At 69.0% G+C, this 57,274-nt stretch carries 52 protein-coding genes (1 of these 52 cut by a window edge); 15 read left to right on the forward strand and 37 right to left on the reverse strand.

From position 1 onward, the window contains the following. Positions 1–283 precede the first annotated feature (283 nt). The 10 genes from ABI385_RS00160 to pafA all read right to left on the reverse strand — a co-directional run bounded on the left by ABI385_RS00160 (position 284) and on the right by pafA (position 11,366). Positions 284–3,109 (reverse strand): DEAD/DEAH box helicase, encoded by a 2,826-nt coding sequence (locus ABI385_RS00160; protein ID WP_348101699.1) that lies wholly within the window; start codon positions 3,107–3,109, stop codon positions 284–286. A gap of 10 nt (positions 3,110–3,119) precedes the next feature. Further along, positions 3,120–4,019, reverse strand: a complete 900-nt coding sequence (locus tag ABI385_RS00165; protein WP_348101700.1) for a YegS/Rv2252/BmrU family lipid kinase — start codon at positions 4,017–4,019, stop codon at positions 3,120–3,122. 65 nt (positions 4,020–4,084) lie between these two features. After that, positions 4,085–4,906, reverse strand: coding sequence for a twin-arginine translocase subunit TatC (gene tatC, locus ABI385_RS00170; RefSeq protein ID WP_348101701.1), 822 nt, complete (start codon positions 4,904–4,906; stop codon positions 4,085–4,087). A 53-nt stretch (positions 4,907–4,959) separates the two neighbouring features. Further along, positions 4,960–5,358 (reverse strand): Sec-independent protein translocase subunit TatA, encoded by a 399-nt coding sequence (gene tatA, locus ABI385_RS00175; protein WP_348101702.1) that lies wholly within the window; start codon positions 5,356–5,358, stop codon positions 4,960–4,962. A 54-nt stretch (positions 5,359–5,412) separates the two neighbouring features. Beyond that, positions 5,413–6,393, reverse strand: coding sequence for a WYL domain-containing protein (locus ABI385_RS00180; RefSeq protein WP_348101703.1), 981 nt, complete (start codon positions 6,391–6,393; stop codon positions 5,413–5,415). Then, positions 6,390–7,463 (reverse strand): WYL domain-containing protein, encoded by a 1,074-nt coding sequence (locus tag ABI385_RS00185; RefSeq protein WP_348101704.1) that lies wholly within the window; start codon positions 7,461–7,463, stop codon positions 6,390–6,392. Before ABI385_RS00185 ends, ABI385_RS00180 begins: the two co-directional genes overlap by 4 nt. A gap of 98 nt (positions 7,464–7,561) precedes the next feature. Then, a complete protein-coding gene (locus ABI385_RS00190) occupies positions 7,562–7,948 on the reverse strand; it encodes an FKBP-type peptidyl-prolyl cis-trans isomerase (protein ID WP_348101705.1) in 387 nt (128 codons plus the stop codon). 28 nt (positions 7,949–7,976) lie between these two features. Then, positions 7,977–8,717 carry a peptidase E gene (locus ABI385_RS00195; protein WP_348101706.1) on the reverse strand — a complete coding sequence of 247 codons (741 nt, stop codon included), beginning with the start codon at positions 8,715–8,717 and terminating at the stop codon, positions 7,977–7,979. 36 nt (positions 8,718–8,753) lie between these two features. After that, positions 8,754–9,779: an FKBP-type peptidyl-prolyl cis-trans isomerase gene (locus ABI385_RS00200; RefSeq protein WP_348101707.1), complete on the reverse strand. Its 1,026-nt coding sequence runs from the start codon at positions 9,777–9,779 to the stop codon at positions 8,754–8,756. A 225-nt stretch (positions 9,780–10,004) separates the two neighbouring features. Further along, positions 10,005–11,366 (reverse strand): Pup--protein ligase, encoded by a 1,362-nt coding sequence (gene pafA / locus ABI385_RS00205; protein WP_348101708.1) that lies wholly within the window; start codon positions 11,364–11,366, stop codon positions 10,005–10,007. A 79-nt stretch (positions 11,367–11,445) separates the two neighbouring features. Between pafA and ABI385_RS00210 the strand changes: the two genes are divergently transcribed. Beyond that, the gene (locus tag ABI385_RS00210) at positions 11,446–12,441 is read left to right on the forward strand and encodes an NAD-dependent epimerase/dehydratase family protein (RefSeq protein ID WP_348101709.1); all 996 of its coding nucleotides are present in this window, start codon (positions 11,446–11,448) and stop codon (positions 12,439–12,441) included. Between the two features lie 109 nt (positions 12,442–12,550). Further along, on the forward strand, positions 12,551–14,014 hold the full coding sequence (locus tag ABI385_RS00215) for a hypothetical protein (protein WP_348101710.1): 1,464 nt from the start codon (positions 12,551–12,553) through the stop codon (positions 14,012–14,014). A gap of 284 nt (positions 14,015–14,298) precedes the next feature. Here the strand turns inward: ABI385_RS00215 and prcA are convergent, their stop codons facing one another. The 4 genes from prcA to dop are packed head-to-tail and all read right to left on the reverse strand — an operon-like array spanning position 14,299 to position 17,786. Continuing rightward, on the reverse strand, positions 14,299–15,177 hold the full coding sequence (gene prcA, locus ABI385_RS00220; RefSeq protein ID WP_407068205.1) for a proteasome subunit alpha: 879 nt from the start codon (positions 15,175–15,177) through the stop codon (positions 14,299–14,301). Positions 15,178–15,179: 2 nt separating this feature from the next. Continuing rightward, positions 15,180–16,019: a proteasome subunit beta gene (gene prcB, locus ABI385_RS00225; RefSeq protein ID WP_348101712.1), complete on the reverse strand. Its 840-nt coding sequence runs from the start codon at positions 16,017–16,019 to the stop codon at positions 15,180–15,182. Further along, complete coding sequence (locus ABI385_RS00230; protein ID WP_348101713.1) at positions 16,016–16,222, reverse strand: ubiquitin-like protein Pup; 207 nt, start codon at positions 16,220–16,222, stop codon at positions 16,016–16,018. Before ABI385_RS00230 ends, prcB begins: the two co-directional genes overlap by 4 nt. Positions 16,223–16,268: 46 nt before the next feature. Continuing rightward, positions 16,269–17,786: a depupylase/deamidase Dop gene (gene dop / locus ABI385_RS00235; RefSeq protein WP_348101748.1), complete on the reverse strand. Its 1,518-nt coding sequence runs from the start codon at positions 17,784–17,786 to the stop codon at positions 16,269–16,271. A 68-nt stretch (positions 17,787–17,854) separates the two neighbouring features. Between dop and ABI385_RS00240 the strand changes: the two genes are divergently transcribed. The 3 genes from ABI385_RS00240 (at position 17,855) to ABI385_RS00250 (ending at position 20,378) form a co-directional block, all read left to right on the forward strand. Then, a complete protein-coding gene (locus tag ABI385_RS00240; protein WP_348101714.1) occupies positions 17,855–18,820 on the forward strand; it encodes an alpha/beta hydrolase in 966 nt (321 codons plus the stop codon). Positions 18,821–18,961: 141 nt separating this feature from the next. Then, positions 18,962–19,939, forward strand: coding sequence for a ribose-phosphate pyrophosphokinase (locus ABI385_RS00245; protein WP_348101715.1), 978 nt, complete (start codon positions 18,962–18,964; stop codon positions 19,937–19,939). Between the two features lie 31 nt (positions 19,940–19,970). Next, on the forward strand, positions 19,971–20,378 hold the full coding sequence (locus ABI385_RS00250) for a DUF3054 domain-containing protein (protein ID WP_348101716.1): 408 nt from the start codon (positions 19,971–19,973) through the stop codon (positions 20,376–20,378). A gap of 50 nt (positions 20,379–20,428) precedes the next feature. Here the strand turns inward: ABI385_RS00250 and arc are convergent, their stop codons facing one another. From arc to ABI385_RS00270, 4 genes are all read right to left on the reverse strand, one after another. Next, positions 20,429–22,255, reverse strand: coding sequence for a proteasome ATPase (gene arc, locus ABI385_RS00255; protein WP_407068206.1), 1,827 nt, complete (start codon positions 22,253–22,255; stop codon positions 20,429–20,431). Positions 22,256–22,329: 74 nt separating this feature from the next. After that, the gene (locus ABI385_RS00260; protein WP_348101717.1) at positions 22,330–23,346 is read right to left on the reverse strand and encodes a tRNA (adenine-N1)-methyltransferase; all 1,017 of its coding nucleotides are present in this window, start codon (positions 23,344–23,346) and stop codon (positions 22,330–22,332) included. A 73-nt stretch (positions 23,347–23,419) separates the two neighbouring features. Then, positions 23,420–23,914 carry a single-stranded DNA-binding protein gene (locus ABI385_RS00265; protein ID WP_348101718.1) on the reverse strand — a complete coding sequence of 165 codons (495 nt, stop codon included), beginning with the start codon at positions 23,912–23,914 and terminating at the stop codon, positions 23,420–23,422. 171 nt (positions 23,915–24,085) lie between these two features. Then, positions 24,086–25,324 (reverse strand): site-2 protease family protein, encoded by a 1,239-nt coding sequence (locus tag ABI385_RS00270; protein WP_348101719.1) that lies wholly within the window; start codon positions 25,322–25,324, stop codon positions 24,086–24,088. 174 nt (positions 25,325–25,498) lie between these two features. On the opposite strand from ABI385_RS00270, the gene metH reads away from it, so the two are divergent. Beyond that, complete coding sequence (metH, locus tag ABI385_RS00275; RefSeq protein WP_348101750.1) at positions 25,499–29,245, forward strand: methionine synthase; 3,747 nt, start codon at positions 25,499–25,501, stop codon at positions 29,243–29,245. Between the two features lie 93 nt (positions 29,246–29,338). After that, the gene (locus tag ABI385_RS00280) at positions 29,339–30,340 is read left to right on the forward strand and encodes a PD-(D/E)XK nuclease family protein (RefSeq protein WP_348101720.1); all 1,002 of its coding nucleotides are present in this window, start codon (positions 29,339–29,341) and stop codon (positions 30,338–30,340) included. 91 nt (positions 30,341–30,431) lie between these two features. Here ABI385_RS00280 and ABI385_RS00285 read toward each other — a convergent pair whose 3' ends face one another. Continuing rightward, on the reverse strand, positions 30,432–31,082 hold the full coding sequence (locus tag ABI385_RS00285; protein ID WP_407068207.1) for an HAD family hydrolase: 651 nt from the start codon (positions 31,080–31,082) through the stop codon (positions 30,432–30,434). Between the two features lie 328 nt (positions 31,083–31,410). Between ABI385_RS00285 and ABI385_RS00290 the strand changes: the two genes are divergently transcribed. After that, entirely contained in the window at positions 31,411–32,268 is an 858-nt protein-coding gene (locus ABI385_RS00290) for a PAC2 family protein (RefSeq protein WP_348101722.1), read from the forward strand. 254 nt (positions 32,269–32,522) lie between these two features. On the opposite strand, the gene ABI385_RS00295 is transcribed toward ABI385_RS00290, so the two are convergent. The 7 genes from ABI385_RS00295 to ABI385_RS00325 all read right to left on the reverse strand — a co-directional run bounded on the left by ABI385_RS00295 (position 32,523) and on the right by ABI385_RS00325 (position 38,810). Beyond that, positions 32,523–32,810, reverse strand: a complete 288-nt coding sequence (locus tag ABI385_RS00295; protein WP_348101723.1) for a hypothetical protein — start codon at positions 32,808–32,810, stop codon at positions 32,523–32,525. Between the two features lie 111 nt (positions 32,811–32,921). Continuing rightward, entirely contained in the window at positions 32,922–33,299 is a 378-nt protein-coding gene (locus ABI385_RS00300; protein ID WP_348101724.1) for a helix-turn-helix transcriptional regulator, read from the reverse strand. A 133-nt stretch (positions 33,300–33,432) separates the two neighbouring features. Continuing rightward, positions 33,433–33,921 carry a MaoC family dehydratase gene (locus ABI385_RS00305; RefSeq protein ID WP_348101725.1) on the reverse strand — a complete coding sequence of 163 codons (489 nt, stop codon included), beginning with the start codon at positions 33,919–33,921 and terminating at the stop codon, positions 33,433–33,435. A 251-nt stretch (positions 33,922–34,172) separates the two neighbouring features. Beyond that, positions 34,173–34,421, reverse strand: coding sequence for a hypothetical protein (locus ABI385_RS00310; RefSeq protein ID WP_348101726.1), 249 nt, complete (start codon positions 34,419–34,421; stop codon positions 34,173–34,175). A 206-nt stretch (positions 34,422–34,627) separates the two neighbouring features. Then, entirely contained in the window at positions 34,628–36,322 is a 1,695-nt protein-coding gene (locus ABI385_RS00315) for a class I poly(R)-hydroxyalkanoic acid synthase (protein ID WP_348101727.1), read from the reverse strand. 132 nt (positions 36,323–36,454) lie between these two features. Then, positions 36,455–37,147 carry an acetate uptake transporter gene (locus tag ABI385_RS00320; protein ID WP_348101728.1) on the reverse strand — a complete coding sequence of 231 codons (693 nt, stop codon included), beginning with the start codon at positions 37,145–37,147 and terminating at the stop codon, positions 36,455–36,457. Positions 37,148–37,202: 55 nt separating this feature from the next. Then, the gene (locus ABI385_RS00325) at positions 37,203–38,810 is read right to left on the reverse strand and encodes an AMP-binding protein (protein WP_348101729.1); all 1,608 of its coding nucleotides are present in this window, start codon (positions 38,808–38,810) and stop codon (positions 37,203–37,205) included. Between the two features lie 474 nt (positions 38,811–39,284). On the opposite strand from ABI385_RS00325, the gene ABI385_RS00330 reads away from it, so the two are divergent. After that, the gene (locus tag ABI385_RS00330) at positions 39,285–40,526 is read left to right on the forward strand and encodes an acyl-CoA dehydrogenase family protein (RefSeq protein WP_348101730.1); all 1,242 of its coding nucleotides are present in this window, start codon (positions 39,285–39,287) and stop codon (positions 40,524–40,526) included. Between the two features lie 100 nt (positions 40,527–40,626). Here the strand turns inward: ABI385_RS00330 and ABI385_RS00335 are convergent, their stop codons facing one another. Both ABI385_RS00335 and ABI385_RS00340 read right to left on the reverse strand, forming a co-directional pair. Continuing rightward, a complete protein-coding gene (locus ABI385_RS00335; RefSeq protein ID WP_348101731.1) occupies positions 40,627–41,823 on the reverse strand; it encodes a PHB depolymerase family esterase in 1,197 nt (398 codons plus the stop codon). Positions 41,824–41,899: 76 nt separating this feature from the next. After that, positions 41,900–42,295, reverse strand: a complete 396-nt coding sequence (locus tag ABI385_RS00340; protein WP_348101732.1) for a hypothetical protein — start codon at positions 42,293–42,295, stop codon at positions 41,900–41,902. A gap of 388 nt (positions 42,296–42,683) precedes the next feature. On the opposite strand from ABI385_RS00340, the gene ABI385_RS00345 reads away from it, so the two are divergent. After that, entirely contained in the window at positions 42,684–43,481 is a 798-nt protein-coding gene (locus ABI385_RS00345) for a 3-hydroxybutyrate dehydrogenase (RefSeq protein WP_348101733.1), read from the forward strand. Positions 43,482–43,537: 56 nt separating this feature from the next. Beyond that, a complete protein-coding gene (locus ABI385_RS00350; protein WP_348101734.1) occupies positions 43,538–45,406 on the forward strand; it encodes a helix-turn-helix domain-containing protein in 1,869 nt (622 codons plus the stop codon). An 11-nt stretch (positions 45,407–45,417) separates the two neighbouring features. Here ABI385_RS00350 and ABI385_RS00355 read toward each other — a convergent pair whose 3' ends face one another. From ABI385_RS00355 to ABI385_RS00375, 5 genes are all read right to left on the reverse strand, one after another. After that, complete coding sequence (locus ABI385_RS00355; protein ID WP_348101735.1) at positions 45,418–46,389, reverse strand: alpha/beta fold hydrolase; 972 nt, start codon at positions 46,387–46,389, stop codon at positions 45,418–45,420. A gap of 193 nt (positions 46,390–46,582) precedes the next feature. Further along, positions 46,583–47,872 carry a cysteine--1-D-myo-inosityl 2-amino-2-deoxy-alpha-D-glucopyranoside ligase gene (mshC, locus tag ABI385_RS00360; protein ID WP_348101736.1) on the reverse strand — a complete coding sequence of 430 codons (1,290 nt, stop codon included), beginning with the start codon at positions 47,870–47,872 and terminating at the stop codon, positions 46,583–46,585. 24 nt (positions 47,873–47,896) lie between these two features. Continuing rightward, on the reverse strand, positions 47,897–48,754 hold the full coding sequence (locus tag ABI385_RS00365) for an SCO1664 family protein (RefSeq protein ID WP_348101737.1): 858 nt from the start codon (positions 48,752–48,754) through the stop codon (positions 47,897–47,899). Positions 48,755–48,778: 24 nt separating this feature from the next. Further along, on the reverse strand, positions 48,779–49,342 hold the full coding sequence (locus tag ABI385_RS00370; RefSeq protein WP_348101738.1) for a DUF3090 domain-containing protein: 564 nt from the start codon (positions 49,340–49,342) through the stop codon (positions 48,779–48,781). Between the two features lie 9 nt (positions 49,343–49,351). After that, a complete protein-coding gene (locus tag ABI385_RS00375) occupies positions 49,352–50,137 on the reverse strand; it encodes an MSMEG_4193 family putative phosphomutase (RefSeq protein ID WP_348101739.1) in 786 nt (261 codons plus the stop codon). 63 nt (positions 50,138–50,200) lie between these two features. On the opposite strand from ABI385_RS00375, the gene ABI385_RS00380 reads away from it, so the two are divergent. Then, entirely contained in the window at positions 50,201–51,271 is a 1,071-nt protein-coding gene (locus ABI385_RS00380; protein ID WP_348101740.1) for a magnesium and cobalt transport protein CorA, read from the forward strand. An 11-nt stretch (positions 51,272–51,282) separates the two neighbouring features. Here ABI385_RS00380 and ABI385_RS00385 read toward each other — a convergent pair whose 3' ends face one another. Beyond that, a complete protein-coding gene (locus ABI385_RS00385) occupies positions 51,283–52,137 on the reverse strand; it encodes an undecaprenyl-diphosphate phosphatase (protein WP_348101741.1) in 855 nt (284 codons plus the stop codon). 29 nt (positions 52,138–52,166) lie between these two features. After that, a complete protein-coding gene (locus tag ABI385_RS00390; protein ID WP_348101742.1) occupies positions 52,167–53,231 on the reverse strand; it encodes an LLM class F420-dependent oxidoreductase in 1,065 nt (354 codons plus the stop codon). A 68-nt stretch (positions 53,232–53,299) separates the two neighbouring features. On the opposite strand from ABI385_RS00390, the gene ABI385_RS00395 reads away from it, so the two are divergent. Next, positions 53,300–54,238, forward strand: a complete 939-nt coding sequence (locus ABI385_RS00395; RefSeq protein WP_348101743.1) for an aldo/keto reductase — start codon at positions 53,300–53,302, stop codon at positions 54,236–54,238. Here ABI385_RS00395 and ABI385_RS00400 read toward each other — a convergent pair. After that, entirely contained in the window at positions 54,228–54,725 is a 498-nt protein-coding gene (locus tag ABI385_RS00400; protein ID WP_348101744.1) for a hypothetical protein, read from the reverse strand. The two genes, ABI385_RS00395 and ABI385_RS00400, sit on opposite strands and share 11 nt — an antisense overlap. Positions 54,726–54,876: 151 nt before the next feature. Between ABI385_RS00400 and ABI385_RS00405 the strand changes: the two genes are divergently transcribed. Then, entirely contained in the window at positions 54,877–55,062 is a 186-nt protein-coding gene (locus ABI385_RS00405; RefSeq protein WP_348101745.1) for a DUF5703 family protein, read from the forward strand. Positions 55,063–55,095: 33 nt separating this feature from the next. Here ABI385_RS00405 and ABI385_RS00410 read toward each other — a convergent pair whose 3' ends face one another. Further along, the gene (locus ABI385_RS00410; protein WP_348101746.1) at positions 55,096–56,427 is read right to left on the reverse strand and encodes a M20/M25/M40 family metallo-hydrolase; all 1,332 of its coding nucleotides are present in this window, start codon (positions 56,425–56,427) and stop codon (positions 55,096–55,098) included. Positions 56,428–56,492: 65 nt separating this feature from the next. Here ABI385_RS00410 and ABI385_RS00415 point away from each other — a divergent pair, with 65 nt between their 5' ends. Then, a protein-coding gene (locus ABI385_RS00415) for an amidohydrolase family protein (RefSeq protein WP_348101751.1) crosses the window boundary here: on the forward strand, positions 56,493–57,274 show its 5' portion. It continues 433 nt past the right edge of the window; the window shows 782 of its 1,215 coding nt (coding positions 1–782); it begins with the start codon at positions 56,493–56,495; its stop codon lies off the right edge, out of view.

Genomic DNA, 57,274 nt, shown 5'->3' on the forward strand with positions numbered 1-57,274 from the left:
TCGACAACGCCGCCCTCCTATGCGGCCACCACCACACCCTCGTCCACACCCGCCGGCTACACGGAAAGGTTGACCCGACCACCGGACACGTCGTCTGGGATTTGACCCGAGGCTCCTACGACCACGCCCTCACCCAGGCCAGGCCAGACCGAGTCCAGAGCATGGCCTGATTGGGAACGACACCGGAAACCCCGCCCACCCACCGGACCGAACGTGACCCCGCCCCACACCCAGCAGGCACACCGCCAGTTGGGTCACCAGAGCGCGCCAAAGCAGGCCCGAGTCAGTCCACCCGGTCGGCAGCGACCACCCCGCGGCGTACGGCATCCACCGCGGTGCGTGCCGTCGCGGCCAGAACCGGGTCCCCGCCGGCTGCGGCCACGACCGCCACCTGGTCCAGCTGGTCGACGATCATCTTGCAGCGCCGCACGAAGTCACCCGCCGCGATATCCGAGTCCCGCAGGACGATCTCCAGCCGCTGCCCGCTCGCCCACCGATGCACCATCCAGGCGATCCCGCCGTCGGGGTCGCCGGTCGTCGGCAGACCTCGCTCGCGTTCCCGGTCCTCCAGCAGGCTCCACACCCGGACCATCTCGCGCCAGGCGTCGGACACGTCGTCGGTGGGCATCCGCGGAGTCAGCTCGGTGTCCTCTCGGCGCGGCTCGTGCACAAGGGTCGAGATGACGGCCGCGAGGCTGGGCGGGTCCAATCGGCGCCACAGCCCGAGGCGCAGACATTCGGCCGCGAGCAGGTCCTTCTCGGCATACAGCCGCCGCAGCTGCTCGCCGCGCGAGGTGACCGACTCGCCGCCGGCGCCGAGATACCCCATCTCCTCGAGCAGGTCACAGATCCGGTCGAAGGTCCTGGACACCGAGTTGGTCCGGCCCTCGACCTTGCGCTGCAGCCCCTCGGTCTCACGGCGCAGCCGCCACCACCGCTCGGCCCACCGCGCGTGGTCCTCCCGGTCCGGGCAGGCGTGGCACGGATGGGCCCGCATCCGCCGGCGCAGCTCCTCGATCTGGCCCGCCTCGGCGCTGGCCGCGCCCGTGCGGCGGGAGCGCTCCGGCGGGTCGTGCGGCACGGCGATCTTCAGCGAGGTCGCGAGGTCGCGGCGGGACTTCGGGCTCTTGGCGTTGAAGTTCTTCGGCAGCTTGACCGTGGTGACCGGCTCGACAGGGCCGGGTATGTCGACCAGGGTGAGCCGGCGCAGCTGCCGGTCCTCGGTGACGACAGCGGGTGACGGGGTCTCGCCTTTCCCACCCCTATTCGCCTGGACGACGACGGCATAACCGGCGCGTCGCCCGGCCGGGATGCGGATCACGTCACCGACCCGCAGGCGTTCCAGGCTGACCGCGGCCTCGGCGCGCACGCTCGCCGCCCGCGCCCGTACGGCGTCCTTCTCGAGCCGACGGATCTCGTCGCGGATGCCGGCATATTCCGCGAAGTCACCCAGGTGACACTGCATCGACGCGGCGTAGCCGACCAGCGCCTCGTCGTTACGCCGCACGGTGCGGACATATCCCACGACCGCGCGGTCGGCCTGGAACTGCGCGAACGAGGTCTCGAGCAGCTCCCGGGCTCGCTCGCGTCCGAACTGCGCGACCAGGTTGACGGCCATGTTGTAGGTCGGGCGGAACGACGAGCGCAACGGGTAGGTACGCGTGGACGCAAGACCCGCGACCGCGAGTGGGTCGAGCTGGGGGTTCCAGAGGACCACCGCGTGCCCCTCGACGTCGATACCGCGCCGGCCGGCTCGCCCGGTCAGCTGGGTGTATTCGGCGGGCGTGATGTCGACGTGAGCCTCGCCGTTGAACTTCACGAGCCGCTCGAGCACGACCGTCCGCGCGGGCATGTTGATCCCGAGCGCGAGCGTCTCGGTGGCGAACACCGCACGGATCCGGCCCGCCGTGAACAGCTCCTCGACGATCTCGCGGAACGTCGGCAGCATGCCCGCGTGATGCGCGGCGAACCCGCGGCTCAGCCCGTCGACGAAGTCCCAGTACCCGAGCACGCCGAGATCGTCGTCGTCCAGCCCGGAGACGCGCTCCTCGACCAGCCGGCGGATCCGGTCCCCGTCTGCGTCGGGGACCAGTCGGACGCCTTGCGCGAGCAGCTGGCCGACGGCGGCGTCGCAGCCGACCCGGCTGAAGATGAAGGTGATCGCGGGCAGCAGGCCTTCGCGCTCGAGGCGTTGCACGACCTCGGTACGCGTCGGGCCACCCCCGGGTCGGCCGCCACCTTGACGGGCGCCGCCGCGACCACCCGCACCGCCGCCCGGACCCCTGCCCCCGCGCTGATGTCCCCGCCGGGGTGGTGGACCGTCGTGCCGTTGGCGGGACATCGTCGAGATGGCTTGCAACAGCTCAGGACCCACCCGAGCCGGCGCAGCCGGGTGGGCCGCCATGCCTGTCATGCCGGTCATACCGGTCATGCCGGTCATGCCGGTCATGGCGTCGGCGTTCGACGGGTCGAAAACGTCGTCGACGAACAGGTCGTACATCCCTGTGCCGACCATCATGTGCTGCCACAGCGGCACTGGCCGGTGCTCGGAGACGACGACCGCCACGTCCCCGCGGACCTCCGCAAGCCAGGCCCCGAACTCCTCGGCGTTGGAGACCGTCGCCGACAGGGACGCGACGAGCACGTCGGGCGGCAGGTGGATGATCACCTCCTCCCACACGGCCCCGCGGAACCGGTCCGCCAGGTAGTGCACCTCGTCCATGACGACGTAGCCAAGGCCGGACAAGGTGCGCGACCCGGCATACATCATGTTGCGCAGCACTTCGGTCGTCATGACGACGATGGGTGCCTCGCCGTTGACGGAGGAGTCACCGGTGAGCAGACCGACGTTCGCCGCACCGTGGCGGCGCACCAGGTCGGCGTACTTCTGGTTCGACAGGGCCTTGATCGGCGTGGTGTAGAACGCCTTGCGGCCAGTGGCGAGCGCGAGGTGAACGGCGAACTCGCCGACGACGGTCTTGCCGGCCCCGGTCGGGGCCGCCACGAGGACGCCTCGACCGGCCTCCAGGGCCGCACAGGCCTCGATCTGGAACGGGTCGAGGGGAAAGTCGAGGGTGGCTGTGAACCCGCCGAGCTCGTTCGCCACCATGCTCTGCAGGCTACGTGACGACCCGGAGCGCGCCCGGGACGACCTCCAGGTCGAGGGGCAGCGGTTCGAACCGTTCACCGTCGGCCTGGGTGATGATGCCGTCGGCCTCCAGGCGCACCCGCCGGCCGCGCAGCATCTGGACCCGGGGGTGCGAGACGTGGGTGCCGGCGAACACCTTGGGGAAGACCCGCAGGAACTCCAGTGTCGAGATGCGGTGCACAATCGCGACGTCGAGCAATCCGTCGTCGTATGCCGCGTCCGGCGCGATCCGCATGCCACCGCCGAAGGCGGGCCCGTTGGCAACGGCGACGAGCATCGCCTCCGTCTCGATGCGCTGGTCGTCGACGGTAATCGCATACGGGATGGGCCGGAAGGTGGGCAGCTCGCGCAGCACCGCGAGGTTGTAGCGCATGGCGCCCTGCGGCCACGTCATCCGGGCCGCGCGTTCGTTGACGACCGAGTCGAAACCACCACCGAGAACCCCCATCCACCAACGGGTTCGGCCCCCCACGAGGCATCGACCGAGGTCGACCGTCCTCGTCTGGCCGACGGTGACGAGCGCCGCCGCGGTCTCGGGGACCAGCACGGGCAGGCCGAGCTCGCGCGCGTTGTCGTTACCCGTGCCGGCCGCGACGACGGCGAGCGCGACGTCAGTCTCGGCACAGAGGTTCGCGCCGAGATGAACCATCCCGTCGCCTCCGACCACGACCAGTACGTCGAGGTCACCTGACGCGATGGCGATGGCAGCGCGGCCGTGTGCGACGGCGGCTGTCGACCCGGACAGGTCCCTGACGTCGTGACCCGAGGCGACGAGCGCGGTATGCGTCCGCGCCCCGATCGCGGCAGCTCGGCCCTTGCCGGCGGTGGGGTTGACCAGCAGGCCGACCCGGGACAGCCGCGGCGACCTCACGGCTGCACGCTACCGGTCGGTCAGAGCGCTCAGACCGGGTAGAGCAGTCGGACCAGTCGGAGTAGTCAGAGCTTCGAAGCCTGGTCGTCGGGGACGGTGCGCCATTCGGCTGACTCGTCGCGTTTGGCGCGGCGCCGATCGAGGACGAGGGCCACCCCGACCGCGCCGAAGAACAGCGCCACCATCGGCACGGCGAGGAAGATCATCGACCAGGGGTCCGGCGAGGGCGTCATGATCGCGGCGAAGAGGAAGACGAGGAAGACGGCGGGACGCCAGGCCTTGAGCATCGTGCGCGCCGGCAGCACGCCGGCAGCGTTGAGGCCGACGAGGAAGACGGGCAACAGGAAGGCGAGCCCGAAGGCCAGGATGAACTTCAGCACGAAGTTGAGGTAGACGTCCGCTGGCACGATATTCGACGCTTGGTCGGGCGTGAACGACAGCAGTGCGTGAATGGCCTTGGGCATCGTCAGGTAGCCAAGCCAGCAGCCAGCCAGGAACAACGGGACTGCCGCGACGATGAAGACGGCTGCGGTGCGCTTCTCTCGCCGCGTAAGCCCGGGCAAGATGAATCCCCAGATCTGGTAGAGCCAGACGGGCGAGGCGATGATCACCCCGACAAACAACCCGACGGTGATCGCGATCGAAAACGAGTCGGTCGGGTTGGCGAAGTTGAGCGACGCGATCGCCTGTCCGCGTTCCTTGTCGATCTCCGTCAGCGGCTCGGCGACCTTCGAGATGATGTAGCTGTACTTCCACCAGCCGACCACCGCTCCCAACAGGATCGCGATCGCGGCGATCACAAATCGGCGCCGCAGCTCTCTGAGGTGGTCGCCGAGGGACATCCGCCCCTCGGGGTCACGCTGCTTGCGGAATCTGCCTCTGGCCATGACTCAGCGCTTCGTCCCGGCTCGTCGACGAGGTTCGGTTCGGCAGCCGGCGCTCAGAGCGCCGGGTTGTCGTGTTGCTGCGGATCGCGCGGCGCCTCGGTCCCGTTGCTCGGAGCGGCATACTGCGGCTGGGCGGGCTGCGAGGGGGTGTACGCCTGCTGTGGCGGCACATGCTGCGCCTGCTGCGGGGGCACGTACTGCGCCTGCGGCGGGGTGGTCGGGGCGGGCTGCTGCGGGGGCACCACGTCGCCGGGGACCGTCTCCGACGATGCCTTGCTCGGGCTCGGGACGTCCTTGCCGTCGTTCTTCATCTCCGACACCTCGGACTTGAAGATCCGCATCGACCGGCCCATGCTGCGGGCGGCGTCGGGCAGCCTCTTCCAGCCGAACAGGATGACGAGCAACACCGCGATGATGAGCAGGTGGCTGGGCTGGGCGAGGTCTTTCAACATGATCGTGAGGAACCTTCCGGGTTTGGTCCTGCCGAGTCTACGCGTCGAGCGACGTCACGAACCTGAGTACGCGCGTAGTGCCGCCTGTGCTCCTTGTTCGATGCTGACGGCCAGCTCGGATGGGCTGACGACGCGAAGATGTCCGCCCATCCGCCAGGCCAGCCGGCGTACTAGTGCAACGTCCGAGACGCGCAGCGTGATCCGGCGTCTCCCGTCGTCCAGCTCGTCGACCCGTTCGACGGTGTAGTAGTCGACAATCCAGGCACCGGCACGGTCGGTCTCCAGGACGACCTGGAGGTCGTCGGCACCGGGGGTGAACACGTCGCCACCGAGGTCGCGGGGGCGAGCCTGCGGTGGCGCGGTGCCGTCGGTGTCGAGAACCTCGAGCGACTGGATCCGGTTGACCCGGAACAGCCGCACGTCCTCGGCTCGGTGGCACCAGCCCTCGAGGTACCAGTGCCCGTCGAGGCTGATGACCCTCATCGGGTCGACGTCGCGCACGGTCTCCTCGTCACGGGCCGGCACGAGGTAGGCCAGGCGGAGACGGCGGTGGTCGCGAAGCCCGCGCCGGGCGTCCGCCAGCACCGACTCGTGTGCGCCGTCGTCGATGGAGACCTGGACCCGGGTGCTCGCGGCGCCGATCGCACCGGTCGCCTCCTCGAGCTTGGCCAGGGCACGAGCCACAGGTTCGTGCTCGGCGATGCCGCGTGTCGTGGCGAGCGCGCGCAGGCCCACCATGAGCGCGAGCGCCTCGTCGACCGTCAGCCGCAGCGGCCGGGCGATGTAGTCGGCATTGCCGACGAAGACCTTGCCGTCCTCCCAGTCCGCCTCGATCAGGTCGTCGGGCATGCCGCCAGGCGTACCGCACAGGAAGAGCAGCTCGAGGTCGGAGACCAACTGGTCCGAGGACACTCCGAACGCGCTCGCCGCAGTCTCGAGCTGGACACCTTGGTGGGCCAACAGCCACGGCACCAGGTCGAGCAGCCGGGAGAGCCGGTTGGTCGCCGACTCGGTGGCCGGCCGGGACGCGCTCACGGATCACCCCCGGCTGTGTCCGGGCAAGCCATCCGGGCCGTGTCGGCAGTGTCGGCCGTGTCAGCCGTGTCGGCCGTGTCAGCCGGGACACCGAGGTCGCCGAGAACGCCGTGCAGCCGGCGCACGACACGCTCGGCTACCTCCTCGGGACCGAGCACGACCACGTCCGGACCGTAGCCGGCGACCTCGTCGGCCATCCCGTCGGCGTCTCGGAAGTCGACCTCGAGGAGCGACCAGCCGGGCGTGGCGTCGTCGCTCGTCGAGGTGGCCCTGCGGCGCAGCGCATTGCCGGCCGACTGACGCACCCGCAGGGTCGCCACCCGGGTCGGCGCCGACGAGGTCTGGGTTGACTCCACCATCACCCGCGGGTCGTGGTCGGCCGGGGGCTGGTATGCCCCAGCCGGCCCGATCGCGGCCACGGGGCCGTCGATCCTGCCCAGGCGGAAGACGCGGGCGGCGCCTCGGCCGCGGTCGTGGCCGGTGACGTACCAGCGGCCATGCCACTGAGTGAGCGCCCACGGCTCGATGGTGCGGGTGGCCGCCTCTCCAGACGGCTTGCGGTAGTCGAAGGTGACGGCACGTCGTTCGACGACGGCTTTGCGAAGTGGTTCGAACGACTCCTCGGTGGTGCGCACCACGGGCTCGATCCCGACGAGGGACGTCTCGTCCAGCTCGACCCCCGCCGCGCGCAGCTTGCGCAGTCCGGAGGCCGCCGAACCCGCCAGGCTTGCGCGCGTCCAGGCTCGCCCGGCGAGCGCCAGCGCGGCGACCTCATCCGGCTCGAAGGAGATCTCGGGCAAGGCGTACTCGCGCTTGTCGATCCGGTAGCCCATCTCGTCGTCGAAGACCGGGTCGATCGGGGCGGTGACCAGCGGGATACCGAGCTCGCGCAGCTCGTCCTTGTCGCGCTCGAACATGCGGTCGAACGCCTCGTCGGACGCGGTGGCGAGGTACTGCGGCACCGCTGTGCGGATTCGAGACTTCGCGAGCGGCATCCGGGTGGCGAGGAGCGCGATGACGAGGTTGAGCAGCCGCTCGGTCTTGGCTGCCGCCGACGGTTGCACGCTCACGGTCGCAGACGCTACCCGAGAATTCGAACGGATGTCGGAGGGTCCTCTCCCGGGTCGCGTCACAGAACCGAGCGCACCTCAGCCGATCTCAGCCAACCTCATCGAACGTCCACCAGGTCGACGACGAAGATCAGAGTCTCCCCCGGCTTGATCGCGCCGCCGGCGCCACGATCGCCGTAGCCCAGGTGCGGCGGGATGGTCAGCTTGCGGCGGCCACCGACCTTCATCCCGGCGATGCCGTCGTCCCAGCCCTTGATGACGCGGCCCGCGCCAAGGGGGAAGTCGAGCGGGGCGCCGCGGTTCCAGGACGCGTCGAACTCCTCTCCGGTGGAGAACGCCCAGCCGGCGTAGTGCGTGCTCACCGTGCTGCCAGCACTCGCCTCGTCACCGGTTCCCTGGATGAGGTCTTCGATGACGAGCTCGCTCGGCGGTTCGTCGCCGGGGAAGTCCAGCTCGGGCTTGGTGCGGTTCGGGTCGAGGGCCATGTCCTGAGTCTGCCAAAAGCAGCGGCAGTCAGAGCAGGCGGGGCTCGATGCGGGTCTCGATGGCGGTGCCGTCCGGTCCAGGCTCCACGCGGTAGGCGGCCGCGCCCGGCTCCTCGGTCAGCGCCTCGACCATGGCGACCTCGGTCCCGGACCCCTGATAGAGCAGCCCGACCCCGTCGTCGGTGGCGTACCCGGGGTCAAGCGTGCCGTCGGCCACCAGCGCCTGGTAGAACGGCCGTCGCTGGGCCTCGGAGTCGTAGTGCACACCGTTGGAGAACGGCGCCAGCCCCAGCCCGTTGGTCACCGGGCGCAGGTCCGGCCCGAACGAGTCGGTCGTCCCGCCGGTATGCCAGCAGATCGACCCGGCCGAGACCCCCGTGAGCACGACGCCGGCCTCCCAGGCGGCTCGCATCGCCTCACCGATCCCGTGCAGCTGCCACATGGCCAGCAGACCGGCGACGCTGCCGCCCCACACCCATACGACATCCTGCGCGAGCAGGTGAGCCGTCACGTCGTCGACGTTGGGCATCGGAAACAGCGACAGGTGTGAGGACTCGTACCCAGCCAGCTGTGCCGCCGAGTGGAAGATCGAGACCGTATGCGCGTCGTCGCCCATCGCGGTCGGGACGAAGCAGACCCGAGGTGCCCGGCCCGCGACGCCGGCGAGGTCGACGGCGTACTCCGTCAGGGGGCCGACCTCCCAGGGGAGGCGCCGGCTCTCTTTGACCCCACCGGAGGTCGCGAGGATGGTCGGTGTGTCAGCCGGCACGGTAGTGGCGTGTCTCCGCGGGTATCAGCTGGCCGGTCATGACGCGTCGAGGATGTCGACGACGAAGACCAATGTCGAGTTGGCCGGGATCTTGCCCTGAGCCTGGGCGCCGTAGCCATCGGCGGGCGGGATGACCATCAGTACGCGGGAGCCGACCTTCTTGCCGACCAGGCCTTTGTCCCATCCGGGGATGACGTTGCCGGTGCCGATCTGGAAGCTGGCGGGCGACTTGCGCGCCCATGAGGAGTCGAAGACCGTCCCGTCCGCCCAGACAACGCCCGTGTAGTGCACCGTGAGGTTCTGGCCGCTCTTGACCTGCGCACCGGCTCCGTCGATGAGGTTCTGGACCACCAGCGTGGTCGGGGCGGCCGTCTTCGGCACGGTGATCGTGGGGCCGGTGGTGGCGTCGAAGGCCACCGTCGGCGCTCCCGCGACCGGCGCGACCACGGTGCCCGTCGCCTGCGTCAGCGGAGTGCTGATCGAGACGATGTCGGCGACGACGACGAGGTCATCCGCGCCGCCGATGCCCGCAGCCGTGCGGCCCTGGTCGCCGAACGCCTCGGCCGGCGGGATCGCGAAGAGCACGCGGGACCCGGCCTTGACCCCCGTCAGGGCCGTGACCAGGCCGGAGATCGAGTCCTGGCCACCGAGCGTGAACGCCGGCGTCTCCTTGGACTCGAAGTCGCTCTGCAGCTGCTTGCCCGTCGACCCCAGGAACAGTGCCTGCCGCACGGTGACCTTGTCACCGGCCTTGCTGGCGGCTCCGGTCCCGTCCTTGAGGGTGCGCGAGGCCGTCGCGCCGACCGAGACCGGCAGTGTGCCGAAGGTGACCTTGGGGGTGACTGCCGGGTCGTCGCCAGCGACCGTGATGCCCTCGAGAATCTTCACGTCGGCGGGGTTGTTCACCGGGGGGTGCGCCGGGTTCGTTCTTGCGGCGTCGCCCGCCCCCGCCGGAGTGGTGGTCGCCGACGAGCCGGGTGATCCGGAGGAACAGGCCGCCACCGTGGTGAGGCACAGGACGGACAGGACGGCTGCCGCGACAGCCGGGCGGAACGAGCGCACGCGAGAATGACCTTCACCATGGGGGACCGGGGACCGTGATGGCGGACCATGTCGATGATGTCGACGATGTCGACGCCCGGGGGACCAGCCATGTTAACCATCGTTGCTGTGCCCGTTGTTGTGCCCGTTGTTGTGCCCGTTGCTGTGCCCGTTGCTGTGTCGTTGCTGGGCCCGAGCCTGGTCGGGCAGGGCTCGGGCGGGCTGGGGCGGCCCCAGCCGCATCGTCTACATGCTGTCGATGAGGCGAGCGACCCGCGAGTCCTCCGACACGAACGGGTCCTTGCACAGCACCGTCCGCTGCGCCTGGTCGTTGAGCTTGAGGTGCACCCAGTCGACGGTGAAGTCGCGACGATGCTCCTGGGCGGCCCGGATGAAGTCGCCCCGCAACTTGGCCCGAGTCGTCTGAGGAGGACGGACCTTGGCATGGAATGTCTCGATGTCCGTGCACACGCGCGCGGCAAGCCCGCGGCGCTGCAGCAGGTAGAACAGCCCGCGCCGCCGGTTGATGTCGTGGTAGGCAAGGTCGAGCTGCAGGACCCGCGGGTCCGACATCGACAGGCCGTTCTTCTGCATGTAGCGGGTGATCAGGCGGTACTTCATCACCCAGTCGATCTCGGTCTCCACCGCCGCGAGGTCTCCGGAGTCGACCGCGTCCAGGGTGCGGCCCCACAGGTCCAGCACCTGCTTCTGGATCGGCGCGCTCAGTCCCTCACGCTCGACGAAACCCAAGGCCCGCTCGAGGTACTCACGCTGGATCTGCAGGGCCGATAGCTCGCGACCGTTGGCCAGGCGTACGGTCTTCTTGCCTGTGAGGTCGTGGCTGATCTCCCGGATCGCTCGGATCGGGTTCTCCAGGGCCATGTCCCGCATGACCACGCCCGCCTCGATCATGCGCAGCACCAGGTCGGCCGAGCCCAGCTTGAGCAGCGTGGTTGTCTCGGACATGTTGGAGTCGCCGACGATGACGTGCAGGCGGCGGTACTTCTCGGCGTCGGCGTGCGGCTCGTCGCGGGTGTTGATGATCGGCCGGCTGCGCGTCGTCGCCGACGAGACGCCCTCCCAGATATGGTCGGCGCGTTGGCTCACGCAGAACTTCGCGCCCGCACTCGAGGTGACGACTTTGCCTGCGCCGCAGGTGATCTGACGGCTGACGAGGAACGGGATCAGGACGTCAGAGATCTTCTGGAACTCCCCTGCCCGCCCGACCAGGTAGTTCTCGTGGCAGCCGTAGGAGTTGCCCGCCGAGTCGGTGTTGTTCTTGAACACGTAGATCTCGCCGGGGAGGCCCTCCTCCCGCAGCCGCAGCTGTGCGTCCTCGACCAGCCCCTCGACGATGCGCTCCCCCGCCTTGTCGTGCACCACGGCCTCGCGGACGTCGTCGCACTCGGGCGTGGCGTACTCCGGGTGCGAGCCCACGTCGAGGTAGAGCCGCGATCCGTTGCCGAGGAAGACGTTGCTGGACCGGCCCCACGAGACGACCTTGCGGAAGAGGTAGCGGGCCACCTCGTCCGGGGTGAGGCGGCGCTGACCGTCGAACGTGCACGTGACGCCGTACTCGTTCTCGATCCCGAAGATCCGCCGCTCCATTTCTCCACTGTATGCCGCGTCCTTGTGCCGTCAGCGAACCTCGCCGCCACCTCGCGTGGTCCCGTGGCAAGGTGCCCGGATGAACGTCTTGGTCCTCGGTGGCACCGCCTTCCTCGGGGGTGAGATCGCCCGCGCCGCGATGACCACCGGGCACGAGGTCACCTGCCTCGCGCGCGGTGAGAGCGGGAGCGCGCCGGACGGCGTCCGGTTCGTCCGCGGGGACCGGAGCAGGCCAGGCGCGTACGCCGGCTTGCCCCGGTCAGGTCGCTGGGACCTGGTGGTCGACCTCGCCCGTCAGCCCGGTCAGGTCAGGTCGGCACTGATCGAGCTCGCGGACCAGGCCGAGCGTTGGGTCTTCGTCTCGACGGGGTCGGTGTACGCCGACCACTCTCGTCACGGAGCCGGGCTCGAGACGCCCCTGCTGCGCGCGTGGGAGGGTGAGGTCGCGACCCAGGAGCAGTACGGAGCCGGCAAGGTCGCCTGCGAGGCGGCCTGCAAGGCATACCGCGGGTCTGACGTCCTCATCGCCCGCAGCGGGCTGATCGTGGGGCGAGGCGACCCGAGCGACCGGTTCGGTTACTGGCCTGGTCGGTTCGTTCTGGCGCAGGCCGACGGTGGCCCCGTCCTCGTGCCGGTAGTCACAGGCCGCCAGGCCCAGGCCATCGACGTACTCGACCTGGCGTCGTGGCTCGTCGGCGCCGGTCTTGCAGGGACGACCGGCATCGTCGACGCCTACGGGCCACGGAGGTTGCTGGGCGACGTTCTCGACGTGGCTCGGGAGGTCGCGGGGTTCACCGGGGAGAGCGTGCCGGTCGCCGACGAGGCGCTGCAGGCCGTCGGAGTCGAGGAGTACATGGGCCCGCGCTCGTTGCCGCTGTGGCTGCACGACCCCGAATGGACGGGCTTCAACGACCGCAGCACCGCCTCGGCGACGGCAGCAGGGCTGGTGGCCCGCGACCTGCACGAGACGATGCACGACGCGCTCGAGTGGGAGCGGCATCTGGGTCTGGGCCGCACGGCGCGGCGCGCTGGGCTGGACCGCGACGACGAGCTGGCGGTGCTCGCGGCGACCTGACCCGGCCGGGTCACGCCTCGCGAAGGGATCCAGACCGGCGGCAAACCGAATCGCGCTCGGCTCCGAACTCTTCGGAAGCCAGTTGCCAACTCGACGAACGGATGGTCCCATGCCCGACACCGCCACGTTCAAGACCGTCCTACGGGGCTACGACCCCGAGCAGGTCGCCTTCACGATGAAGGAGCTCAAGGCAGCCCTGGTCGAAGCCCGTCGCACCGCCGCGGAGCGGACGAGCGAGCTCGCCAAGGTCCAGGCCGAGTTCGACGACTCGGAGCAGGAGCTGGACGCCGCACTCGAGCGGATCACCGAGCTCGAGCGCCAGCACAAGGGAACCGAGTCACCCGGGTTCGACGAGCTCGGTACCCGCGTGAGCGCCATCCTCACCCTCGCCAAGGAGGAGGCCTCCGAGCTGCGCGGCTCCGCCGAGACGACCGCTGCCCAGGTTCGCGAGGAGAGCGACCGGTATGCCACCAAGGTGCGCCAGACCGCCGATGCGCACGCCGCGGGCCTTGTTGCGGACGCCACCGTGACGGCGCAGACCGCCCGAGACACGGCCGAGGCTGCGGCTCGAACCCGCCAGCAGGAGCTCGAGGGTTGGCTGGAGTCGTTGCGGTCCCAGGCGGACGATCTCGCCGAGCAGATCGACGGCACCCGCCGCGACTCGGCAGCCGAGGCTGAGCGGATCGTCGCCGAGGCCTCCGCAGCCGCGGCGCAGTCGACCAACCGGGCGCGGCAGGAGGCCGATGCGGCGCTGACCGCTGCCCGGGCCGAGGCGGCCGAGACGACCAGCAGAGCCCAGCACGAGGCCCACGCCGTGACGGCCGAGGCTCGCGAGCGGGCCGAGGTCACGACCTACGAGAGCCAGCAACAGTCCGAGCGGCTGCTGAGCCCGGCCCGCGACGAGGCCGAAAGACTCGTCCGGGAGGCACAGGGGCGCGCTGCCACCCTCGTCGGACACGCCCACACCGAGGCCGAAGAGACCACGCGGACCTCGAAGCAGGTCCTCTCGAGCGCCATCGCCCATCGGGACGAGGTCCACTCGCACCTGACCAAGGTCAGCGAGCTGCTGGCCGGGATCCTCGGCTCGGCAGTTGACCGCGCTCAGCCCGAGGTGCCCGCCGAGGACGCAGGGCACACCAGGCCGCAGCAGGTCGAGCCGCAACAGGTCGCCAGCGAGCACACCGTGGCCGACGTGCCCACCGAGCCGGAACAGCACGAGCACACCGAGCCCGAGCACACCGAGCCCGAGCACACCGAGCCCGAGCACACCGAGCCCGAGCACACCGAATCCGAGCGCACCGAATCCGAGCACACCGAATCCGAGCGCACCGAGGCGACGGACTCACCGCCCACAGAAGCGGAGCTCACCACACCCGAGCCCGGTAAGCCCGTGATGACGACGACGGCGCCGCCCCGATTTCGCCGCCTCCACGCAGCCCGGGCGTCCCGCTCCTCAGCAGCCGAGCGCAGCGGCTCGGCGACCCGACCGGACCAGCACGCCGTCGATGACCAGGACGACCTCGACGACAGCTTCGCGGGGGAACCGTTCGCCGCGGGCGGCGACTTCCGCTGAGCAGCACTCCGGCGGCGCCGCAGTGATCAGCGTGCCGGCAGTGCCGCCTCGATGGCTGAGACGACCTCGTTCGGCGCCGGCTCGGTTCCCGGCCGAACCCAAGTGACCACTGCTCCAACTGGAGCAACCAGAGACGTCACCAGCCTCTGCTGCACGACGTCGGCCAGGCGGTCGGTGTGGGTCGTGGAAGCCGGCCGGAACCCATCCCGGGCCAACACGATCCCGCACCGAGGCGTCACCGCTCGTGGCCCTACGACCCAGCGGTCACCCAGCGGTCGACAGGCTTATTGCCCTTCGTCACCATCTGGGTGAGACTGCACGGACTGCACGGACTGCACGGACTGAACGGCGTCGGTATGCGCGTCGCCCCCGGGCGGCCGTTCGGTGCCCGGGGTCTCGGGCTCATGCCCGCTGAGCACGTCGTGGTGGCCGGGTCGGCCGTCGTCGGTCTCGGGCGCGTCGGACACGGGGCTGTCGGCGCTGAGCAGGTCGTCGAGCAGCTGTCCGACGATCCGCCGGAAGGTGCGGCGTGGCCGTTGCCGGTCCAGGACGGCTACCTCGAGCTGCGCGCCGGTAAGCTCTCGCGGCTCGCCGCCGTTGGGGTCCTCGGCCAAGGTGCCGACAGCCAACCGCAGCGCCTCGGCGAGGGTCAGGCCCTCGCGCCAGCGCTCCCGCATCGCGGTCTCCGCTGCTGGGGCGGTGGCGCCTCCCATGACGACGAAGCCGTGCTGGTCGACGACGGAACCATCGTAGGTCAGCCGGTAGATCTGGTCACGGTCCTGGTCGCTGCCCACCTCGGCGACGACGAGCTCGATCTCATAGGGCTTCGGCTCCTGCGTGAACACCGTCCCGAGCGTCTGGGCGTAGGCGTTGGCCAGGCCACGCGCGGACACGTCGCTGCGGTCGTAGGAGTAGCCGCGCAGGTCGGCATACCGGATGCCGGCGACCCGCAGGTTCTCGAACTCGTAGTACATCCCGACGGCGGCGAAGGCGATGCGGTCGTAGATCTCGGAGATCTTGCGCAGGCTCTGAGGGTTGTCCGCGACGAAGGCGATCCCCTTGTCATAGGTGAGGACGACGACCGACCGGCCGCGCGCGATACCTTTGCGCGCGTAGTCGGCCTTGTCCTTCATCAGCTGCTCGGGCGAAACGTAGAACGGCATGCTCATCGCGCACCTCCGGGGTTGCCGCCGGGGTTGCCCTGCCGCGCCGCGACCACCTCGGTGACGACTCCGGCGAGGACGTCGTCGGACAGGAACCGGGCGCCTTCGACGTCGACCACGGCCAGGGTCGGCCAGATCCGCCGACCGAGGTCGGGCCCGCCGGTGGCCGAGTCGTCGTCGGCGGCGTCGTAGAGCGCCTCGACGGCCACCCGGACCGCGCCGGCCTGGTCGATGTCGCGGCGCCAGAGCTTTTTCATCGAGCCCCGAGCGAACAGCGAGCCCGACCCGATGCTGTGGTGGTCGTGCTCGCGGTAGCAGCCGCCGGTCACGTCGTAGGAGTAGATCCGCCCCGACCGGTCGTCGAGGTCGAACCCGGCGAACAACGGCACCACGGCCAGACCCTGCATCGCGTGGCCGAGGTTGGCCCGGATCATGCTCGCGAGCCGGTTCGCCTTGCCCTCGACGGACATCAACGTGCCCTCGATCTTCTCGTAGTGCTCCAGCTCGACCTGATAGAGCCGGACCAGCTCGATGGCCAGCCCGGCCGTCCCCGCGATACCGACGACGGCGTACTCATCAGCCGCGAAGACCTTCTCCATGTCGCGGTTCGCGATGAGGTTGCCCATCGTCGCCCGCCGGTCGCCGGCCATCACCACGCCGTCCGCATACTCCAGCGCGACAACCGTCGTGCCGTGTGGCGCCTCGAGGCTCGCTCCGACCGGAAGCACCCGTCGCCCGGGCAGCAGCTCTGGCGAGACATGTCCGACGAACTCGCTGAAGGAGGAGGACCCGGGCACGGTGAACGCCCCGGGCAGCCGGCCCGAGAAGGGGTCTGGGCTCACTGCCCGCCCTTTTGCACGAACCCGCGCACGAACTCCTCGGCGTTGGACTCGAGGACGCCGTCGATCTCGTCGAGGACGCTGTCGATGTCGTCGTCGAGGGCCTCCTTGCGCGCGGTGGCCTCAGGGGCCACCGGAGCGTCGTCAGGACCTGGGTCTGACTCGTCCTCGCGGCGCTGCGGACGGCTCTGCTCCTGGCTCGGCATGACGTGACTTCCCCTGTCGTGCCGCCTGATGCGGCCTCAGTCGACCCTAACCCGCCGCGGCGTCGAGTTCACGCAGCAGGGTGACCACGTCCGGGCTGCGGTCGAGGATGGCGCCGACGTGCGCCTTGGTCCCGCGCTCCGGCTCGAGCATCGGCACCCGCTGCAGTGCCGGCCGGCCGGGCACGTCGAAGATCACCGAGTCCCACGACGCCGCCGCGATCTGCCCCGGGAACTTGTCCAGGCACTTCCCCCGGAACCAGGCGCGCGTGTCCTCAGGCGGGTCGGTGACCGCCGACTGCGCGTCGGCCGGGTCGACGAGCGACGTCACCATCCCCCGCGCAGCGAGCCGGTGGAAGAGGCCCTTCTCGGGGCGGATGTCGCTCCACTGGATGTCGACGGCGCGCAGCCGGGCATCGCTCCAGTCCATGCCGTCGCGTTCGCGGTAACCCTCGAGCACCTGCTTCTTGGCCACCCAGTCGAGCTCGGCCGCGCACGAGGCGGGGTCGTTGCCGAGCCGGGTGAGCAGGTCGGCCCACAGGCGCATCACCTCGGCGGTGTCGGGGTCATCGGTCTGGTGGTTCCCACCGAGGCCACGAGCTTCGAGGTATGCCGCTGCGGCGTCGTGGTACTCCCACATCAGCTGCAGAGCGGTCATCTGCCGGCCGTCCCGCAGGGTGACGAGGGTGGCGAGCGTCGGGTCGTGCGACACGGCGTGCAGGGTGGCCACCGGCTTGACCAGGGTGAGGTCCCGGGTCATCGCGCGGTCCTCGATCAGAGCCAGCACGAGGGAGGTCATCCCGAGCTTGAGCAGGTTGGCGACGTCGGCGTGGTTGGCGTCGCCGATGATGACGTGGAGGCGACGGTAGAGGTCGGCCACGGCGTGCGGCTCGTCGCGGGTGTTGATGATGGGCCGCTTGAGGGTCGTCTCCAGACCCACCTCGACCTCGAAGAAGTCGGCCCGCTGGCTCAGCTGGAACCCCGGGGTGCGCGAGTCCTGCCCGATCCCGACGCGTCCGGACCCGCAGATCACCTGCCGCACGACGAAAAAGGGGACAAGGTGCCGGACGATGTCGGCAAACGGCGTCTCGCGGCGCATCAGGTAGTTCTCGTGGGTGCCGTAGGACGCCCCCTTGCCGTCGGTGTTGTTCTTGTAGAGGTTGACCGGCGGCAGACCGGGTCTGTCGGCGAGGCGGCGGACCGCCTCCAGCATGATCAGCTCGCCCGCCCGGTCCCACCGCACCGCCGCCCGGGGGTTGGTCACCTCGGGAGAGCTGTACTCGGGATGCGCGTGGTCGACGTAGAGCCGCGCCCCGTTGGTGAGGACGACGTTGGCCAGCGTCGGGTCCTCGATGTCGGTCAGCTGGGAAGGGTCGGCGACCGCCCGGTTGATCTCGAAGCCCCGTGCGTCGCGCAGGGGAGCCTCGTCGGCGTAGTCCCACGAAGCCCGCCCGGACCGCACCCCGTGGGCACTGGCATACGCATTCACCACGTGGCCGGACAGGATCATCGGGTTGGCGGCGGGGTCGCCGGGGACGAGGATCCCGTACTCCGTCTCGATCCCCATGACTCGTCGCACGCTCACTCGGCCACCCTACGTGCGCGCCCTCGCGCGCCGACCGACAGACTGGCCCGATGGCACGGATGCCCCTGCGGACCAGAGTTTTCACGACCGTCTACGACCGGGTCGCCAAGAGCGTCGACGAGATGAGCCACGAGGACCTCGTCAAGGCCCGAAGGGGCGTGGTCCCGGCGCGCCCGCCGTTCACCTGGGTGACCGGCCGGGTCTACCGAGACGTCCGGATCTCGAAGGCCCAGTTCGCGGCCCGGGACGGACTTAAGATCCCCGTCCGCGTCTACGAGCCGGCCGGTGGTCGAAGCCGCAACGCATACCCCGTCGTGGTGTTCTTGCATGGCGGCGGCTGGGTGCTCGGAAACGTGCGGGGCTACGACTCGCTCTGCACGTTCATCGGCCACGCCGTCGGTGCAGTGGTGCTCAGCGTCGACTACCGGCTTGCTCCAGAGGCGAAGGCACCGCGGGCCGCGCTGGACTGCGTCGACGGGGTGCGGTGGGCGGCCGAGGCCGGCTCCCGGTTCGGGGCCGACAGCACGCGGTTGGCCGTATGCGGCGACAGCGCGGGCGGCAACCTCGCGGCCGTCGTCGCCCAGGTCGTGCGCGACGAGGGCGGCCCCGCGATAGCCCATCAGGCGTTGATCTACCCCGGGACGGACGCGACGAAAAGTTATCCGTCGATCCAGGAGAACGCCGACGGACCTATCCTGAGCGAGCGCGACATCGACGGGTTCCTCGAGTTCTATGTCGGCGGAAGCGGGCTGGCGCTGACCGATCCCCTGGTCTCACCGCTGTGGGCCGACGACCTCAGCGGCCTGCCGCCGGCGCTGGTGCAGACCGGCGAGCTGGACCCGCTGCGAGACGAGGGTCAGGCATACGCAAACCGGCTCGCCGAGGCCGGCGTGCCGGTGCGGTCGACGACCTACCTGGGCGCCCCACACGGGTTCATGAGCTTCCCGGGGTTCACCACCTGTGGCGCGCAAGCCCGTCTCGAGCTCGCGACCGAGCTCCGCCGGCACCTCCTGTGACTGTTCGTCTGAAGGCCGTCCGACCGGTCGTCCGACCGGCATCTGAGCGGAGGCCGGCTGGTAGTGGTCCGGAGCGAAACCGGCAGCCCGTTTGCCGTTAGAGTGGGAACTGGATCCGCCGCCGCCCTCGGAAGGCCGCCCGTGAACGACGTCGTGGTGTTCTCCGGAACTGCCCACCCCTCTCTCGCCGACCGGATCTGCGGTCATCTCGGAGTCCGGCGTGCGGCCGTGGACATCAAGAGGTTCAGCAACGACTGCCTCCAGGTGCAGCTCCTGGAGAACTGCCGGCAGCAGGACGTCTACCTGATCCAGCCGTTGGTACCCCCCACGCAGGAGCACCTGATGGAGCTCCTGCTCATGTGCGACGCGGCGCGCGGGGCCTCGGCCGCCCAGATCACGGTCGTCATGCCGCACTACGCGTATGCCCGCTCGGACAAGAAGGACGCCTCCCGGATCTCGCTTGGCGGCCGGCTCGTCGCCGACATGCTCAGCACCGCCGGAGCGCACCGCGTGCTGACGATGGCCTTGCACGCCCCCCAGGTCCACGGGTTCTTCTCGGTTCCCGTCGACCACCTCACCGCGATCGGTGTCCTCGCAGACCACTACCGAGGACGCGACCTCACCAACACCGTCGTCGTCTCCCCCGACCTCGGCAACGCCAAGACCGCCACCCTGTTCGCGAGGCTGCTGGGCCTCCCGGTGGCCGCCGGCAGCAAGCAGCGGGTCACCGACGACAAGGTCGTGATCGAGTCGATCGTCGGCGACGTTGCGGGCAAGCGGGCCATCATCCTCGACGACGAGATCGCGACCGGTGGGTCGATCGTCGAGCTGCTCGAACGCCTCAAGGACGTCGGGTGCACGGAGGCGTCGGTGACGTGCACCCACGGCCTGTTCGCCGGCCCGGCTGTCGAGCGGCTGAGCACGCACCCGATGATCAGCGAGGTCGTCACGACCGACACGGTCCCCCGGCCCGACGGGTGGCCCGACCTGCAGGTGCGTTCGGTGGCCGGCCTGTTCGCCGAGGCGATCTCGCGCATCCACTATGGCCGGTCCGTGTCCTCGCTGTTCGAGGGAGTCGACCCAACCCACGCTCCTCCGCAGCCCCGGTTGCCGTTCTGAGCTCCCACCTGGCTCGGCCGCGATGACACCCATGACGCCTGTCGCCGACGGCTCCCGGCCGCAGCCGATCCGCGGTATGTCGGTGGTCGCGGCAGGGGTCCTCGACACCGTCGTCATCCTCGTCTTCGCCGCCGTCGGTCGCGCCACCCACGACGAGACCAACCCGGTGCTCGGCGTTTTGGCGACGGCATGGCCGTTCCTGGTCGGCGCCGCAGCCGGCTGGGCGCTCGTGCACGGGAGGTCGCTTCGCTGGCCCACGCGGGTGGGCACCGGCATACCCGTCTGGGTGTGCGCGGTCGTCCTCGGCATGCTGCTGCGCGTCGTGACCGGGGGCGGCACCGCGTTCTCGTTCGTCGTCGTGGCGACCCTCGTCCTCGGCGTGCTCCTCCTCGGCTGGAGAGTGCTGGCCGTCCGAGTCCGCCCTCGGCTGGCCTCCTGAACCAGGGCCTGCCCTCCTGAACCAGCGCTCAGGGGTCGTTCAGAGGTCGCTCAGAGGTACTGCCCGGTGTTGGCGACGTTGTGGATCGAACGGCCGGGTTCGGTGCCGTCCTTGCCGTTGATGAGCGTGCGGATGTAGACGATCCGCTCACCCTTCTTGCCCGAGATCCGGGCCCAGTCGTCGGGGTTGGTGGTGTTCGGGAGGTCCTCGTTCTCCTTGAACTCGTCGACGCACGACGCGAGCAGGTGGTCGACGCGGATGCCCTTCTGCCCGGTCGTGAGGAAGTCCTTGATGGCCATGGTCTTCGCCCGGTCGACGATGTTCTGGATCATCGCGCCGGAGTTGAAGTCCTTGAAGTAGAGGATCTCCTTGTCGCCGCCGGCGTAGGTCACCTCGAGGAAGCGGTTCTCGTCGATCTCGGAGTACATCCGCTCGACCGTCGCCTGGATCATCCCCTCGACCGTGGCGATCCGGTTTCCGTAGTTCTCGGTGAGGTCGTGCTCGTGCAACGGCAGGTCGGCGGTGAGGTACTTGCTGAAGATGTCCCGGGCACTCTCGGCGTCCGGACGTTCGATCTTGATCTTCACGTCGAGGCGACCCGGTCGCAGGATCGCGGGGTCGATCATGTCCTCGCGGTTGGACGCCCCGATGACGATGACATTCTCCAACCGCTCGACGCCGTCGATCTCTGACAGCAGCTGCGGCACGATCGTCGTCTCGACGTCGCTGGAGACGCCGGACCCGCGAGTGCGGAACAGGGAGTCCATCTCGTCGAAGAAGACGACCACGGGGGTGCCGTCGGACGCCTTCTCCCGGGCCCGCTGGAAGATCAGCCGGATGTGCCGCTCGGTCTCGCCGACGTACTTGTTGAGGAGCTCTGGGCCCTTGATGTTAAGGAAGTAGCTCTTCTCCGTCGCGTTCCCGGTGCGCTCGGCCACCTTGCGCGCCAGCGAGGCGGCGACGGCCTTGGCGATAAGGGTCTTGCCGCACCCGGGCGGGCCGTAGAGCAGGACGCCCTTGGGCGGGCGCAGCCGGTGCTCCTTGAACAGGTCGGGGTGCAGGTAGGGCAGCTCGACGGCGTCTCGGATCTGCTCGATCTGGCCGGAGAGACCGCCGATGTCCTCGTAGGCGATGTCGGGGACCTCCTCGAGGACGAGGTCCTGGATCTCCGCCTTGGGAATGCGCTCGTAGACGAACCCCGAGCGAGAGTCCAGCATGAGGGCGTCACCGACGCGGATCGGATGCCCCTCGAGCGAGTCGGCGCGGCGGCAGACCCGCTCCTCGTCGGCGTGGGCGACCACGAGGATCCGGTCGTCGTCGAGGATCTCCTTGACCATGACGACCTCGCCGACCCGCTCGTACCCGCAGGTGGCGACGACGTTGAGCGCCTCGTTGAGCATCACTTCGCGGCCCGCGCTGAGGGTGGCCGGGTCCACGCTGGGACTGACCGCCACCCGCATCTTGCGGCCTGAGGTGAGGATGTCGACGGTGGCGTCGTCGTAGGACTCGAGGATCAGCCCGTAGGCGCTCGGAGGCTGCGCGAGGCGGTCGACCTCGCCCTTGAGCGTGACGATCTGCTCGCGGGCCTCCTTGAGCGTGCGCACGAGGCGCTCGTTCTGGGTATTGAGCGTGGTGAGGGAGGCCTGCAGCTGCAGGGCGCGGTTCTCCAGCTCACGCGAGCGGGTCGGGCTGTGCCGCAGCTGCTCGCGCAGGTCGCGGACCTCCTCGCCGAGCAGGTCGCGCTGGCGCTGGAGCTCGTCGGCATCCAGGGAGCGGTTCGGATTGTTCATATCGCGGTTTGTGTCACGGTTTGTGTCGCGGGTTGAGTCGTGGTGGGCGCGCACGTCGTCAGGCTCGCGGGGGGTGATGTCGGACATCGGACACCTCCAGACGTTCTCGCCGATGGGCCGGGAGCGGTCGTCCCGTAGTTGACCCTAACCCGGCAGCCCGCTCACGGCTCGGAGGTTTCGGTCACACTTCTGCGTACGCGTCGGACCCGCTTCTCAGATATGGCACGTTCCCCCAGATCAGCGGCGCTCCAGTCGTCGTCGGGCGTCTCAGCACCTGGTACGCCGGGCACCGGCGCGGCGTCGACGTTCGCCTTCGAGGGGCGCCGGTTCCGCTCCGGGGGCTGGACACCGGGGGCCAGCCGACGGCTGGAGACGAGGAACCCGGTGTGTCCGTGCATCCGGTGCTCGGGTCGCACGGCAAGCCCCTCGAGGTGCCAGCCTCGCACCAGTGACTCCCAGGCGGAGGGCTCGGTGAAACCGCCATGGGCCCGCATCGCCTCGGCGACGCGGGACAGCTGGGTGGTCGTGGCGACGTAACAGATGAGGACCCCGCCGGGGATGAGCGCGTCGGCGACCACGTCAAGGCACTCCCACGGGGCGAGCATGTCCAGGACCACACGGTCGACGCTTCCAGGCTCGACGGCCCCCGGGAGACTCTCGACCAGGTCCCCGACCTCGACGCGCCAGGCCGGATGGTCCTGACCGAAGAAGGCCCGGGCGTTGCCGCGGGCGATGTCGGCGAAGTCCTCACGCCGTTCGAACGAGACCAGCTCGCCGTGCACCCCGATGGCGCGCAGCAGCGACATGCTCAGCGCCCCCGACCCCACGCCGGCTTCGACGACCCGGGCACCGGGGAAGATGTCCGCCATCATCACGATCTGGCCGGCGTCCTTGGGGTAGACGACGGCGGCGCCGCGCGGCATCGACATGACGTAGTCGGCGAGCAGCGGGCGCAGCGCGAGGTACGCGATGCCCGAGGAGTTGTCGGCCACCGAGCCGTCGGGACGGCCGATCAGGTCGTCGTGCGCGAGCCTGCCGTGGTGGGTGTGGAACTCCCGGCCCTGCTCGAGGGTGATCGTGTGCAGCCGGCCCTTCGGGTCGGTCAGCTGGACGCGGTCACCGACGACGAAGACACCACGTCGACCGTGACCCTGGGAGGTCTCGTCGGGCTGGGTCACGTCGGGAGTCTAGGCACTTCGGGAGCCCGGCGCCCGGGAGTCCGAGCGCCCGGCTCCCGAAAAACGGCGCACGTCAGGTGGCTCCCCGATGGCGGCGGACCCGCACGGCCTCCACCTCGTAGCGGCTCTGGGTCACCGAGCCGGCCTTGTAGAACCGCCGCCGTAGGGCACCGTCCACCTCGACGACGTCGTCGACATCGAGACGCGACGTGGCCCGACGCGTCATCGGAGTCCAACATGCGACATCGATGGTGTCGACCTGCTGCTTGCGCTGCGTCGGGGCCCGGGTGATGACGAGGCGAAGCAGCACCACGACGTCGCCGCTGGGGAGCTCTCGAGGATCGGGGAGCGCGCTGAGTCGGCCGACCAGCCGGACCTCGTTGACCCACGGGAACGGCTGGGCGGCATCGTCGTCGCTCCGCTTGCCGATGCGTCTGGCGTTCCCCAGGGTTCTGGTCGAGGCGGTCGAGGCGGTCGACGCGGTCGAGGCGGTCGAGGCGGTCGAGGGGATCGAGGCGACCGGGGCAGTCGGATGAGCGGGGGCGGCAGCTGCTCGGGTTCTGGTCATGCGCCGAGCCAACTCGCAGGAGAACTCCTGCGCGAGACCCGTCACCACGCCTGTGGATCGTGGGACGAACCGGTCGGGGGGTGTGGACAACCTGACCGCCCTGATCGCACTGATGGTGTCCACCGCTCGCAAATGCGTGCGTTCGACACCACTAGCGCGGCCGATATGTCCTCAGGCGGTGAACGCCGCGTTGAGGTCGTCCACCGTCACCGTGCCCAGCACCTCACCGGTGGGCCCGACGGCAAGGATCGTCCTCGTCACCTGGTCCGGCCGCGAGACGAGGGCGCCGACCACCCCTGACACGTCGACGTCGCGCGACGGGACCGCAACCACCCACCCGTCCGGCTGGCGGTGCGTGACCGCCTGGACGCGGACCTCGGACCACCGATCGTGGTCGATCCCGCGAGCGGTGTCCACGTCGAGCAGCCCGACCGGTTGACCCGCATCGGTGACGACGACGGCGAGTGGCGCCACAGGCATACCGGCCCGACCCGACCCAGGCGTGAGCAGACCCGTGTCCCTGCGCACCCCCGCTCCCGCCCCGTCGACCCGGCTCAAGGCCGCAGCGACGCTCTCCTGGTCGCCGACCAACACCGCCGGCCGAAGTACCCGCGAGAGGGGCACGCTCTCGATCGCCCGGCGGCTGGTGCCAGACCGGATCGCGTTCGAGGCGCCGGACCAGAGGAAGGCGCCGATGAGGCCGCACCAGATGATCGTGTAGAGCGAGGGTGACTGGCCGAGCAGCAGCGGACGGCCGACGAACCAGAGCACGACCAGCATGGTCAGAATCCGCCCGAGCCAGCCGGCGACAATCAGGCCTCGGTTGCGGTCGCCTGTCACCCGCCAGACGAGCGCGTCGACAAGATACCCGCCGTCGAGCGGTAGCCCCGGCAGGAGGTTGAAGGCGCCCACGAACAGGTTGGTCAGCGTCAGCGCACCCAGCAGCAGCCCGAGGACCCCATCGGGCTGGAGCAGCTGGGTGACGGCATACCCGACACCGGCGATCGCCAGGTTGGCCAGTGGCCCGGCGACCGCGATCCCGGCGCTCGGCCCGGGCCGGGAGGTCGAGCTGTCGTAGACGGTGTGCCCGCCCCACAGGTCGGCGACGATGCGGTCCACGCGGTAGCCGTACGCCAGTGCGCTGAGCGCGTGCGCGGCCTCGTGCGCGAGAACCGAGAAGAGCAGCAGGACCGCGTACGCGACGGCGACCGCATACCCGAACACCCCACCGGAGGCGCCGACCGAGTCACGGACGTTGGGGCCGAACAGGACGACGACGGCGATGGCCACGACAGGCCAGCTGCGTCCCAGATAGACGGGTATGCCGCGGATGCCGCCGATGCGCCAGCCGAACGTCCGGTCAGCGGAGGCCTGGCCTGCGGGGGGCGCGGAGCCGGGACCGGCCGTCATGCCGTGACCTTACGTCATTGAAGGGCTGCCTCACGGTGCGTCCTCTGTGCACGCGGTATGAGGCAGCGGTCATACTGGTCAATCGAACCTTGTGGACCGAAGGCCCCTGAAACGAAGGCTCCTGTGACCGACGCCGACCTGCGCCCCGACTGCACCGAGCAGCTGTCCGCGCTGATGCGCGAACGCATCCTCGTCCTCGACGGTGCGATGGGCACGATGATTCAGCAGGGCGGCCTGTCCGAGGCCGACTTCCGCGGCGAACGCTTCGCCGACTGGGAAACCGACCTGCGCGGCAACAACGACCTGCTGAGCCTGACCGCCCCCGAGATCATCGGCGGGATCCACCGGGAGTACCTCGCCGCGGGAGCGGACCTGGTCGAGACCAACACCTTCAACGCCAACCGGATCTCACTGCATGACTACGCGATGGACGACCTGGCCTACGAGCTCAACGCCGCGGCGGCCCGGTTGGCGCGGGCCGAGTGCGACGCGATGACGGCCAGGACGCCGGACCGGCCGCGGTTCGTGGTCGGCGCGCTGGGCCCCACAAACCGCACCGCCTCCATCTCGCCCGATGTCGACGACCCGGGCAAGCGCAACATCACCTTCGACCAGCTCGTCGAGGCCTACCTGGAGCAGGCCCGCGGTCTCGTCGACGGCGGTTCCGACCTGCTGATGATCGAGACGATCTTCGACACCCTCAACGCCAAGGCCGCGATCTTCGCCTGCGAAACGCTGTTCGAGGAGCACGACCGACGCTGGCCGGTCATCATCTCCGGGACGATCACCGACGCGTCCGGCCGCACGTTGTCCGGCCAGGTGACCGAGGCTTTCTACGACTCGATCCGACACGCCCGCCCCCTGGCGGTCGGCCTCAACTGCGCGCTGGGGGCCGACGAGATCCGGCCCTACCTCGCCGAGCTGGCCCGCGTCTCAGACTGTTTCGTGTCGTGCTATCCGAACGCGGGCCTTCCCAACGCGTTCGGCGAGTACGACGAGACGCCCGAACAGATGTCGTCCATCGTGACCGAGTTCGCGACCAGCGGCCTCGTCAATATCGTCGGCGGCTGCTGCGGCACGACGCCCGACCACATCGCCGCCTTTGCCAAAGGCGTGGACGGCAAGGCGCCGCACGAGCCGTCGGTGATCACCCCGGCACTGCGCCTTTCCGGTCTCGAACCACTGACCGTGACCGAGGAGTCGCTGTTCGTCAACGTCGGCGAGCGCACCAACATCACGGGTTCGGCCCGGTTCCGCCAGCTGATCCGGGAGGGTGACTACCCCACCGCGCTCACCGTCGCCCGGCAGCAGGTCGAGTCCGGCGCCCAGGTCATCGACATCAACATGGACGAGGGGATGATCGACGGCGTCGCTGCGATGGACCGGTTCGTCAAGCTCGTCGCGACCGAGCCGGACATCTCCCGGGTGCCCTTGATGGTCGACTCCAGCAAGTGGGAGGTCATCGAGGCGGGCCTGAAATGCGTGCAAGGCAAGCCGATCGTCAACTCCATCTCGATGAAGGAGGGCGTCGAGTCCTTTGTCGAGCACGCGCGTCTGTGTCGCAAGTACGGCGCTGCCATCGTCGTCATGGCCTTCGACGAGCAGGGCCAGGCCGACTCGTTGCATCGTCGCAAAGAGATCTGCCGGCGCGCCTACGACATCCTCGTCGACGAGGTCGGCTTCCCCGCCGAGGACATCATCTTCGACCCCAACGTCTTCGCCGTCGCGACTGGCATCGAGGAGCACGCCGCCTACGGCACGGACTACATCGAGGCGACCCGCTGGATCAAGCAGAACCTGCCGCACGCCCTGGTCTCGGGTGGCGTGTCCAACGTCAGCTTCTCGTTCCGCGGCAACAACGCCGTACGCGAGGCGATCCACGCGGTCTTCCTCTACCACGCGATCCAGGCCGGCATGGACATGGGAATCGTCAATGCGGGCGCCCTCGTCGTCTTCGACCAGGTCGACCCCGAGCTGCGCGAGCGCATCGAAGACGTCATCCTCAACCGGCGCTCCGACTCCACCGAGCGGCTGCTGGAGATCGCCGAGCGGTTCAACAGGGCCGGCGAGGAGCCCACTCCGGAGTCGGAACAAGAGTGGCGATCGCTTCCCGTGGACGAACGGATCACGCACGCCCTCGTCAAGGGCATCGACGAGTACGCCGAGTCGGACACCGAGGAGCTGCGGATCGAGATCGTCGCTCGCGGAGGCAGGACGATCGAAGTGATCGAGGGTCCGCTCATGGCCGGTATGAACGTCGTGGGCGACCTGTTCGGGGCGGGCAAGATGTTCCTGCCGCAGGTGGTCAAGAGCGCACGGGTGATGAAGAAGTCCGTTGCCTATCTCATCCCCTTCATCGAGGCCGAGAAGGTCGCGAGCGGCGACATGACGAGCAGCGCCAAAGGCAAGATCGTGATGGCCACCGTCAAGGGCGACGTGCATGACATCGGCAAGAACATCGTCGGAGTCGTGTTGCAGTGCAACAACTACGACGTCGTCGACCTCGGTGTCATGGTGCCGGCTCAGAAGATCCTCGACACCGCCAGGGCTGAGAAGGCCGACGTGATCGGTCTGTCCGGTCTGATCACGCCGTCCCTCGACGAGATGGTGACGATGGCCTCGGAGATGGAGCGGCAGGGCTTCGAGATCCCGCTGCTCATCGGCGGCGCGACAACGTCGCGCGCCCACACGGCGGTCAAGGTGGACGAGCGCTACCACGGCCCGGTCGTCTGGGTGAAGGATGCCTCACGCTCGGTTCCCGTTGTCTCGCAGCTGCTTTCGGACCAGCAACGTCCCGCGTTGATGGCCGGCATCAAGGCCGACTATGACAGCCTGCGAACCCGTCACGCGGCCAAGGGCACGGAGCGACCGCTGCGGTCGATCGCCGAGGCGCGGGCGCACCAAACGCCCGTCGACTGGGACGCATACCGGCCTCCGGTCCCGCACGTGATCGCGCAGCAGGAGAAGGAGCTGCTGACCCGGCAGTCCGGTGCGCCGCGACGCGAGATCACCCAGTTCGTGCGGACCTGGCACGACTACCCCCTGGCCGAGCTGCGCGAGTACATCGACTGGGGGCCGTTCTTCCTCGCCTGGGAGATGAAGGGCCGCTTCCCGGACATCCTGCACAACCCGGCCAGTGGCGAGGCAGCCAGCCGCCTGTATGCCGACGCGCAGCGGATGCTGGACCAGCTCACCGCCGAACGGTGGCTGCGCGCGGACGGTGTGCTGGGGCTGTTCCCGGCTAGCTCCGTGGGGGACGACATCGAGGTCTACAGCGACGAGACGCGTTCGACGCTGGCAGCGACGCTGTTCACGCTGCGTCAGCAGGGCCAGCACCGCGACGGGGTGCCCAACCGGGCGATGTCGGACTTCGTCGCCCCCAAGGAGACCGGCCTGCGCGATCACGTCGGCGCGTTCGCCGTGACGGCTGGACACGGCGTCGCCGAGAAGGTCGCCGAGTTCAAGGGACAGGTCGACGACTACAACGCGATCCTTCTGGAGTCGCTCGCCGACCGGCTGGCGGAGGCGTTCGCCGAGCGGTTGCACGAGCGGGTCCGCCGCGACATCTGGGGGTACGCCCCGAACGAGCACCTCACCGGTGACGACCTCCTCGCCGAGCGTTACGTCGGGATCCGGCCGGCACCGGGCTACCCCGCCTGCCCGGACCACACTGAGAAGCTGACCGTGTGGTCGCTGCTCGACGTGGAGGACCGGGTCGGGATCTCGCTGACGGAGTCTATGGCGATGTGGCCCGGAGCCGCGGTCAGCGGCTGGTACTTCTCGCACCCGCAGTCGCAGTACTTCGTGGTCGGCCGCCTCGGTCGCGACCAGGTCGAGGACTACGCCGCCCGCAAGGGCTGGGCCGTGCGCGAGGCGGAGCGCTGGCTCGGACCCAACCTCGGCTATCAGCCGGAGGACTAGCTCTGGACTAGCTCGCCTGCACATCGAGCGAGTTCGCCGCAGGCCTTTGCGTCGCCCCCGGCGCTGTCGGCGGGTCCGCATACAGTCGTCGGTATGAGTGTTGCCGCCCCGTACACACCGCCGAGGGAACCCCTCGAGGGACGATCGCGGACGCTCTCGCCGAGCCGGGCTGCCGACTTCATGTCCTGCCCGCTGCTCTACCGGTTCCGCGTCATCGACCGGCTTCCCTCGCCTCCCTCACCTGCCGCGGCTCGCGGGACGCTGGTGCACGCCGTCCTCGAACGGCTCTTCGACCTGCCCGCAGCCGAGCGCACGCCGGAACGCGCCGTCCAGCTGCTCGCGCCGGAGTGGGCGCGACTGGTGGAGTCCGAACCCGAGCTGGCCGCCCTGGTCGTGGCCGACGACGGTTCGGACACCGACATCGACACGGGTCCCACCGCCGATCCCATCGCCGATCCCCACACGAACCCTGACACTGCGGCCGAGGTGCGGACCGAAACGGTCGTCGCCCCGGGCCGCAGTCGCGCCTCGTGGTTCGACGACGCGGCCCGCCTCGTCGACACCTGGTTCACCCTGGAGGACCCGACCCACCTGGAACCCGCCGAGCGCGAGCTCTACGTCGAGGCCGATGTCGGGGGCCTGACGCTGCGCGGATACGTCGACCGCCTCGACGTCGCCCCCAACGGCGCGATGCGGGTCGTCGACTACAAGACCGGTCGGTCGCCGTCCGAACACTTCGAGACCAAGGCGCTGTTCCAGATGCGCTTCTACGCCCTCGTGCTGTGGCGCACCCGCGGCGTCATCCCCCAGCTCCTTCAGCTTGTCTACCTCGGCAACCGCGAGGTGCTGCGCTACTCCCCCGACGAGTCCGACCTGCTCGCGACGGAGCGCAAGGTCAAGGCGCTGTGGGCCGCGATCGAGCGGGCGGCCGCCACCGGCGACTGGCGTCCCTCCCCGTCTCGGCTCTGCGACTGGTGCGACCACCGCGCCCTGTGTCCGGCCTGGGGCGGCACCCCACCGCCGCTGCCCGAGGCCGCCATGTTCCTCGCCGTCGACCCAGTCGAGACCGGTCGTGTCTCCCCTGCCGACGAATGACGTGACCGACCCGGTGACTCCACCGAAACCCACCGCCTTGCGTCTCCCCCACCGGTATGCGGACAGGTCGAGGTATGCGGAGCCGGTCGGGCTAGCGCGGCTGGGACGAAGACCGGTGCAGCGCCCCCACCAAGGTCATCAGGTCGGTCGGTCCGATGCCGCGCAAGCTGGGCACCTGGACGGCACCGGTGAGCCGGGGCACCGGCACCACGTGGGGGACGGCGATGGTTGGGACCCCCGCGGCGACTGCGGATCCCACACCGGCCGGAGAGTCTTCGATCGCGACGCAGTCCCCCGCGTCGACGCCCAGGAGCCGCGCTGCGGTGAGGTAGGGCTCGGGGTGTGGTTTCCCGTGGCCCACGGCGTCACCGGTGACGACGATGTCGAACGTCCCGGGAGGGACCAGCCCCACCACGAGGTCGGCGAACGGTTTCCACGACATGGTGACCAGGGCGTTGGGTACGCCGGCGGCATGCAGGTCGGTGAGCAGCTCGAGGGCACCGGGGCGCCACGTCGCCTCCACGACGATCCGGCGCATCACGCCGTGCATGAGCGTGTCGACGACCTCCATGACGGTCGCCCTGACCGGCGAGTGGTCGAGGATGTACTGTGCCGAGACTTCTAATGGGTTGCCCACCAAGGCAAGTGCGTGCTCGTCGGTCCACTGGCCCCCGAACGACTCGACGAGGTCATGCTCCTCGGCGATCCAGTAGGGCTCACTGTCGATGAGCGTGCCGTCCATGTCCCAGAGGACTGCCGCCGGCAGGCCCGCCGCCCGGGTGCGTCTGATGGCAGCAGAGGCGGTCACGACAATTGAGTCTAGGTGCCCTCGGCGCCCTGGACGGACCGCGTGTCGCAGCCATCGCCGGTGAGATGACGGCAACGTGGACTACCGCCCTGGGAGTCACGCAGCAGGGTCATGGACCACCGACGAGCCCGGCATAGGGTGGACGCACACGGTTCCGGCACCGCCGCATCTTCAGACAGGCAGACACCGGCAGACAGAGTCAGAGACAGGCAGACATCGGCAGAGACCCATCTCGGGTCGGCCGCTGAACGAGGAGGTGCTCGTGCTGGAGTTCGAGGACGTCGCCCCGCTGCACGACCCGATTCTCATCGCGGCGTTCGAAGGGTGGAATGACGCGGGCGAGGCGGCCTCCGCCGCGATCGAGCATCTCGCCGACGTCTGGCAGGCCGAAGCCGTGGCGGCTCTCGATCCCGAGGACTACTACGACTTCCAGGTGAACCGTCCCAAGGTCGTCCTCGACGACGGGCAGCGACGGGTGATCTGGCCCACGACCCGCTTGTTGGTCGCGCGCGACACCGGTTTCGACCGCGACGTCGTTCTCGTCGAAGGGATCGAGCCGTCGACTCGGTGGCGCGCTTTCACGATCGAGCTGCTCGAGTTCGCCGAAAGAGTCGGGGTGTCGACCTTTGTCACCCTCGGCGCGCTCCTCGCCGATGTGCCGCACACCCGTCCCATCCCGGTGACGGCGACCTCGGACTCGGTGGACGTCATCCACCGTTATGACGCCGAGTCGAGCAGCTATGAGGGCCTGACCGGCATCGTCGGCGTCCTGTCCGATGCCGCCGGCCGCACGGGCCTGCCTGCACTCAGCTGCTGGGCTGCCGTCCCGCACTACGCGGGCGGCTCTCCCTCACCCAAGGCCACTCTCGGCCTGATCGGCAAGCTCGAGTCGCTCTTCGGCATCACGATCCCGCTCGGTGACCTGCCCGAGACGGCCCGCGCCTGGGAGCGGGGCGTCAACGAGCTCGCGGAGTCAGACGACGAGGTGGCAGAGTACGTCCAGTCGCTGGAGGAGGCGACCGACACCGCCGACCTCCCGGAGGCCAGTGGAGCCGCGATCGCCCAGGAGTTCGAGAAGTACCTCCGTCGCCTGGGCGACGACCCGCCGACCGCCCGCTGACAGAAGCCCCATCCGATCGTCGGTCGGATATCGGAACGCCCTGGGTGCCGGCGGATAGCGCGCTAGGAGAATGGTCGCCATAGGCTTGACCCGCCGATGGGCCGCTGGCGCTGACCGACACCGGGACGGACACGACGCACGCCGTTGGGCGCGGCTAGCTGAGCCAGCTGAGATAGTCAGCTGCGCAGCAGCTCCAAGGACCGGACCGATGCCGGCCCCTCCGGTCGGCTGGGCGCGGGTGTGTGAATGGGCCTCTACTGCTGAGGGGTTGGCTCGGTGGCGTGCCCAGCGGCCATGTCGGTGGCGGCGCCGGAGGCAGTAATCAGCTTCTTGGCCAGATCGCGCTGCATGTCCAGGACCTTCTCGGTGAGGTCGAACACCTGGTCGACCATGCCGGTGGCGTCGAACTGGCCAGGGGCCTTGGGCATCTGGGCAACGGCGTCCTGCACCGTCTTGTTCCAGGCGTCAATCGCCGACAGCACGGCCTGTTGACTCTGTTGTACCTGTTCGGTGTACTTCTGGGTTGTCGACTCTGTGGTCATCGCTCTAGCTCCTCCTTCGTAGGGACGGCGGGAAAGCCGTCTGCTCTAAATATAAAGCACTGTGCCTTGTTTGTCAAGCACAGTTGTCAATCACGGTTGTAAGCACGGTTGTCAAGCACGGTCCTGCGGGCGCTTGAAACCTCGGTACACCCTGATCAGGGTGTCCTGAGCTTCGGGAGTCAGATCTGGGTCGGTCCGGATCGCCGTCTCTGTGTCGGCATGCACGGTCGGTCCGGTGGCGGAGCTGCCCTGTCTCATTCCGGCCTGGGACAACAGTGTCTCGGAAGAAAGGTTGAGAGCCACAGCAATGGATTCCAGGACCCGCAACGAGGGCTGGTGAAGTCCGCGCTCTATCTGGCTGAGGTAGGCGTTCGAGACCTGCGTCAGCTGCGACAGTCCACGCAGGGACAGGTCGGCCATCTGCCGTTGTCCTCGGATGTACTCCCCGAGCTGGCGAAGCCTCGGATCCCATTCGTCGTCGATCGCCATGACGTCCCGTTACCTCCGTGTCGCCGGTTCGCGACCACTGTGTCACGGAGGTGGGCCCCGCCCACGACGAGGCCGCGGGTGCGGCCCCATGCCGCGGAGTCGCGCGCTCCAATACTGGTCTCTCAGCGTCACGCTAGGAGTAGTAGCGGAAGACCAGGTCGGCGACACATGGCGGTTTGCTTTGACCCTCGGTTTCGTACTCGAGGTGGTAGACGACTTCCAACCCACCGGAGACCTCCTTGGCCTCCGCTACGGACACGTGCATCCGCACCCGTGACCCCGCGCGTAAGGGTGAGGGGAACCGGACCTTGTTCAGGCCGTAGTTCAGGATCACCCCCACTCCGTCGACCACCGCGACATTCCAGAGCAGACCGGTGGACTTGCTGAGGGTGAGGAACCCGTGGGCCACGGTGCCCGCGAAGGGGCCGTCCTTGGCGCGTTCTGGGTCGACATGGATCCACTGCTCGTCGCCCGTGAGCCCTGCGAAGGTGTTGATGGACTCTTGGTCGATCGTCACCCACTCACTGACACCCAGCGTGGTGCCGGCCCGCTCACGCAGGCCTTGCAGGCCCACGATGACCAGCGGCTGGTGTATCCCATCAGGCGCGACGTCGGTACTCACATGGCGACTCCAGGATCGGCGCTACATCGACAGCAGGTATAACGAGTTAACCACCGCGCGGCGACCAAGGGAATGCTTCGACCTCCGGCGACCGGTCAGCGGACCCCACCCTGACGCACAGGGCGCGCTACCGGCCAGTCCTCCATGCATACACGACAGAAGCGGGCTGCGGCCCAGAGGACCGCAACCCGCCGTGTTCGCCACTCGGCGCCACCCGCCCGTTGGCCCGGTGGACGTCTGTGACCGCCGGCTCACACCGCTGCGGCGGTCACCCGCTTGGCGAAGCCGCGCTGGATGCCGAGCGCCTGGTGGGCGTAGTCGAAGATTCCGTCGACCGTGGCTGTCGGGTCGGGGAGGTTTCCGCCGGTGGGAACGGTGAACGGGGCACCCAGCTCGGCGTAGGCGCGCACGGCGTCGGCCTGCGCATGGGTGATCTCCCGCGCGGCCGCATGGGCCTTGAGGACGATCTGTGTGTAGTCGGGGACTGTCGTGGTGGTCATGTCTGCTCCTGGGTTGGTCGATGTGTTTCTGCGCTTGAAATACTACGCGCTTTGCGGAGTTTGTCAAGCGGAGCAGATGAACTGGACGGCGCCACCTTCCGCACGGCCACCTCCGCGCCGCGGACCCCGGACGCCTGGCCGCGGTGGGATACCGACGAGGGCGGAGCCGCCCACGCAGGCGGGGGCGCCCGTCCGTCACCGGTCGATCAGGATGCTTCTTCCTTGACGTAGCGGCCAGGAGCTTCCTCGATCGGCGCAAACTCGGAGCTGCCCAGTTCCGTCCGTGCGGGCACCTGAGGCCCTGAGAGCGGTACCAGCCAGTCGATCCAGGCCGGCCACCAGCTGCCCGGGATACTCTCGGCGGTCTCGAACCAGTGGTCGGGGTCGGACTCCAGTCGTGACGGACCACCGGAGCTGTCCGTTGACCGGCTCCCCCCAGACGTCCAGTAGTTGCGCTTGTTCTTCGCCGGCGGGTTGATCACCCCGGCGATGTGCCCGCTCGCCCCGAGAACGAACGTCACCTCTCCGGACAAGAGCTGCGTGCTGGCGTATGCCGTCTGCCACGGCACGATGTGGTCTTCCTTGGAGGCGTAGACGAAGGCGGGGATCTGCACCGCGCCAAGGTCAACCGGCTCGCCGCATTGCACGGTCCCCCCCGGCCGCCGCAGCTTGTTCTCCAGGTAGGTGTTCCGCACGTACCAGCAGAACATGGGCCCGGGCAGGTTGGTGTCGTCGCTGTTCCAGTAGAGCAGGTCGAAGGCGGGCGGGGGCTTTCCCTTGAGGTAGCTGTTGACGACGTATGGCCAGATCAGGTCGTTGGCTCGTAGCGACGCGAACACCTGCGCCAGCTCGATGCCCTTGACCAGGCCACCTGTACCCACCGCGGCTTCGCGTTGAGCCACACCTCGCTCGCTGATGAGCAGGCCGATCTCGCCGGTCTCGCTGAAGTCAAGCATCGTGGTCAGCAAGGTCAGGCTGGCCGCTGGGTGCTCGCCCCGAGCCGCTCGCACCGCCAGAGCGCTGGCCAACAGCGTGCCACCAACGCAGAAGCCAAGCGTGTTGACCGTCTCGGTGTCGCTCACGCGCCGCGCCACGTCGATGGCGCGCAGCACACCCTGCTCGATGTAGTCGTCCCACGTGAGGGTCTCCTGTCCGGGGCCGGCACTGCGCCACGAAACCAGGAACACCGTGTGCCCCTGCGCCACCGCGTGCTGGACGAAGGAGTTCGCCGGCTGCAGGTCGAGAATGTAGTACTTGTTGATGCAGGGGGGGATGATCACGAGCGGACGCGCATACACCTGCGCGGTGGTGGGGGTGTACTGGATGAGCTGGATGAGCTCGTTCTGATAAACGACGCTGCCGGGAGTCGCACCGACGTTGCGACCCACCTCGAAGGCCGTCGTGTCGGTCATCTGGACGCGGCCGTGCGCCAGGTCCTCGGTGAACAGTCGCATGCCTTCAACGAGGCTGGCCCCGCCCGTTTCCACTGCCAGCTGCAGCGCCTCCGGGTTCGTCGCGAGCATATTTGCCGGGCTCAGCGCATCGGTTACCTGGCGCAGCGCGAAACCCCATTGCGCCTTGCTTCGCTCGTCCAGCGGCGCCGCCTCCAGTGCCTCGCGCATGAGCTTGGTATGCGCGAGATATGCCCTGGCCAACGCGTCAAAGCGCGGATCCTTGTTCCATGCTTCCCCGGCGAACCGCTTGTCCGTCATGGGCTCGGCCGCTTTACCTGCTCCCGGGATGGCCGCCGCCCATGCGGCAGCCGCCTGTTGCAAACCGTTGCGCTGCCACTTCGTGAACTCTGATACCGCCGTTGTCCAGGGTTCCGCGGCCGCGCTGAGGGCCTTCGTGGGATCGGCGATCTCGACGGTCGGCCACAAACTGGGCCGCTCTGATGTCATGAGATGGGCAAACCATCGCGTGGGATCCGGAAATGGTTGAGACATACGTTGCTCCAGACAGTGTTCTGACGGACCGTGCTCTGCTGGACGCCAAGCCCGGCTTCGCGGCGTCCCTGGGTGTCGAGCGCTTCGTCAGCGGCGGAACAGTGGCGGGTTCGGCAGGATGGGCCTGCCGAATGTCGACGCAGCCACGCCGGCCAGGCAGAGGTACCACGCCAAGGCGGCGGCCACGATGCCCAGGACTCCCCCTGCTGTGGTGAGGCCAGCGGAGGCGGTCATCGCCCCGAGACCCAGCAGCACGAACACCACGACAACCACCGCAAAGAGCCCGGCGAGCACGGCTGTTGTGCGAAGCGCAGCGATCACCATGAGCGAGGTGAAGATGGCCCAGGCAAGCAGGTACCAACCCGCCGCGATGCCGTGATGCGCGGCCGGGATGCCTGCGGCGAAGAACGTCAGATACGCCCAGAAGGACAGCCAGAACGCGCCAAACGACGTGAAGGCCGTTGCGCCGAACACGTTGCCCTTGCGGAACTCCCACATCCCGGCGAGGAGCTGCGCTATCCCGCCGTACGCCAGCGCCACACCCAGCACGACCGGCTCAGTGTCCTTGGGGAGGACGCCAGCGTTGACCAGGCTCAACAGAAACGTCGTCAGTGCGAACGCACCCAGGCCGAGAGGGGCCGGGTCCGCGATCAACCGGACCTGCTCGGAGGCGAGCTCGCGGGAGACCGCGACCGCACCCGCCGTCGGATCGTTGAGGTCAGGGACAACCCCCTCAGCAGGGAGAGGCCCATGTGCCGGTCTGTCGAGTACGGCGGTCATTTCCTTTGCTCCTTCTGGGTGTATTCGGACATGAGTTTGAGGTGTTTGAGTACCATCATTGAATTCCGCTCTCGTGTCCGGCCCATTCCGCCTGGCGCAGCAGGTCCTTCCGAATTTTGCCGGTTGAGGTCCGAGGCAGCTCGAGGACGAAGTCCACTGACTTGGGTGCTTTGAACTTTGCGATGTGCTGTTTGACGTGCCCTATCAGCTCGGCCTGTTCGGCACTGCGGCCGGGGGTCAAGACAACAAAAGCCTTCGGTCGTTCCCCCCACCGTTCGTCCGGCACTGCGATGACCGCTACGTCGGCGACGGCGGGATGAGAGGCGAGAGCGTGCTCCACTTCTACCGTGGAGATGTTTTCACCACCCGAGATAATGATGTCCTTAGCTCGGTCGAGCAGCCGAATATATCCATCCAGATAGCGCACACCAAGATCACCGGAGTGGAACCAGCCTCCGCGAAATGCCTTCTCAGTGGCTTCGGGATCGCGGAAGTACTCTTTCATCACCGTATTGCCTCGCATGACGATTTCGCCCATGGTGACCCCGTCTGCCGGCACGTCTATCAGCTCGTCCGATTCCCCGTAGCTGGCGATGACCCTCGCCTGATCCGCCGTGATCATGCCCACACCTTGGCGCGCCATGAGCCGTGCCCGCTCCGCCACCGGAAGTTCTCGCCAGGCATCCTGCGGTTCGCAGACGGTGTAGGGGCCGTATGTTTCGGTCAGGCCGTAGACGTGGATGACGCGAACGTTGAGCTCGGCGAAGGCTTCGATGATGGACGGGCTGGGTGGGGCGCCAGCGGTGGTCACCGTCAGTGACTGTCTCAATGGGTGCGCGAACGTCGACTCACGCATCATGAGCAGTACGGTCGGCGCTCCGGCCATGTGGGTGATCCCGGTGTGGTCGATCAGGTGCCAGATGTCGTCCGCCCGCGTCGCGCGCAGGCACACATGTGTCCCGGAAACGGCGGTCAGCGCCCAGGTGGTGCACCACCCGTTGCAGTGGAACATGGGCAACGTCCAGAGGTAGCAGGAGCCGTCGACGAACCCCTGGTGGATCACTTGGCCGAGGGCGTTCAGGTAGGCACCGCGGTGCGTGTAGACCACGCCCTTGGGCTCCCCGGTCGTGCCCGACGTGTAGTTCACGCTGATCGGAGCGTCTTCGTCCAGGACCGTGTAGGCGATGGGTTCGTCGCTACCGGCCGCCAACAGGTCTTGGTAACGGGTGCTGAATGCGAGGTCGACCGCCTCGCCGGACTCGGCGGGCAAGGCAATGACCTCCAGCAGGGTGTTGACCAGAGCAAGCTCGGCTCGAGCGGGCTCAAGAAGGACCCCTTCGCCGATCAGGTAGGCGGCACCGGAGTGCTGCACGATGCCGGCCACTTCCTCCGGTGACAGTCGGGTGTTGATGGTGACCAGGACACCGCCGGCGAGCGGTACCGCGAAGTGGGCGATAAGCAGCTCGGCGCAGTTCGGTGCCAGGTAGGCAACTCGGTCTCCAGGCTGCAGTCCTTTGGCCCTCAGCGCATGCGCGAGCCGCGTGACCTCTGCGGCCGTGGCGGCGTAGCTGAAGGTACGGGGTCCGTCGATGATTGCCGTGCGGGTCGGATGCACCGCTGACGCGCGCTCGAGAAAGCGCAATGGGGTGAGCAGGTTCTGCATGGTGCGACCACCTGTTTCTTTTCGGCGTTGGTCGCGAACCAGCAATGACGTAAGGTGTACTTCACTGTTCGGAACGGTAATCCAGCATCGTTCCTGTCCTGTAGCTCGCTGGGTGTTTCTCGACGCAGGTCTCGTCCGCCATAATTTTTCCCGCTTCCCTGCTCGAGTACTAGGGCCAAAGGTCCCTACATCACTCCGGAGCCCGGGCCGCTTCCCCCCACCGCCGCGGGCCCGATCTCGCTGCCCAGGGTCTAGCGCATATTTCGGAAACGGAGTACTACTAGAGATATATCGGCCGCTGATGTGGAGCCGGACGAAGACATTCGTCCATCGTCATCAAGACGCATTTCGCACGCGGGTTTTAGCGGCCCAGAAACCGAGGACCTCATGAGCACAGCACCTGCCCCGACACGCCCGCCCGGACCTGCGGCCGAAATCCCAGACATGAGCCCGCCGCGTGCGGCTGTGCCCGCAATGGCCGATCTGGATTCGGGGACCATCGACAACGAGTTCCCGAACGGGGATGACCTAGCGCTCTCACTGGGCACCGATTTCTACGGTCTGGACGAGCTGCTGACCGACCGGGAGCGAGACCTGCGGGATCGGGTCCGGGTCTGGTGCGACCGCGAGGTTGCCCCAGCGGCTGCAGGCTACTGGGAACGTGCCGAGTTCCCCGTCGAGCTGGCCCAGGGATACGGGCGGCTCGGCATCGCCGGCGCGTCCATTGTGGGGGACGGCTGCCCGGGCGTGTCGTTCCTGGCCGAGGGAATGATCGCCGCCGAGCTTGCGCGAGGCGACGGGAGCATCGCCACCCTGAATGCGGTGCACTCCGGTCTCGCGATGACCACCATTGCGATGCTTGGCTCCCCAGAGCAGCGCGCCAGGTATCTCCCCCGGATGGCGACCTGCGAGGCTCTCGGCGCGTTCGCGTTGACCGAACCCAACCACGGCTCAGACGTCGTTGCCCTGGAAACCACGGCGCGACGGGACGGGGACGAATGGGTTCTCGACGGACAGAAGCGCTGGATCGGCAATGGAACCGTCGCCGACATCGTCGTCGTCTGGGCCCGAGACGACGACGGCCAGGTGGGCGCCTTCATCGTCGAGCACCCCGATGGGGCGGAGCACCCGGTTTCCGGGTACCACGCCAGGAAGATCGTGGGCAAGGCGGCGAACCGGGCGGTGTGGCAGGCCCAGATCCGGCTCTCTGGAGTTCGGGTGCCTGCCGACGCCAGGCTGGCCCAAGCCCGGACGTGGAACGACGCCAACTACGTGCTGGCAAAGTCCCGACAGACCGTCGCGTGGGAGGCGGTCGGCCATGCCGTCGCCGCGTACGAAGGCGCGCTCACGTACTCCTTGCGCCGCGAGCAGTTCGGTCGCCCGCTGGCCCGCTTCCAGCTGATCCAGGACAAGCTCGCGCACATGCTCAGCGACATCACCGGGATGCAGCTGATGTGCACCCGGATGTCCCAGCTGCAGGCCGAAGGTCGAGTGTCGATCGAACATGCTGCGCTGGCGAAACTCAACACCGGGGACGCGGCCCGTCGGGTCTGCGCTATGGCACGAGACATTCTGGGCGGCAACGGCATTCTGCTCGACCACCACGTCGCCCGGCACCACGCCGACATCGAGGCCGTCTATACCTACGAGGGAACGGATACCATCCAGTCCCTGATTGTGGGTCGAGCGATCACCGGACTGAACGCGTTCCGCTGACCGGCCTCTACGCCTGACCGGGAAGGGTTACCGCGTCAAGACGCCTGACCGGGAAGGGTTACCGCGTCAAGCACGCGGGGTATGCCTAGTTGGTCCTCTCTCAGGAGCGCGGACCGGCGCGGTGCTCCAAGAAGAACCGCACCATCTCACTAGACGCGTCAGGCCCCCGCGGATCCGTGTACGACCCCACGCGGCTGCCACCGAACCAGGCATGGGCGCCGCCGTGCACTGTCCACTGCTCGGCGACGACCCTACCTTCGGTGTCGGTGTAGACGCTGACGCTGTAGCCAGAGTCAGCGCGGGTAGTCACCGCCGCCGGCCCGCCGAACGTATCGCCGGCCGTGGAGGCCGCCAGACGGGCCGCGATGAGCACGTCGGCATTGGTGGCGTGGACGGTGTTATCACGGTCGCCGTGAAACACAATCAGCGGCACCTCGCTGGTCGGGCGTGGTGACCCACCTGTCCGCATTGCCGTGAACGCGGAGGCCACGTCCGCCGCTGACCCGTAGGCAAGCCCGCTGTGGACACCGACCGCTGCGTACAGCTCTGGGTAGGTCGCGGCCATGACCGCTGCCATGGCGCCACCGGCGGACAGGCCGCCGATGTAGACCCTCGTCGGGTCGATGTTGTTCTCGCTCATGACCTGGCGGGTGATGCCCGCGAGCATCGCGGGCTCTCCAACGTCACGCTGCTGGTGGCCGGGAAGGAACCAGTTCCAGTACCGGCCATGGTTGGCGGCGGTCGACTGCTCGGGGTAGGCAACAAGAAGGGTGTGTTGCTCGGCCAGCTCGTTCATGCGGGTGCCGACGGCGAAGTCCATGGCGTCCTGCCTACCGCCGTGAAGCATGACAACAAGCGGGACGGGCGCGCCGGTGTAGCCGGTCGGGATGTAGAGGTCGAAGCTTCGGGACCCCCGCCTGTCGTCGTGCCTCAGGTGACGGACATCGCCGCCGGGGGCGCTGGCTGCGGCGGCTGCCTCAGCCCCAACTGCCGGCGCGCTCCGCAGGCCCCTGCCCGGCAACCCGGCGGGCAAGCTGGAGCGGATGGCGTTCGGCAGGTCGGGTGGCTGCGGCAAAGTGGGCACCTGCGGGGCACCGACCCGCTGAGACGGGACGCCGTCTGGGACGTTGACCGTCCCAACCACTGGGCGTCGGACCACGCCGGTGTCCGGTTCGCCTGGTGTGGCGAAGCTGGTCAGACCGACGCCTTGCCGCAGCCGCCCACTGGCTTCGTGCAGCCGCCCCTCGCGCATCAGGCCGAGCGCCTCACGCATCTGCGGGTTCATGTCTGGTTTCACGATTCATCCTCAGTTGGGTTGTCATTGCTTCTGGCGCAGCACCACTTGCACGAATTCTCAGCCTCGGCGCGTGCCTTCACGTCGTTCGGCCTGACAGGGCCGCCTTGACCGCTTTCGGCGCCCGGAAGGCCCCCAGCACCTCCACCGCGCTGATCGTCGCGAGGGCAAGCTCGGGCGATACGTCGTCACCGAGCGTTGCCAGCCCCAGGACGCGTACCTCCACCGTGCGACCCGCAGCCCGCAACCGCTCGAGGTCGCTACGGCTGTAGTGCTTCGTGCCGAGGGTGAGCGCACGACGTGTCACGGTCTCGTCCACGGCACCTGAACGAGTCTCCAGCTGACGGCGGATAGCGGTACGGATGAAATCCGTCCGGTTGGCGTAGAAGCCTTCGTCCACGAGCAGGTCGATCTGCCCCAGGTCAACCAGGCCGACATTGATGGTGATCTTCTCGCTCCTATCGACCTCGGCCATGATGACGGACACCCTTCTGTGCCGGAAACCTTCCAGTGGGAATCCTCTCACCATCTCCTGAGATGGTCAAGCGGTTACCATCGAGCCTGGGAGGGCCAACATCGGACTGCCGAAAACCCGTTGACGTGCTGGCCATCGCGTCCTCGCGCTACGTGAGCGAGACGTTCGGCAGACGCCTGCACGTTACGTGAGAGCCCCACGGACGCCGAAACTGGTGGGGTGAACGCACCTGCCAACGCCGCCAGCCCGATGCGCCAGCCCGTCAAGGTCACGCATTCCACCTGTCGCGCCCGCCGGTGAGTCATAGTGGCCAGGCACACTGGCGGCCGTACGCTGTGGGTGGCCACTACATCAGTCCTCCCCCGGGACTCCGGCTAGCCTTGGCTCGATGTCTTCGAACTCGCCGCCACCAGCCCTGGCCACCCCGGCCGACCTGCACGGGCGGCGGGCGCTGGTGACCGGCGCCGCCAGCGGTATCGGTGCGGCGATCGTCGGGCGCTATCTCGCGTGCGGCGCGCAGGTGTATGCCGTGGACCGCGACGAGGCCGGGCTGAAGACGCTGGTCGGCCGGTTTCCCACCGACGGGCCACGACTGGTCCCGCTCGTGGCCGACCTGGCGGACCTGACCGGGCTGGCAGACCTGCCGACCGACGTCGACGTGCTGGTCAACAACGCGGGCCTGCAGCACATCGCACCCGTCGAGGACTTCCCGCTGGACCGGTTCGAGCTGATCCTCGCGGTCATGCTGCACGCGCCGTTCCGTCTGGTCCGACAGTGCCTGCCGCACATGTATGCGCGGGGCTGGGGCCGTGTCGTCAACGTCTCCAGCGCTCACGGGCGGCGCGCGAGCGCGTTCAAGAGCGCGTACGTCACGGCCAAGCACGGACTCGAGGGTCTGTCCAAGGTCGTCGCCTTGGAGGGCGCCGCGCACGGGGTGACAAGCAACTGCATCAGCCCCGGCTACGTGCGGACGCCGCTGGTGGAGAAGCAGATCGCCGAGCAGGCGGCGACCCGTGGCATTGCCGAGGACGAGGTCATCGACAAGGTCATGCTGGAGGCGATGGCGGTCAAGCGTCTCGTCGAGCCGCAGGAGGTCGCCGAGCTGGCCGCGTTCCTGTGTGGACCGTCCTCCCTGTCGATCACGGGAGCGTCGATCGCCATGGACGGCGGGTGGACGGCGCGGTGACGACCGGCACGGGTGGCGCTGGAGCACACGACCACGCCTCCTAGACTGGCCCATCTATGGCGTCCCGAGCCATCCCCGAGACCGCTGCGCTGCAGCTGCTGCGCCTGCTGGCCAACCACGGCACGGTGGCCGACATCACCGCACTGGCTGCCCCGCAGACCGAGCGCGACCTGGCCCTGCGCATCCGCGAGGCATTCGACCGCACGCGTCGGCGTGAGGCGGAGCTGTCGGCGCTAGTCGAGACCGCTCGCGACCTGGCGTCGCTGAGCGACCCTAGGGGGGTGCTGGACGCCATCGTCCGGCGGGCCCGGTTCCTCCTCGGCACCGACCTGGCCTACCTCACCCTCTATGACCCCGAGTGCGGCGACACCTACGTGCGCGCTACCGACGGGTCGATCTCGGCGCAGTTCCAGTCCGTGCGGCTGTCGTTGGGCGACGGGCTCGGGGGTCTGGCGGCCTCGACCCGCAAGGCGTACTGGACCGCCGACTACTTCGCTGACAAACGGTTCCAACACACCGGTGCCATCGACAGCGCCGTTGGCGAGGAGGGCATCGTCGCGATCTGCGGCACGCCACTGATCGTCGAGGACGACTTCGTCGGGGTGCTCTTTGCCGCTAACCGCTCCCCGCGACCGTTCTCGCACGACGAGGTAGCCCTGCTCGGCTCGCTGGCCACCCTGGCCGCCGTCTCGATCGTCCAGGTCCGGTCCCTCGCGGAGACCGAACAGGCGCTGGCTGCGTTGTCGCAGGCGCACGAGACGGTGCGGCGGCATACCGCCGGGGTCGAGCGTGCCGCAGCCGCACACGACCGGTTCGCGGACCTCGTCCTTGCTGGTGGCGGTGCCGACGACATCACCAAGGCGCTCGTCGACCTCCTCGGCGGCTGGGCTGTCGTCCTCGACGAGCGGGGCGTGCGCCGCAGCGAGGCCGGCTCTGCGCCCGGAGGCCACCCTGAGCCCACGGGCCGTGACCCGCTCGCCGACGGCACACTGGCGGATGCGGCGGCGGGTTCGGGTCGCCTGGCTCAGGTCGGTGGCCGGTATGCCGCGGTGATCACCGCCGCGCATGAGCCGCTCGGGCTGCTTGTGCTGGGTGGCCTTGAGCTGACCGCCGACGACGCGGACCGGCGGACCGTCGAGCGCGCCGCCATGGTCACCGCGCTGGTCCTGCTCTTTGAGCGGCAGACGGCCGACGCGCAGCAGCAGATGCGCACCGACCTGGTGGCCGACCTCGTCAGCGGACGCGGCGACGCCGCGGAGCTGACGACGGCTGCGCGCACCCATGGGCTGGACACGCACCGGCCGTTCTGCCTGCTCGCCGTGACGGCCGACGACTCCGTCAGCCGGCGGGCGCTGGTGTTGTCGACGCACGCCGCGATCGGGACCTCGGGCGTGGTCGGCGAGCATGACGGGACCGTCGTTGCCCTGGTCGCGGGTGCAGACGCTGGCGCGATGGCCAGAACCGTCGCGGCGCGGTTGGTGCGGGCGGGGACGGCCACCGTTGCCGGCGTCGGGCCGCTGGACGGTGTCGGCGGCATCGCCACGGCGTTCACCGAGGCGGTCCGCACCACGCGCGCCATGGTGGCCCTGGGGCATGCCGGCTCTGGTGCGGCCGCTGCCGACCTGGGGTTTGCGGGTCTCGTCGTCGGCTCCCAACCCGACGTCACGGCCTACGTCGACCACGCGCTCGGCGCGGTGACGGCGTACGACAAAGCGCGGGGCACCGACCTTGTCAGCACGCTCGAGGCCTATTTCGAGGCCGGTGGTAGCCCGCGCCGGGCCGGCACCGCCCTACACGTGCACGTCAACACCGTGGTGCAGCGGCTCGATCGAGTCTCGGCTCTGCTCGGCTCGGACTGGCAGCAGCCGGACCGGGCCCTCGAAGTACAGCTGGCCCTGCGGCTGCGCCGGCTCATGCTGCGCTGAGGCCCCGCGCGTCATACGCCGTCCAGGCGTCGCTCGATCGCGTCCACGACGACGGAGGCGCCGGCCCTGCCGAGCACGAGCGTGTAATGGTTCGTGCCGGGGGCGGGCGTCACCTGGATGGCGTCGGGCAGACCCAACGCCGCGATCCGCTGTTCGTCGTAGAGCCCTTGCGCTTCGTCGAACAGTCCGCGCTGCGCCCACACGAACTCGGTGACCACCCCAGCGGCGGCCGCCCTGGCGGCGGCGGCATGGGCCTCCGCGTGCGCCAGCACGTCGGCCCCGTCGGCCCGGACCGCGTCGAGGACGCACGAGCTGACCCAGGCAGCGCCCGTGCCGTCGGCGCCAGTGTCCTTGACGAGGTCGTGCAGCAGGTAGCGACGCAGCTCAGACGCCTGAGGACCGTCGAGCGCGGGCCCGACCGCCGGGTGTTCGCGCCAGAACTCGAGGTATGCGTCGGGGCTCGCGAACCGCATGCTCAGCCGGGTCATCGCCGGGCCGCTGACCGCCGTGATGGCCGCGTCGACGTCGAGGTCGGGCGGGGGCGGGAACGTGAACCCCCCGTCGAGCAGCACCGACCCAGCGACCCGTTCGGGCGCCCGGGAGCAGGCCAGGGCGGTGACGAAGGCGCCCATCGAGTGGCCCACGAGGACCGGCTTCACGGCGAAGGCGTCCGCTATGGCGAGGACGTCGTCGGCGTGCGTTCCGAGCCCGTACGGCCCCGGTGCCTGCCGGCTGCCGGCTCGCCCGCGCAGGTCGGGAGCCAGGAACCGGACGCTGCCCGGGCCCCGACGGCGGAACAGCTCATCGGCGACGCAGACCCAGCTGAGGCCGTTGGCGGTGATGCCGTGGACGGCGAGGACGACGGGCGCCTGCGGTGCCGGCTCACCCACACTGAGGTCGTGGATGTCCAGGCTCCCCTCCGGCAGCTCGATCCGGAACCCGGCGGTGCTTTCGGTGTCGTCGACACCCTCGGCGCGGCTCATGGTGACTCCTTCCAGGTGGCGATGCGCTGGCCGAGACCGGTGAGTCCCGCCCGCGCGAAGTAGACGACGACGAAGAGTAGGCCAAGGACGAACACCGGCTGCAACAGAAACCGAGCACAAGCCGTCCGGCAGACCCGAAAGTGCCAACGACCCGGACACCTCGACGAGCCGTGTGTCCGCATCCGTGCAGAGGTCAGACCCGCACGCCCAGCAACGCGTCCGCCGTGCGGCCGACCACACCGGGCGCGCCCTCCACGTCGCCACCCTCAGTGAGCGATCGCGCGACCCACGCGTCGATCGCAGCCAAGGCCCCGGGCGCGTCGAGGTCGTCGGCCAGCCGGGCGCGTACCTCCGCGACGGTCGAGTCGGCATCGGGACCACCGTTGGTGGACAACCCTTCTCGCCACCTCGCCAGTCGGGCCTGTGCCTCGGCGAGCACGGAGTCGGTCCAGTCCCAAGGGATCCGGTAGTGGTGGGCCAGCAGGGCCAACCGGATGGCCATGGGGTCGACGCCGTGGGCGCGCAGCGCCGAGACGAACACCAGGTTGCCCTGCGACTTGCTCATCTTGGCGCCGTCGAGCCCGACCATCGCCTGGTGCGCGTAGGCCCGGGCGAACGGCTGCTGTCCGGTGAGGGACTCACCGTGCAGGGCGCTCATCTCGTGGTGCGGGAAGACCAGGTCGGTTCCCCCGCCCTGGAGGTCGAACGGCACCCCCAGCTGGTCCACCGCGATGGTCGCGCACTCCACGTGCCACCCGGGCCGTCCGTCGCCGAGCGAGCCCCCGGGCCACGAGGACTCACCGTCGCGGGCCGCCCGCCAGAGCAGCGGGTCGAGCGGGTCCCGCTTGCCGAGCCGCTCGGGGTCTCCCCCACGTTCGGCGAAAAGGGCGAGCATCGCAGCACGCCCGAGGTGGGAGACCGCGCCGAAGTCGGGGCGCGAGGCGACGTCGAAGTACACGTCCTCCCCCGCGGAGACACCGGCAGTGCCACCGACCCCACCATCCACATTGCTCGGGTGACCGACCGGGACCCGGTATGCCGCGCCGCTCGCCTCGAGCTTCTCGACAGCCGTGACGATCCGCGGGATCGTCTCGACCGCGCCGACGAAGTGGTCCGGGCCGATGACCTGCAAGGCCGTCATGTCCTCGCGGAACAGTGCCGTCTCCTCGGCCGCGAGGTCCTGCCAGGCGATCCCGTCACGCTCGGCACGTTCGAGCAACGGGTCGTCGACGTCGGTGACGTTCTGGACGTAGGTGACCTCATGTCCGGCGTCGCGCAGCGCCCGACCTACGAGGTCGAAGGTCACGTAGGTCGCCGCGTGTCCGATGTGCGTCGCGTCATACGGGGTGATCCCGCAGACATAGAGACCGACCTTCCTGTCCCGGCCGACGATCCGGACCTCGCCCGAGGCGGTGTCGTGGAGACGAAGCGGCCTTCCCGTCCCCGGAACCGCGGGCAGGAACGGCGAGGGCCACGAGATCACGGAGAGTGAGCCTAGATCAGCCCGTCACAGGGCCGGCCACGGGATGGGTGGCCAGCCACCTCGAGGGCGCGGGTGTCGGCCGGACCGCAACAGCGACCCCACCCGCCCGGACAGGGCGCGTCGGTCCTGACGGGTGAGTAACACGGAGAGCGCGGTCGCCAGCTCGGACGACGGGTCGTCGAGCTGGCCCCGGACTCGTTCGAGCCGGGCGAGGTCGACGTCGCGCAACGGGTCTCCGGCCCAGCCCCACAGCACCGTCCGCAGCTTGGGCTCCGCGCTGAAGCTCACGCCGTGGTCGAACCCCCACAGCGCACCGTGCTGGTCTCGCACGAGATGCGACCCCTTGCGGTCGCCGTTGTTGACCACCGCGTCGAGGACGGCGACGTCGCGCACGTCGTCGCGGTTCTCGTGGACGACACTCACCGCGCGTCCACCGCTGATCTCGCCGTCGACCACCGACATCCACCCCTTCGGCACCTGACGGGGCGAGCAGATGTCGACCGGCCGACCGTGGTCGGTCGGCGCAAAAGGGTCTCCGATCCACAGCTGGACCGAACCGGCCCCGAGGGCACCCTCCCGCAGCACGGTTGGTGGGACCACGTTCCAGCCGCCGGCCCGGGACACCTCGAACGCGGCCACCTCCCGCCCGGCCAGGGTGCCGTCCGGGAAGTCCCAGAGCGGACGCTCACCGCGGACCGGCTTGTAGATCACGTGCACGGGGGATCCAGTGAGGTCCGCAGCAGACGCCGCGGCGTCGCCGGTCACCTCGCAGAGCAGGGCGACGTTGGACGACTCGGTGATCTGGCCGACCACCTCGAGGTCACCGAGCGTCAGGGCATCCACGACCACGCCGACCTCAGTGACGGAGCGAGGTCCGTTCACGTCCGGTGCCTCACGGGCGCGCCGTCAGCGCTTGTATCCGTTGGACCGAGGGCAGACGTGACCGGCCGGGTCGAGCGGTCCTCCGCAGAACGGGCAGGGTGGACGGCCAGCAGACACCAGCGCCCTCGTACGACGTACGAAGGACCGGGCCTGCAGCGGGCTGAGCACCACGCGTACGGAGGTTCGCGAGGCCATCGACTTGAGGAACTCCGCCGAGACCTCGGCGGCCTCGTCCTCGTCTTCGGCGGGGCCCGGGATGTCGGAGTCGAACGCCTCGATGACGATGACAGCACGGTTCGGGTCCCACGCGAGCGACAGGGTGGCGACGCGGAACTCGTCTTCGATCGGCGTCGCAAGCGGGTCGTTGTCGTCGGGGTTCGCAGTCGTCCGGGTCAGGTCCGTGTCGTCGGCGAACTCGTCCAGCACGTCGTCGACCCGCTCGGCGAGCACCAAAACCTGCTCTTTCTCACACGAGACCGAGACCAGCCGACGGCCGCTCGCAGCCTGCAGAAAGAACACCCGCTGACCCGGGGGCCCGACGGTGCCCACGACGAACCGGTCGGGCGGGTCGAAGTCGTGCACGGGCATACAACGACCCTAACCGACCTCGTCGGACCCGCGAACGGGCTCCCGCTCGCCTTCCGGCCCCGGCGCTGCGCCCGCTCCGCCGCCCACGTCCGCGTCCCCCTCGGCCTGGCTGCCCGCCTCGTCGTCCTTCGGTAGAGGCGGCACGAGCGAGGCCAGGTCTCCCCCGGTGTCGTTCGTACGCAACAGGAACGGGCGGCGCGCTGTGTAGCGCACAGCGGACACCGAGGCGGGGTCGACCTGGATCCGCTGGAACTGGTCGAGGTGCGCACCCGCGGCGTCGGCGACGATCGCCTTGATGACGTCACCGTGCGAGACGGCGACCCAGATCGCCCGGGCACCGTGCTCGGCCTCTACGGCCGCGTCGATGGCCCGCACCGCCTCGAGCGCCCGCGCCTGCATCCCGGCCATCGACTCGCCGGGAAACTCCTCGCCGTCGGGGAAGCGCACCGCTGACGGTTGGTCCTGCACCACCCGCCAGAGGCCCTCCTTGGCGAGGTCGGTCAGCTTGCGCCCGGTCCAGGCCCCGTACTTCGCCTCCCCGAGTCGGTCATCCAGCTCGACCGGTATGCCGCTCGCTGCCTTCAGGGCGACGGCACCGGCGGTCTCCTGGCAGCGCTGCAAGGGCGAGGACACCACGCGGACGACCGGGACTCCGGCGCTCGCGAGACGCTCACCGAGCGCGGCGATCTGGGTCCACCCGACATCGTCCAGACCGACTCCGGGAGTCCAACCCGCAAGGACGCCTGAGGTGTTGGCGGTCGTCCTGCCATGGCGGATGAGCAGGACGGTCGGCACGCCCACACTCTAGATGGCGGGACACCTGCCCACAGCACCGGCCGACGTGGTGAAGTAGCCCTCGTGATCGTTGACCAGGCCATCTACCGCGAGGGCCGCCGCGTCGTCTGCCACGACCTCAGTGACGAGCTCGACCGACTGCGACGGGAGGACAACGGGTTCCTCTGGATCGGGCTCAAGGACCCGACGGACGCGGAGTTCGCGCTCGTCAACGACGAGCTGCAGCTGCATCCTCTCGCGGTCGAAGACGCGGTGCGCGGGGATCAGCGCGCCAAGATCGAGACCTACGAGGGCAGCCTGCTCGCGGTTTTGAAGACCCTGCGATATGTCGAGGAGACTTCGGACGTCGAGACCGGCGAGGTCATGGTCTTCCTCGGCGACCGGTTCGTCGTCACTGTGCGGAGGGGTGAGGCGAACCCGCTCGCCGGCGTGCGTCATCGGATGGAGGACAACGCCGAGCACCTCAGCCTCGGACCCGCCGCGGTCCTGCACGCCATCATGGACTCGGTGGTCGACAACTACACCCTCGTCGACGCCGAGATCCACGAGGACCTCGAGCGAATCGAGCAGGCGGTCTTCAGCGGTACCCGAGACATCGACGCGACCGCGATCTACCGGCTCAAGCGCGAGGTCCTCGAGATCCGGCGCGCCTCACAGCCATTGGCGGAAGCCATGTTGCGCATCTTCGTCCAGCCGAGCCGCTCGTTCATCGAGCAGCAGCAGCGCCACGGTGACGGTGACGAGCTCGGCGAGGCGGGGACCGGGGGCGAAACCATCGACGGCAGCGAGGTGCTCGCGTTCTTCAGGGATGTTCAGGACCACCTGCTCAAGGTCAACGACCATGTCGAGTCCTACGATCGGCTGCTCTCCGACATCCTCAGCGCGCATCTGGCCCAGATCTCCGTGCAGCAGAACGACGACATGCGCAAGATCTCCGCGTGGGTCGCGATCGCGGCGGTGCCGACGATGATCGCGGGGATCTACGGGATGAACTTCCATACGATTCCCGAGCTGGAGGCTTCGTTCCGCGTCGGGGAGACCGAGTTCTACTACGGATACTTCGTCATCCTCGCCGTCATGATCGGTGCCTGCCTCGGCCTCTTCCGCGCGTTCAAACGCTCGGGCTGGCTCTGAGGTCGCGCCGGTCAGGTCGCGGTCAGGGCCCCGGACAGCAGCACCCCGATGAGCACGACCGCGAGCGCCACCCGGTACCACACGAAGGGTTTGAGCGTGTGCGACGCGACGTACCGCAGGAGCCAGGCGATGGACCCGTATGCCACCGCGAACGCAATCACGATCCCCACCCCCATCTGCCCCTTGCCGAGGTTCCCGAGGTCGGTAGTGGCGGCTTCGTAGAGACCGGCTGCGGTCAGGGCGGGGATGGCGAGGAAGAACGACAGCCGGGTGGCCGTCACCCGGTCGATCCCGCGGAGCAGCCCGGCCGAGATGGTCGCCCCCGAACGCGAGACCCCGGGGACCAGCGAGAAGCACTGGACCAGCCCGATGACCAGCCCATCCCGGATCGTCACGCTGCCCTCGCCACGCTCACCTTTGGTCGCGAGGATCCGAGCGTGCCGGCTCTCGGCGAGGTACATGACCACGCTCCAGAGCAGCAGCGCCCCCGCCACGACCCAGAGGCTGCGCAGCGGACCCGCGATGACCTTGCGCAACGCGAACCCGACGAGCGCGACGGGGATGGAGCCCACGATGACCGCCCAGGCCAGGGAGTAGTCGTGATGGGTGCGCGCCTGTGCGTCGGTCAGTCCGTGGAACCAGGCGACGACCAGCCGCACGATGTCCTGGAAGAAGTAGACGATTGTCGCTGCGATCGCACCCAGCTGGATGATCGCCGTGTAGGCCGTCACATCCGCAGCGTCGACCTGCAGGCCGAGCAGCTTTTCGGTGATCGTCAGGTGGCCGGTCGAGGACACCGGCAGGAACTCGGTGAGCCCCTCGACGACGCCGAGGATCACGGCCGCGGGATAGGTGAGGTCTGACATCGCGATGCTGTTGCCTTCGAGTCGGGGGGCTAAGGGCGCAGGCCAGTCTCACCCATCAGCTCGGCCATCGTGCGCACAACGTGGAGACGCGCCTCGAGTGTCGGTGCGGTCGTCGAGATGCTGAGGGTAGTGACGCCGGCGTCGGCGTAGCGGCCGAGACGCTCCTTCACCCGGTCGCGCGGCCCGATCAAGGCGGTCGCGTCGAGGAACTCGAACGGGACGACCGCCGCGGCGTCGCGCTGCTTGTGATCCAGGTAGAGGTCCTGGATCTCGCGCGCCGCGTCCTCGAAGCCCATCCGGCAGGCCAGTCGGTTGTAGAAGTTCTGCTCCCGCGAGCCCATCCCCCCGATGTACAGCGCGGCGTAAGGAGCCACGCTGGCCGCGGCTCGCGACAGGTCGTCGTCGATGACGACCGGCACGGTCGGCACGACGTCGAAGCCCGCCAGGCGGTCCTGTGCCGAGCCCCGGCCGGCCCGCTCCGCACCGGTCCGCACCGAGTCCAACAGGTCGGCGCTGTGCTCGGGACTGAAGAAGATGGCCAACCAGCCGTCCGCGATCTCGCCCGCCAGCTCCAGGTTCTTCGGGCCGACCGCGGCGAGGTAGACCGGCACCTTCTCGCGGACCGGGTGGACGGTCAGTCGCAGCGCCTTGCCGGGCCCGTCGGGAAGCGGCAGCGTGAAGTGCTCACCGGCATACTCCACGTTCTTGCGCGCGAGGGCCATCCGTACGATGTCGACGTACTCGCGAGTGCGTGCGAGGGGAGCCGCGAACCGCACCCCGTGCCACCCCTCACTCACCTGCGGACCTGAGACGCCCAGGCCGAGGCGGAACCGGCCGCCGGACAAGGCGTCGATGGTGGCGGCGGTCATCGCGGTCATCGCCGGAGTGCGCGCCGGGATCTGCATCACCGCTGCGCCGAGGTCGAGGTTCGTCGTCAGGGCGCCCACCCAGGACAGCACACTCGGGGCGTCGGACCCATATGCCTCGGCCACCCAGGCCACGTCGTAGCCGAGGTGGTCGGCCTCGACCGCCAGGGCGAGGTTGTCGGCGTCGTTTCCCGCGCCCCAGTACCCGAGGTTGAGACCAAGCTGCATGGGCCGCAGGGTATCCATCCCGTCCCAGGTCCTGGGCTCGGGTACCGCCGGACACTACCGTGGGGAGTATGCGTCGACGGCGGCTGGGCAGCTCGGGCCTACGTGTGTCGCGGCTGGGTCTCGGGACCTTCACCTGGGGCACGCTCATCGATGAGGAGACGTGTCGTGACCTCCTCGTCGCCTATGTCGAGGCGGGTGGCTCGCTGCTTGACACCGCGCACGCCTATGGCGTCGGAACCGCGGAGCGGATGCTCGGTTCGCTGATCGGGGACGTCGTTGCGCGCGAGGACGTGACGATCTGCACCAAGGCCGGCATCACCCGGCGCGGCGAGGCACGCGTGGAGGACACCTCACGGGGCGCGCTCCTCGACCAGCTCGACCAGTCACTGCGGCACCTGGGCACCGACCACCTCGACCTGTGGCTGGTGCACCTGTGGGACGACGACACCTCGCTGGACGAGACGATGTCGGCCCTTGAGTACGCGGTCAGCTCGGGTCGCACGCGCTACGTGGGCGTCTCGAACTACTCGGGATGGCAGAGTGCGCGGGCGTTCTCGCTGCTCGAAAGTGCTCGCATCCCGTTGGTGGCCAACGAGATCGAATACTCGCTGGTGCGCCGCGATCCCGAGGACGAGGTGGTTCCCGCGGCCCGCTCGCTGGGGTTCGGCCTGCTGCCGTGGTCACCGCTCGGGGGCGGCGTCCTCACAGGAAAGTACCGGTCGGGCGTCCCGAGCGGGTCACGGGCGACGCTGAGCCAGTACCGGGCCTCGTTCGCGGACTACCTGACCGAGCGCAACCTGACGATCGCCGACGCCGTATGCACCGCCGCGGCCGGCCTCGGGGTGACCCCGACGGAGGTCGCCCTGGCGTGGGTCCGCGACCGGCCCGGGGTGACGGCACCCATCGTCGGGGCGAAGACGCCCCCTCAGCTGCGAGCGGCGCTGGCGAGCGAGGATCTCGACCTACCCACGGCCCTAGTGGAGGCGCTGGAGGAGGTCAGCGACTGAAGGCCGGGCTGACGCCTGCCCCGTCGCCACCGCTGTCCGTCTCGTCGTCGTCGTCGTCGTCCTCGTCATCAAAGTCGTCGTCGTCGTCGTCGTCGTCGTCGTCATCGTCGTCATCGTCGTCATCATCGTCGTCATCATCATCGTCATCGTCATCGTCGAGGTCGTCCTCGTCCTCGAGGTCGTCGTCCACGTCGTCGTCATCCAGGACGCCACCGACGACCTCGGGCGCGTCGTCGTCCTCGTCATCGCCCTCGTCCTCGTCGTCACCGTCCTCGTCATCAAACGGGCCGTCGTAGATCGCGAGTGGTGTTGCGACACCGGTGGCCTGGAACAGCGCCTCGTCGAAGTCGTCGAACGCCTCCGCGAGGTCGTGCGCGGCGGCGACGACCGCCTCGTCGTCCGGGTCCTGGCGGACGGTCGCGACGTCGAGGTGACGCTCGAAGGCGGCCACCAGGATGGTCAGCGCGGCACGCGGGTCGTCACTCATGACTGCACCGTATCGGCTGGGTATCGGCCGCGTCTCGCCTTGATGAGCGATCCCCGGGGGTCAGTGGTCGCTGGCTGAGGGTTTCGAGGAGCGGGGAAGCGGCCGGGTCCGCCGCAACAGTCGACCAACGCGTGGGTGAGAATAGGTCCCGATGATCGAGTACGAGCACCTGGTCCTGACCTTCGGCCGGGAGGTTTCCCGGGCCGACATCCGCCGTGCCCTCGGTGAGCGCGCTGAATACGACCACTGGGAGCTAGCCCGCACCGTGGTCTACGAGGGCGGCCGACGACGGGCGTGGCTGCGCCGCAAGATCATCCGGGTCAAACGCACCGTGTGAGACAACCCTATGTCCGGCCTGAGGCGCTCGCGCTCAGGCTTGCCGCAGGAAGTGGCCGAGTACGCGCGCACCGAACTGGAGCGACTCCACCGGCACCCGCTCGTCGATCCCGTGGAACATCGGGGCGAACTCCAGGTCGGCCGGCAGCCGCAGCGGCGCGAACCCGTAGCCGGTGATCCCCAACAGGCTGAGGGCCTTGTTGTCGGTCCCACCGGACAGGCAGTAGGGCAGGACGCTGGCGTCGGGGTCCTCGTTGAGCAGCGACCGGGTCATCGCCGTGACGAGGTCACCGGTGACCGGTGCGTCGAGGGCGATGTCGCGGTGCAGGACCTCCACCTCGACATGCTCCCCGGCGAGCTCGCGGACCCGAGCCATGAGATCGTCCTCGTGACCGGGCAGGAACCGGCAGTCCAACGAGGCGGACGCGGTCTGCGGGATGACGTTGTGCTTGTACCCGGCATCGAGCATGGTGACGTTCGCCGTGTCGGAAAGCGTCCCCAGCACGAAGCCTGCCGCGCCGCCGATGTGCCGCAGCACCGGCATGGGGTCCTCGGGCGTCCACGGGGTTCCCGTCAGCTCACTGAGACCGTCGAGCAGCGCCCGCACCGACGCGACGTACTCGCGGGGCCACGGGTATGCCGCGATGCGGGTGATTGCCTCGGCGAGCCGGACGACCGCATTGGCGTCGTTGGGGACGGAGCCGTGGCCGGCGCGCCCGCGGGCGTGCAGCCGCAACCAGGCAATGCCCTTCTCGGCGGTCTGCAGGAGGTAGGCGCGAGTGGGCTCACCCGTCCCTGTACGCGGCACGGTGACACTGAACCCCCCCACCTCAGAAATGGCCTCGGTCACACCCTCGAACCACTCCGGGTGGTGGTCGACGACCCAGTGGCTGCCTTGGTCACCCCCGGCTTCCTCGTCGGCGAAGAACGCGAACGTCGTGGTGCGCGAAGGTTTTTGACCGCTGCTGGCAAGCTGACGGATGTTCGCGATGATCATCGCGTCCATGTCTTTCATGTCGACGGCGCCGCGACCCCAGATGCAGCCGTCCCGCTCCTCGGCGGAGAACGGGTCGACCTGCCAGTCGGCCGCGTTGGCTGGAACCACGTCGAGGTGGCCGTGCACCGCGAGCCCGGGCAGCGACGGGTCCGCTCCCTCGATCCGGACCATCACGCTGGCCCGGCCGGGGGCGCTCTCGACGATCACGGGATCCAGCCCGACCTCCGAGAGCTGGCCCATGACGTACTCGGCCGCCTTGCGCTCCCCCGGACCCGAGCCGTCGCCGAAGTTGGTCGACTCGATGCGGATCAGGTCGGCGCAGATGCGCGCGACCTCCTGCTCGGGAAGTGGGGGGGCGTCGTCAGCCATGCCGTCCACCATAGGCGGGCCGTTATGCATGGGCGCTTCCCGGTGAGCGACCAGTTCACGACATGATGACGCGCGTGGACAGATCGACGATGCTGCTCACCGGCCGGGTCGTCACCGCGGACGGCGTCGTGGCGGACGGGGCCGTCGTCGTCGACCGCGACCGCGTGGTGTGGGCCGGACGCCGGGCGGACCTGAGTGCCGACGACGCTGCCCTTCCACTGCCGGACAGCTGGCATACCGGTCTGACTCTCCTGCCGGGGCTGGTGGACGTGCACTGCCATGGCGGTGCAGGGGGCGAGTTCGGCCCCGACGCAGTCGCGTCGAGGACGGCCGCAGCCCACCATCACCGGTCCGGCACCACCTCGGTCGTGGCGAGCTTGGTCTCGGCGGCACCCCACGTGCTCGTCGACGGCGTCCACACCTGCGCAGCCCTGGTCGCAACCGGCGAGCTCGCCGGCATCCATCTCGAGGGTCCGTTCCTGTCCTACGAGCGTCGGGGTGCGCAGGACCCGGACGCTCTCTCGGACCCCGACCCCGGGCTCATCGAGGCCCTGTCGGCGGCGGCATCGGCGGCGGGCGCCCACGACGCGCTGCTCCAGATGACGTTCGCCCCCGAACGGCCGGGTGCGGACGCGCTGCCCGCCCTGTTGGCCCGCCACGGCATCGTCGCGTCGGTCGGTCACACCGACGCGGACGCCGACACGGCGTGGACCGCTTTGCGCCAGGTGCGCGAGCTGGCTCCGCGGGGCGGGCGGCCGCTGGTCACGCACGTCTTCAACGGCATGCCGCCGATGCACCACCGCTCGCCCGGTCCTGTCGCGGCGGCGATCGGCCAGGCCGGTCGCGG

Source organism: Lapillicoccus sp., assembly GCF_039935575.1.
In the GTDB taxonomy this organism is placed as follows: Bacteria; Actinomycetota; Actinomycetes; order Actinomycetales; family Dermatophilaceae; genus Lapillicoccus.

Excerpts from the sequence above, each read along its gene's own strand:
- ABI385_RS00160 (WP_348101699.1), bottom strand. The coding sequence starts at position 3,109 with ATGGTGGCGAACGAGCTCGGCGGGTTCACAGCCACCCTCGACTTTCCC.
- tatC (WP_348101701.1), bottom strand. The coding sequence starts at position 4,906 with ATGGCCAGAGGCAGATTCCGCAAGCAGCGTGACCCCGAGGGGCGGATG.
- tatA (WP_348101702.1), bottom strand. The coding sequence starts at position 5,358 with ATGTTGAAAGACCTCGCCCAGCCCAGCCACCTGCTCATCATCGCGGTG.
- ABI385_RS00190 (WP_348101705.1), bottom strand. The coding sequence starts at position 7,948 with ATGGCCCTCGACCCGAACCGCACCAAGCCCGAGCTGGACTTCCCCGGC.
- pafA (WP_348101708.1), bottom strand. The coding sequence starts at position 11,366 with ATGGAGCGGCGGATCTTCGGGATCGAGAACGAGTACGGCGTCACGTGC.
- ABI385_RS00210 (WP_348101709.1), top strand. The coding sequence starts at position 11,446 with ATGAACGTCTTGGTCCTCGGTGGCACCGCCTTCCTCGGGGGTGAGATC.
- ABI385_RS00215 (WP_348101710.1), top strand. The coding sequence starts at position 12,551 with ATGCCCGACACCGCCACGTTCAAGACCGTCCTACGGGGCTACGACCCC.
- prcA (WP_407068205.1), bottom strand. The coding sequence starts at position 15,177 with ATGCCGTTCTACGTTTCGCCCGAGCAGCTGATGAAGGACAAGGCCGAC.
- ABI385_RS00230 (WP_348101713.1), bottom strand. The coding sequence starts at position 16,222 with ATGCCGAGCCAGGAGCAGAGCCGTCCGCAGCGCCGCGAGGACGAGTCA.
- dop (WP_348101748.1), bottom strand. The coding sequence starts at position 17,786 with ATGGGGATCGAGACGGAGTACGGGATCCTCGTCCCCGGCGACCCCGCC.
- ABI385_RS00240 (WP_348101714.1), top strand. The coding sequence starts at position 17,855 with ATGGCACGGATGCCCCTGCGGACCAGAGTTTTCACGACCGTCTACGAC.
- ABI385_RS00250 (WP_348101716.1), top strand. The coding sequence starts at position 19,971 with ATGACGCCTGTCGCCGACGGCTCCCGGCCGCAGCCGATCCGCGGTATG.
- arc (WP_407068206.1), bottom strand. The coding sequence starts at position 22,255 with ATGTCCGACATCACCCCCCGCGAGCCTGACGACGTGCGCGCCCACCAC.
- ABI385_RS00265 (WP_348101718.1), bottom strand. The coding sequence starts at position 23,914 with ATGACCAGAACCCGAGCAGCTGCCGCCCCCGCTCATCCGACTGCCCCG.
- ABI385_RS00270 (WP_348101719.1), bottom strand. The coding sequence starts at position 25,324 with ATGACGGCCGGTCCCGGCTCCGCGCCCCCCGCAGGCCAGGCCTCCGCT.
- metH (WP_348101750.1), top strand. The coding sequence starts at position 25,499 with ATGCGCGAACGCATCCTCGTCCTCGACGGTGCGATGGGCACGATGATT.
- ABI385_RS00280 (WP_348101720.1), top strand. The coding sequence starts at position 29,339 with ATGAGTGTTGCCGCCCCGTACACACCGCCGAGGGAACCCCTCGAGGGA.
- ABI385_RS00285 (WP_407068207.1), bottom strand. The coding sequence starts at position 31,082 with ATGGACGGCACGCTCATCGACAGTGAGCCCTACTGGATCGCCGAGGAG.
- ABI385_RS00295 (WP_348101723.1), bottom strand. The coding sequence starts at position 32,810 with ATGACCACAGAGTCGACAACCCAGAAGTACACCGAACAGGTACAACAG.
- ABI385_RS00300 (WP_348101724.1), bottom strand. The coding sequence starts at position 33,299 with ATGGCGATCGACGACGAATGGGATCCGAGGCTTCGCCAGCTCGGGGAG.
- ABI385_RS00310 (WP_348101726.1), bottom strand. The coding sequence starts at position 34,421 with ATGACCACCACGACAGTCCCCGACTACACACAGATCGTCCTCAAGGCC.
- ABI385_RS00315 (WP_348101727.1), bottom strand. The coding sequence starts at position 36,322 with ATGACATCAGAGCGGCCCAGTTTGTGGCCGACCGTCGAGATCGCCGAT.
- ABI385_RS00320 (WP_348101728.1), bottom strand. The coding sequence starts at position 37,147 with ATGACCGCCGTACTCGACAGACCGGCACATGGGCCTCTCCCTGCTGAG.
- ABI385_RS00325 (WP_348101729.1), bottom strand. The coding sequence starts at position 38,810 with ATGCAGAACCTGCTCACCCCATTGCGCTTTCTCGAGCGCGCGTCAGCG.
- ABI385_RS00330 (WP_348101730.1), top strand. The coding sequence starts at position 39,285 with ATGGCCGATCTGGATTCGGGGACCATCGACAACGAGTTCCCGAACGGG.
- ABI385_RS00340 (WP_348101732.1), bottom strand. The coding sequence starts at position 42,295 with ATGGCCGAGGTCGATAGGAGCGAGAAGATCACCATCAATGTCGGCCTG.
- ABI385_RS00345 (WP_348101733.1), top strand. The coding sequence starts at position 42,684 with ATGTCTTCGAACTCGCCGCCACCAGCCCTGGCCACCCCGGCCGACCTG.
- ABI385_RS00350 (WP_348101734.1), top strand. The coding sequence starts at position 43,538 with ATGGCGTCCCGAGCCATCCCCGAGACCGCTGCGCTGCAGCTGCTGCGC.
- ABI385_RS00355 (WP_348101735.1), bottom strand. The coding sequence starts at position 46,389 with ATGAGCCGCGCCGAGGGTGTCGACGACACCGAAAGCACCGCCGGGTTC.
- ABI385_RS00370 (WP_348101738.1), bottom strand. The coding sequence starts at position 49,342 with ATGCCCGTGCACGACTTCGACCCGCCCGACCGGTTCGTCGTGGGCACC.
- ABI385_RS00385 (WP_348101741.1), bottom strand. The coding sequence starts at position 52,137 with ATGTCAGACCTCACCTATCCCGCGGCCGTGATCCTCGGCGTCGTCGAG.
- ABI385_RS00390 (WP_348101742.1), bottom strand. The coding sequence starts at position 53,231 with ATGCAGCTTGGTCTCAACCTCGGGTACTGGGGCGCGGGAAACGACGCC.
- ABI385_RS00395 (WP_348101743.1), top strand. The coding sequence starts at position 53,300 with ATGCGTCGACGGCGGCTGGGCAGCTCGGGCCTACGTGTGTCGCGGCTG.
- ABI385_RS00400 (WP_348101744.1), bottom strand. The coding sequence starts at position 54,725 with ATGAGTGACGACCCGCGTGCCGCGCTGACCATCCTGGTGGCCGCCTTC.
- ABI385_RS00405 (WP_348101745.1), top strand. The coding sequence starts at position 54,877 with ATGATCGAGTACGAGCACCTGGTCCTGACCTTCGGCCGGGAGGTTTCC.
- ABI385_RS00410 (WP_348101746.1), bottom strand. The coding sequence starts at position 56,427 with ATGGCTGACGACGCCCCCCCACTTCCCGAGCAGGAGGTCGCGCGCATC.